The organism is Paenibacillus sp. FSL R7-0273 (assembly GCF_000758625.1).
Lineage (GTDB): Bacteria > Bacillota > Bacilli > Paenibacillales > Paenibacillaceae > Paenibacillus_AQ.
In genome coordinates this window covers 1,278,871-1,335,365 of sequence record NZ_CP009283.1, presented here as the reverse complement: position 1 = coordinate 1,335,365, position 56,495 = coordinate 1,278,871, and the positions used below count along the sequence as shown (strand labels likewise).

The 56,495-nt window shown below is 50.9% G+C and carries 59 protein-coding genes and 1 tRNA gene (1 of these 60 running past the window's edge); 10 read left to right on the top strand and 50 right to left on the bottom strand.

What is annotated here, in order from left to right:
* From R70723_RS05795 to cysT, 5 genes are all read right to left on the bottom strand, one after another.
* Positions 1-585: the 5' portion of an MBL fold metallo-hydrolase gene (locus tag R70723_RS05795; RefSeq protein WP_039870477.1), read on the bottom strand. The gene continues 192 nt to the left of window position 1, outside the view; the window shows 585 of its 777 coding nt (coding positions 1-585); it begins with the start codon at positions 583-585; its stop codon lies off the left edge, out of view.
* 187 nt (positions 586-772) lie between these two features.
* Complete coding sequence (locus R70723_RS05790) at positions 773-1,843, bottom strand: sulfate ABC transporter substrate-binding protein (protein WP_039870475.1); 1,071 nt, start codon at positions 1,841-1,843, stop codon at positions 773-775.
* A gap of 19 nt (positions 1,844-1,862) precedes the next feature.
* Positions 1,863-2,927, bottom strand: coding sequence for a sulfate/molybdate ABC transporter ATP-binding protein (locus tag R70723_RS05785; RefSeq protein ID WP_039870473.1), 1,065 nt, complete (start codon positions 2,925-2,927; stop codon positions 1,863-1,865).
* A gap of 2 nt (positions 2,928-2,929) precedes the next feature.
* Positions 2,930-3,727 (bottom strand): sulfate ABC transporter permease subunit, encoded by a 798-nt coding sequence (locus R70723_RS05780; protein WP_039870472.1) that lies wholly within the window; start codon positions 3,725-3,727, stop codon positions 2,930-2,932.
* Positions 3,724-4,539, bottom strand: a complete 816-nt coding sequence (gene cysT, locus R70723_RS05775; RefSeq protein WP_039870471.1) for a sulfate ABC transporter permease subunit CysT — start codon at positions 4,537-4,539, stop codon at positions 3,724-3,726. The genes R70723_RS05780 and cysT overlap by 4 nt, the downstream gene beginning before the upstream one ends.
* 192 nt (positions 4,540-4,731) lie before the next feature.
* Between cysT and R70723_RS05770 the strand changes: the two genes are divergently transcribed.
* Positions 4,732-5,133, top strand: a complete 402-nt coding sequence (locus tag R70723_RS05770) for a secondary thiamine-phosphate synthase enzyme YjbQ (RefSeq protein WP_039870469.1) — start codon at positions 4,732-4,734, stop codon at positions 5,131-5,133.
* 148 nt (positions 5,134-5,281) lie between these two features.
* Here R70723_RS05770 and R70723_RS05765 read toward each other — a convergent pair whose 3' ends face one another.
* The 3 genes from R70723_RS05765 to R70723_RS05755 form a co-directional block, all read right to left on the bottom strand.
* Positions 5,282-5,863 (bottom strand): TetR/AcrR family transcriptional regulator, encoded by a 582-nt coding sequence (locus tag R70723_RS05765; RefSeq protein WP_039870467.1) that lies wholly within the window; start codon positions 5,861-5,863, stop codon positions 5,282-5,284.
* A gap of 3 nt (positions 5,864-5,866) precedes the next feature.
* The gene (locus R70723_RS05760) at positions 5,867-6,499 is read right to left on the bottom strand and encodes a YigZ family protein (RefSeq protein WP_039870465.1); all 633 of its coding nucleotides are present in this window, start codon (positions 6,497-6,499) and stop codon (positions 5,867-5,869) included.
* Between the two features lie 125 nt (positions 6,500-6,624).
* The gene (locus R70723_RS05755; protein ID WP_039870463.1) at positions 6,625-7,980 is read right to left on the bottom strand and encodes a glucose-6-phosphate isomerase; all 1,356 of its coding nucleotides are present in this window, start codon (positions 7,978-7,980) and stop codon (positions 6,625-6,627) included.
* Positions 7,981-8,218: 238 nt separating this feature from the next.
* Between R70723_RS05755 and R70723_RS05750 the strand changes: the two genes are divergently transcribed.
* Complete coding sequence (locus R70723_RS05750; protein WP_039870461.1) at positions 8,219-9,124, top strand: NAD(P)-dependent oxidoreductase; 906 nt, start codon at positions 8,219-8,221, stop codon at positions 9,122-9,124.
* Between the two features lie 108 nt (positions 9,125-9,232).
* On the opposite strand, the gene R70723_RS05745 is transcribed toward R70723_RS05750, so the two are convergent.
* Complete coding sequence (locus R70723_RS05745; protein ID WP_052421193.1) at positions 9,233-10,753, bottom strand: M14 family metallopeptidase; 1,521 nt, start codon at positions 10,751-10,753, stop codon at positions 9,233-9,235.
* 193 nt (positions 10,754-10,946) lie between these two features.
* On the opposite strand from R70723_RS05745, the gene R70723_RS05740 reads away from it, so the two are divergent.
* Positions 10,947-11,417, top strand: coding sequence for a GNAT family N-acetyltransferase (locus R70723_RS05740; RefSeq protein WP_039870459.1), 471 nt, complete (start codon positions 10,947-10,949; stop codon positions 11,415-11,417).
* Here R70723_RS05740 and R70723_RS05735 read toward each other — a convergent pair.
* The 3 genes from R70723_RS05735 to tkt all read right to left on the bottom strand — a co-directional run bounded on the left by R70723_RS05735 (position 11,410) and on the right by tkt (position 14,831).
* Positions 11,410-12,237 carry an alpha/beta fold hydrolase gene (locus R70723_RS05735; protein WP_039870458.1) on the bottom strand — a complete coding sequence of 276 codons (828 nt, stop codon included), beginning with the start codon at positions 12,235-12,237 and terminating at the stop codon, positions 11,410-11,412. The two genes, R70723_RS05740 and R70723_RS05735, sit on opposite strands and share 8 nt — an antisense overlap.
* Positions 12,238-12,432: 195 nt before the next feature.
* Entirely contained in the window at positions 12,433-12,750 is a 318-nt protein-coding gene (gene ppnP / locus R70723_RS05730) for a pyrimidine/purine nucleoside phosphorylase (protein WP_039870456.1), read from the bottom strand.
* Positions 12,751-12,782: 32 nt separating this feature from the next.
* Positions 12,783-14,831: a transketolase gene (tkt, locus tag R70723_RS05725; RefSeq protein ID WP_039870454.1), complete on the bottom strand. Its 2,049-nt coding sequence runs from the start codon at positions 14,829-14,831 to the stop codon at positions 12,783-12,785.
* Between the two features lie 308 nt (positions 14,832-15,139).
* On the opposite strand from tkt, the gene R70723_RS05720 reads away from it, so the two are divergent.
* Complete coding sequence (locus tag R70723_RS05720) at positions 15,140-15,775, top strand: hypothetical protein (RefSeq protein WP_179088079.1); 636 nt, start codon at positions 15,140-15,142, stop codon at positions 15,773-15,775.
* 45 nt (positions 15,776-15,820) lie between these two features.
* On the opposite strand, the gene R70723_RS05715 is transcribed toward R70723_RS05720, so the two are convergent.
* The 14 genes from R70723_RS05715 to R70723_RS05655 all read right to left on the bottom strand — a co-directional run bounded on the left by R70723_RS05715 (position 15,821) and on the right by R70723_RS05655 (position 31,473).
* Complete coding sequence (locus R70723_RS05715) at positions 15,821-19,723, bottom strand: glycoside hydrolase family 78 protein (protein ID WP_144027131.1); 3,903 nt, start codon at positions 19,721-19,723, stop codon at positions 15,821-15,823.
* A gap of 16 nt (positions 19,724-19,739) precedes the next feature.
* Complete coding sequence (locus R70723_RS05710) at positions 19,740-21,977, bottom strand: hypothetical protein (protein WP_144027132.1); 2,238 nt, start codon at positions 21,975-21,977, stop codon at positions 19,740-19,742.
* Positions 21,977-22,615: a hypothetical protein gene (locus R70723_RS05705; RefSeq protein WP_039870448.1), complete on the bottom strand. Its 639-nt coding sequence runs from the start codon at positions 22,613-22,615 to the stop codon at positions 21,977-21,979. Before R70723_RS05705 ends, R70723_RS05710 begins: the two co-directional genes overlap by 1 nt.
* Before the next feature lie 31 nt (positions 22,616-22,646).
* A complete protein-coding gene (locus tag R70723_RS05700; RefSeq protein WP_039870446.1) occupies positions 22,647-23,144 on the bottom strand; it encodes a hypothetical protein in 498 nt (165 codons plus the stop codon).
* 20 nt (positions 23,145-23,164) lie between these two features.
* On the bottom strand, positions 23,165-23,545 hold the full coding sequence (locus R70723_RS05695; protein ID WP_039870444.1) for a hypothetical protein: 381 nt from the start codon (positions 23,543-23,545) through the stop codon (positions 23,165-23,167).
* 14 nt (positions 23,546-23,559) lie between these two features.
* Positions 23,560-23,703 (bottom strand): hypothetical protein, encoded by a 144-nt coding sequence (locus R70723_RS33280; RefSeq protein ID WP_156123785.1) that lies wholly within the window; start codon positions 23,701-23,703, stop codon positions 23,560-23,562.
* A gap of 6 nt (positions 23,704-23,709) precedes the next feature.
* Positions 23,710-23,925 carry a hypothetical protein gene (locus tag R70723_RS05690; protein ID WP_039870442.1) on the bottom strand — a complete coding sequence of 72 codons (216 nt, stop codon included), beginning with the start codon at positions 23,923-23,925 and terminating at the stop codon, positions 23,710-23,712.
* 100 nt (positions 23,926-24,025) lie between these two features.
* The gene (locus R70723_RS05685; RefSeq protein ID WP_039870439.1) at positions 24,026-24,895 is read right to left on the bottom strand and encodes a hypothetical protein; all 870 of its coding nucleotides are present in this window, start codon (positions 24,893-24,895) and stop codon (positions 24,026-24,028) included.
* A gap of 11 nt (positions 24,896-24,906) precedes the next feature.
* Entirely contained in the window at positions 24,907-25,956 is a 1,050-nt protein-coding gene (locus R70723_RS05680; protein ID WP_039870436.1) for a hypothetical protein, read from the bottom strand.
* Between the two features lie 13 nt (positions 25,957-25,969).
* Positions 25,970-27,430, bottom strand: coding sequence for a P-loop NTPase family protein (locus tag R70723_RS05675; RefSeq protein WP_039870434.1), 1,461 nt, complete (start codon positions 27,428-27,430; stop codon positions 25,970-25,972).
* Positions 27,427-28,491, bottom strand: coding sequence for a CpaE/TadZ family protein (locus tag R70723_RS05670; RefSeq protein ID WP_039870432.1), 1,065 nt, complete (start codon positions 28,489-28,491; stop codon positions 27,427-27,429). The genes R70723_RS05675 and R70723_RS05670 overlap by 4 nt, the downstream gene beginning before the upstream one ends.
* Before the next feature lie 28 nt (positions 28,492-28,519).
* A complete protein-coding gene (locus tag R70723_RS05665) occupies positions 28,520-29,287 on the bottom strand; it encodes a CpaB family protein (RefSeq protein WP_039870430.1) in 768 nt (255 codons plus the stop codon).
* A 114-nt stretch (positions 29,288-29,401) separates the two neighbouring features.
* The gene (purU, locus tag R70723_RS05660; protein WP_039870428.1) at positions 29,402-30,298 is read right to left on the bottom strand and encodes a formyltetrahydrofolate deformylase; all 897 of its coding nucleotides are present in this window, start codon (positions 30,296-30,298) and stop codon (positions 29,402-29,404) included.
* A gap of 47 nt (positions 30,299-30,345) precedes the next feature.
* A complete protein-coding gene (locus tag R70723_RS05655; protein WP_039870427.1) occupies positions 30,346-31,473 on the bottom strand; it encodes a deoxyribonuclease IV in 1,128 nt (375 codons plus the stop codon).
* 172 nt (positions 31,474-31,645) lie between these two features.
* Here R70723_RS05655 and R70723_RS05650 point away from each other — a divergent pair, with 172 nt between their 5' ends.
* Together R70723_RS05650 and R70723_RS05645 are read left to right on the top strand one after the other, a co-directional pair.
* Positions 31,646-32,110 carry a DUF2621 family protein gene (locus tag R70723_RS05650; protein WP_039878311.1) on the top strand — a complete coding sequence of 155 codons (465 nt, stop codon included), beginning with the start codon at positions 31,646-31,648 and terminating at the stop codon, positions 32,108-32,110.
* A 28-nt stretch (positions 32,111-32,138) separates the two neighbouring features.
* The gene (locus R70723_RS05645) at positions 32,139-33,044 is read left to right on the top strand and encodes a TIGR01777 family oxidoreductase (RefSeq protein ID WP_039870426.1); all 906 of its coding nucleotides are present in this window, start codon (positions 32,139-32,141) and stop codon (positions 33,042-33,044) included.
* 16 nt (positions 33,045-33,060) lie between these two features.
* On the opposite strand, the gene R70723_RS05640 is transcribed toward R70723_RS05645, so the two are convergent.
* The 10 genes from R70723_RS05640 to R70723_RS05595 are packed head-to-tail and all read right to left on the bottom strand — an operon-like array spanning position 33,061 to position 43,569.
* Complete coding sequence (locus tag R70723_RS05640) at positions 33,061-34,671, bottom strand: DUF6382 and FHA domain-containing protein (RefSeq protein WP_039870425.1); 1,611 nt, start codon at positions 34,669-34,671, stop codon at positions 33,061-33,063.
* 18 nt (positions 34,672-34,689) lie between these two features.
* Positions 34,690-35,205, bottom strand: coding sequence for an A24 family peptidase (locus R70723_RS05635; protein WP_047171037.1), 516 nt, complete (start codon positions 35,203-35,205; stop codon positions 34,690-34,692).
* Between the two features lie 20 nt (positions 35,206-35,225).
* Entirely contained in the window at positions 35,226-36,236 is a 1,011-nt protein-coding gene (locus tag R70723_RS05630; protein ID WP_039870424.1) for a TadE/TadG family type IV pilus assembly protein, read from the bottom strand.
* A gap of 18 nt (positions 36,237-36,254) precedes the next feature.
* Positions 36,255-38,513, bottom strand: a complete 2,259-nt coding sequence (locus R70723_RS05625; RefSeq protein WP_039870422.1) for a DNA repair protein RecN — start codon at positions 38,511-38,513, stop codon at positions 36,255-36,257.
* 29 nt (positions 38,514-38,542) lie between these two features.
* Positions 38,543-39,208, bottom strand: a complete 666-nt coding sequence (locus R70723_RS05620) for a TadE/TadG family type IV pilus assembly protein (RefSeq protein ID WP_039870421.1) — start codon at positions 39,206-39,208, stop codon at positions 38,543-38,545.
* Complete coding sequence (locus R70723_RS05615; protein ID WP_039870420.1) at positions 39,208-39,396, bottom strand: Flp1 family type IVb pilin; 189 nt, start codon at positions 39,394-39,396, stop codon at positions 39,208-39,210. Before R70723_RS05615 ends, R70723_RS05620 begins: the two co-directional genes overlap by 1 nt.
* A 13-nt stretch (positions 39,397-39,409) precedes the next feature.
* Positions 39,410-40,282, bottom strand: coding sequence for a type II secretion system F family protein (locus R70723_RS05610; protein WP_039870418.1), 873 nt, complete (start codon positions 40,280-40,282; stop codon positions 39,410-39,412).
* Between the two features lie 20 nt (positions 40,283-40,302).
* On the bottom strand, positions 40,303-41,145 hold the full coding sequence (locus R70723_RS05605; protein WP_039870416.1) for a type II secretion system F family protein: 843 nt from the start codon (positions 41,143-41,145) through the stop codon (positions 40,303-40,305).
* Positions 41,139-42,407, bottom strand: coding sequence for a TadA family conjugal transfer-associated ATPase (locus R70723_RS05600; RefSeq protein WP_039870415.1), 1,269 nt, complete (start codon positions 42,405-42,407; stop codon positions 41,139-41,141). The genes R70723_RS05605 and R70723_RS05600 overlap by 7 nt, the downstream gene beginning before the upstream one ends.
* Entirely contained in the window at positions 42,400-43,569 is a 1,170-nt protein-coding gene (locus R70723_RS05595; RefSeq protein WP_039870413.1) for a P-loop NTPase family protein, read from the bottom strand. The genes R70723_RS05600 and R70723_RS05595 overlap by 8 nt, the downstream gene beginning before the upstream one ends.
* 287 nt (positions 43,570-43,856) lie before the next feature.
* Here R70723_RS05595 and R70723_RS05590 point away from each other — a divergent pair, with 287 nt between their 5' ends.
* Positions 43,857-45,041 carry a copper amine oxidase N-terminal domain-containing protein gene (locus R70723_RS05590; protein ID WP_039870412.1) on the top strand — a complete coding sequence of 395 codons (1,185 nt, stop codon included), beginning with the start codon at positions 43,857-43,859 and terminating at the stop codon, positions 45,039-45,041.
* Between the two features lie 61 nt (positions 45,042-45,102).
* On the opposite strand, the gene R70723_RS05585 is transcribed toward R70723_RS05590, so the two are convergent.
* The 3 genes from R70723_RS05585 to R70723_RS05575 all read right to left on the bottom strand — a co-directional run bounded on the left by R70723_RS05585 (position 45,103) and on the right by R70723_RS05575 (position 46,519).
* The gene (locus R70723_RS05585) at positions 45,103-45,528 is read right to left on the bottom strand and encodes a thiol-disulfide oxidoreductase DCC family protein (protein ID WP_372238259.1); all 426 of its coding nucleotides are present in this window, start codon (positions 45,526-45,528) and stop codon (positions 45,103-45,105) included.
* A gap of 95 nt (positions 45,529-45,623) precedes the next feature.
* A complete protein-coding gene (locus R70723_RS05580; protein ID WP_039870410.1) occupies positions 45,624-45,902 on the bottom strand; it encodes a hypothetical protein in 279 nt (92 codons plus the stop codon).
* Positions 45,903-46,090: 188 nt separating this feature from the next.
* Positions 46,091-46,519, bottom strand: a complete 429-nt coding sequence (locus tag R70723_RS05575; RefSeq protein ID WP_039870409.1) for an organic hydroperoxide resistance protein — start codon at positions 46,517-46,519, stop codon at positions 46,091-46,093.
* Positions 46,520-46,691: 172 nt separating this feature from the next.
* Between R70723_RS05575 and R70723_RS05570 the strand changes: the two genes are divergently transcribed.
* Positions 46,692-47,171: a glutathione peroxidase gene (locus R70723_RS05570; protein ID WP_039870408.1), complete on the top strand. Its 480-nt coding sequence runs from the start codon at positions 46,692-46,694 to the stop codon at positions 47,169-47,171.
* Positions 47,172-47,252: 81 nt separating this feature from the next.
* Here the strand turns inward: R70723_RS05570 and R70723_RS05565 are convergent, their stop codons facing one another.
* The 6 genes from R70723_RS05565 to R70723_RS05540 all read right to left on the bottom strand — a co-directional run bounded on the left by R70723_RS05565 (position 47,253) and on the right by R70723_RS05540 (position 50,711).
* Entirely contained in the window at positions 47,253-47,615 is a 363-nt protein-coding gene (locus R70723_RS05565) for a DUF1304 domain-containing protein (protein ID WP_039870407.1), read from the bottom strand.
* Between the two features lie 101 nt (positions 47,616-47,716).
* The gene (locus R70723_RS05560; protein WP_231574833.1) at positions 47,717-48,037 is read right to left on the bottom strand and encodes an STAS/SEC14 domain-containing protein; all 321 of its coding nucleotides are present in this window, start codon (positions 48,035-48,037) and stop codon (positions 47,717-47,719) included.
* A 271-nt stretch (positions 48,038-48,308) separates the two neighbouring features.
* Entirely contained in the window at positions 48,309-49,055 is a 747-nt protein-coding gene (locus R70723_RS05555) for a MerR family transcriptional regulator (RefSeq protein ID WP_039870405.1), read from the bottom strand.
* 38 nt (positions 49,056-49,093) lie between these two features.
* Positions 49,094-49,996, bottom strand: a complete 903-nt coding sequence (locus R70723_RS05550; protein WP_047171036.1) for a CPBP family glutamic-type intramembrane protease — start codon at positions 49,994-49,996, stop codon at positions 49,094-49,096.
* A 181-nt stretch (positions 49,997-50,177) separates the two neighbouring features.
* Positions 50,178-50,260: transfer RNA gene (locus R70723_RS05545), tRNA-Leu, on the bottom strand.
* Positions 50,261-50,345: 85 nt separating this feature from the next.
* Entirely contained in the window at positions 50,346-50,711 is a 366-nt protein-coding gene (locus R70723_RS05540; RefSeq protein WP_039870403.1) for a helix-turn-helix domain-containing protein, read from the bottom strand.
* Between the two features lie 143 nt (positions 50,712-50,854).
* Between R70723_RS05540 and R70723_RS05535 the strand changes: the two genes are divergently transcribed.
* Together R70723_RS05535 and R70723_RS05530 are read left to right on the top strand one after the other, a co-directional pair.
* On the top strand, positions 50,855-51,052 hold the full coding sequence (locus tag R70723_RS05535; protein ID WP_039870402.1) for a Rha family transcriptional regulator: 198 nt from the start codon (positions 50,855-50,857) through the stop codon (positions 51,050-51,052).
* A 35-nt stretch (positions 51,053-51,087) separates the two neighbouring features.
* Positions 51,088-51,717 (top strand): PAS domain-containing protein, encoded by a 630-nt coding sequence (locus tag R70723_RS05530; protein WP_039870401.1) that lies wholly within the window; start codon positions 51,088-51,090, stop codon positions 51,715-51,717.
* 36 nt (positions 51,718-51,753) lie between these two features.
* On the opposite strand, the gene R70723_RS05525 is transcribed toward R70723_RS05530, so the two are convergent.
* From R70723_RS05525 to R70723_RS05505, 5 genes are read right to left on the bottom strand one after another with little or no spacing between them, the layout of a single operon-like run.
* Positions 51,754-52,092: a PucR family transcriptional regulator gene (locus R70723_RS05525; RefSeq protein ID WP_039870399.1), complete on the bottom strand. Its 339-nt coding sequence runs from the start codon at positions 52,090-52,092 to the stop codon at positions 51,754-51,756.
* A 47-nt stretch (positions 52,093-52,139) separates the two neighbouring features.
* A complete protein-coding gene (allB, locus tag R70723_RS05520; RefSeq protein ID WP_039870397.1) occupies positions 52,140-53,546 on the bottom strand; it encodes an allantoinase AllB in 1,407 nt (468 codons plus the stop codon).
* Positions 53,547-53,597: 51 nt separating this feature from the next.
* Positions 53,598-54,653: a DUF6282 family protein gene (locus tag R70723_RS05515; protein WP_039870396.1), complete on the bottom strand. Its 1,056-nt coding sequence runs from the start codon at positions 54,651-54,653 to the stop codon at positions 53,598-53,600.
* Positions 54,654-54,694: 41 nt separating this feature from the next.
* The gene (locus tag R70723_RS05510; protein WP_047171035.1) at positions 54,695-55,564 is read right to left on the bottom strand and encodes a carbohydrate ABC transporter permease; all 870 of its coding nucleotides are present in this window, start codon (positions 55,562-55,564) and stop codon (positions 54,695-54,697) included.
* Positions 55,564-56,463 carry a carbohydrate ABC transporter permease gene (locus R70723_RS05505; RefSeq protein ID WP_039870394.1) on the bottom strand — a complete coding sequence of 300 codons (900 nt, stop codon included), beginning with the start codon at positions 56,461-56,463 and terminating at the stop codon, positions 55,564-55,566. The genes R70723_RS05510 and R70723_RS05505 overlap by 1 nt, the downstream gene beginning before the upstream one ends.
* Positions 56,464-56,495: the final 32 nt, after the last annotated feature.

Sequence of the window (56,495 nt, the reverse complement as noted above, 5' to 3'; positions counted from 1 at the left end):
ATAATAGAAGCTGGTACCAAGCACCAGCAGATCGGCTCCAAGCATGGGTTCGGTCTCCTCCGGTCCGAGTGAGATGGAGTCGGAGCAATATATCCATGTATACTCAGCCTTTTCCAGCTTGTACGCGTAAGAATAGCCGTTCTTGCCATGGTTCACCCGCCAGGTGCTGATCTGCCAGCCATCCAGCTCAATCCCGTCATCGCAGGGAATCATGTCTATGTGTCCGCTCAGCCACGGGTATTGCCGCTGAATGATCGGGATTACTTCAGCCGGAGCATACAGCTCTCCACGGTGACCCATCCAGCGGCAGGCATCCGTCCATTCCGGCAGTCCGCCGATATGGTCAAAATGAGCATGGGTTATCAGCAGCCTGCGCATGCTGCGCAGCCCCTGCAGCTCCATCTGCCGCCGCCAGTCCGGCCCGCAGTCAATCGCAAAAAAATCACTGCCGTTATCTATAAGCACGGATGAGCGCAGCCGGGCATTCATCCCGCCCGTTCTCGCCTCCATACAATTCTCACAGTTGCAGTACACCCGGGGTACGCCCATCGCGTCGCCTGTCCCCAAAAACACCAACGTATCCATTCGCCCTCGCTCCTCCAGTTCAAACAGCTAAGATTAGTAATCCTCATTATAGTACATATCACTGTTCATCTCATCCAGTCTCTCCACTCCGCCCCGTTTTCTGCATCAAAAAAAGCCGCCCTCCAGCTCTGGAGGAACGGCCCCACTTACCTTCATTCTTGCTTCCTCACCACAGACAGCCCAGCCGCTAAATCCCCGCCAGCACCTGATACCAGATGCCCCGCTTGGAATACAGCGTCTCCCGGACCTCCGTCCAGCCGCCGAGATAATCGATGCCGAACAGTCCGGCAGGAACCGGATACCGGCTCTCGTTGGCTGCATACACCTGCTCGTTTACCGGACGGAAGCCGTGCTCGGCAAATACCTCCTGCGCGGCAGGTGTCGACAGATAATCGACCAGCGCTTCGGCAGCTTCACGAGTGCCCCGCTCATCTACATATTTGTCTACAACAGCAGCCGGATTTTCAATCAGAATCGTATCCTTAGGAATGATGACTTCATACTTCACACCCTTGGCAATCCGCGCCAGCAGCTCATTTTCATACGTAACGATGACATCCCCTACGCCGTATTCAAAGGCAGCCATGGAGGCCCGCCCGCTTTTATCCAAGGATTCGACATTGGCGTGTACCTGCTCCAAAAAAGCTTTTGCAGCCGCAGGATCCTTCACCCCGGTTTGCTCCTCGGACATCTTCAGGCCGGCTCCATAAATTGCGTTGATATCCCACTGCGCTCCGCCGGAGGTCTTGGGGTTGGGGTAGAGCACCTTCACATCCGGCTTTGCCAAGTCGGTGAAGTCTTTAATCCCCTTCGGATTCCCTTCACGCGTCCCCAGTGCTACCACTGAACGGGTAATCATGCCGTCCGCGCCGTGCTCCTTCCAGGTGTCCGCGACCAGCCCGGCTTTGACCAGCTTCTCGATATCTCCTTCAAGCGCCAGCAGAGTCACATCCGCTTCAAATCCCCCGGCAATCGCTCTCGCCTGCGTACCCGAGGCTTCATAAGACTCCTGGAAGACAATGGTCTGCCCGGTTTTGGCCTTCCAGTCCGCTGCGAACAAGGGCAGAATGTCGCCCATTGCATCCTTGACCACGCTGTAAGCTCCAACTACCAGGGTCAAATCGCCCTGCTGGGGAGCCGCTTCACCTTCTGCCGTTTCCTTACCGTCTCCGCAGCCGGCCAGAGCCAGTGCGAGCAATGCCAGCATCAGGGCTGCCAGCCATCCGTGCAGTTGTCTGCTCCTTTTGTGAACCCTCATACCGGCACACATCCTTTACTTAGATAAACACAGGCATCGGATCTTCCTTCAGCCCGTTCTCCTGAATCCAGCTGCGCTCGTCATTGAACAGGTAGGCGCGATGGACCAGAACAGAAATTTCCTGGCCTGGCGCAAGGGTTTCCTTTTCAAGCGAACGGTACGTTACCAGCTTATGCCCATTCACCTCTACCTCTACCAGCCACTCGCTGCCGCGGAAATGCAGATGCTTCACGATGCCCTGCTCAGTAGCCGAAGCCATTTTGAACTCATTCAGATGGCCTACCTCAATATACTCAGGACGGATCAGCGCCTTGGTCGGCTTACCGCCGCCCGCATTCTTGAAGCCCTTGAGCTCGCTCGCACTCTCAATCAGCGTCGATTCACCGATAAAGGTTGCCACAAACGGCGTCTTAGGCTCTTTGTAGATATCCCATGGGGTGCCCTTCTGCTCCAGACGCCCCTGATTAATAATCATAATCTCATCGGCCACCTCGATTGCCTCATCCTGGTCATGCGTGACGAAGATTGAGGTGATGCCGACACGTTCAATCAGCTCGCGCAGCCAGGAACGCAGCTCCTGGCGGATCTTCGCGTCAATCGCAGCAAACGGCTCATCCAGCAGCAGCAGCTGCGGCTCAGGCGCAAGCGCCCGGGCAAAAGCCACCCGCTGGCGCTGTCCGCCGGACAGCTGGTGCGGATAACGCTTCTCGAATCCCTTGAGTCCGGTAAGCTCAACCAGCTCAGTAACCCGGTCACGGATTGCATTCTTATTCGCTTTCTTAACCTTCAGTCCAAAAGCGATATTCTCATAGACAGTCATGTGCTTAAAGAGCGCATAGTTCTGGAACACAAAGCCGATTTCGCGCTCCTGCGGCGGGAGGTTGTTGACCGTTTTGCCATGAAAAATAATTTCACCGCTATCCGGTGTTTCCAGTCCTGCCAGCATGCGCAGAATCGAGGTTTTGCCGCCGCCGCTTGGGCCGAGCAGGCCGATCAGATGACCCTTGGTAATCCCGAAATTAACGTCCTTCACGGCGTGAAAATCTCCAAAGTGCTTATTTAGTCCCCGAACCTCTACATGCATCCCTAATGCACACCCTTTCGTCTCTTACTCCATTCCATCATCAGCAGCAGACCGGCGGAGAAAGCTGCCAGTACCAGGGCCACACCGCCCGCTGCCGTTACATTAAAGTTCTCTACATCCTGGTAGACCAGCGTAGTTGCGGTCTGTGTTTTATTCATAATGTTACCCGATACAACAAGCACGGCTCCGAATTCCCCCAGTGAGCGGGCCACCGTCAGGATTACGCCATAGATGACTGCCCAGCGGATCGAGGGCCAGGTCACCTTCCAAAAGGTTGTCCAGCCGTACGCTCCGAGCGTCGAAGCGGCCTCCTCCTGCTGTGAACCGATCTCCTGCAGCACCGGCATCACCTCACGCACCATCAGCGGGAAGGTCACAAATAGTGTGGCAATGACCATTCCGGGAAAAGCATAAACGATATTGACTCCAATCTGTTCAAAAAGCGCACCCAGCGCGCTGTCCGGACCAAGCAGCAAAACGATCATCAGCCCGCCGATTACCGGTGACACGGCATACGGCAGATCGACAATGCTGTTCAACAGCCCCTTTAGCCGTTTGCCCAGCCAGTTGGCCCGCACCAGATACAATGCCAGCATAATGCCGAACAAGGTATTCAGCAGCGTAACCACCACAACCACGAACCCGGTCATCATCAGCGCATGCAGTGCCTCCGGCCGCGACAGTGAAGCCCAAAAACCGCTGAACCCGTCGCTGAACGCCTCCGTCGCCATTTTACCCAGCGGAGCGGCAATCAGCAGAATGAAAACAAGATAAGTAAGAATAATCCATAGTTTTCTCATGCTCTTCTCCCCCGCATCTGCAGCAAATTAATCAGCCAGAGGATGAGGAAGGACAAGGTCAGCAGAATGACTGACACTGCGGCTGCACCGACCGGATTATCACTTTCTACTTCACCGAAAATAAAAACCGAGGACACCAGTGTCCGTCCCGGAATGTTACCGGCTACCAGCACGACTGCACCGAATTCCGCCAGCGCGCGAGAGAAGGCCAGCATTCCTCCGCTGATCATTCCCGGGGCCATAGAGGGCAGAATCACCTGACGGAATACCCGGCTGCTCTTGGCGCCCATTGTATAGGCGGCCTCCTCCTCGGAAGGATCAAGCTCCTCCAGCAGCGGCTGCACCGCCCGGATGACAAAGGGGAACGTTACAAAGATCATAGCAATCACAATAGCCGGCTGATGAAAAACAATCTCGAAGCCGAGCCTCTCCGCCAGTCCGCCAATCAGGCTGCCCGGACCGAGCAGCAGCAGAATCATCAATCCCCCGACCGCTGTCGGCAGGGCAAAAGGCAGGTCAACCAGACTGTTCAGCAGCGCCTTGCCGGGGAACCGGTAGCGGATCAGTACCCAGGCAATCATCGTGCCCAGCAGGACATTAATGACCGTAGCAATGACCGCCAGCTTAAGCGTTAGCAATACGGATTTCCAGGCAATCGGGTCGCTTACAGCTTCGATAAAGGTGCTGAAGCCCAGCGAAAAGGAATTGTAATATACGCCGAGTATCGGCAAAACAATCAGCACCACAAAATACAGCAGAATCGTTGTGCGGAATCCCCAGGTCCAGCCCTTGTGTCTAAGCAGCGAATTCAAGTTAGAAGTCCCCCCACCTCCGGATATCCGGTCGGTATAGTAGCCATTACGCCCATAATTATTCCTATTAATATACTTGGTATTATAATTATCACTACTTTACCAAAGCCGCCTGTGTCCGTCAATTACTTTCGTTCAATTTGGGGTAAACTATAGTATATTTTATTTATAGTACAGGGAGGGGATAGTATTATGTTACATACCATCGAAATTTCAACCAGCAAACGGGACGAGCTGCGTGATATTACCCGTGAAGTGATTTCCTGTGTAAAAAAAAGCGGGGTGCAAAATGGCATAGCTGTAGTCTACTGTCCGCATACGACAGCAGGAATTGCCATTAACGAAAATGCTGATCCGGATGTGAAGCACGATGTGCTGATGAGGCTGGATGAGGTGTATCCCTGGGAGCATCCGAAATACCGCCATGGAGAAGGTAATACCGCCTCCCATCTGAAATCGATAACTACAGGTCCCTCCCAAAGCATCATCATCCACGGGGGCTCGCTGCTGCTCGGACGCTGGCAGGGCATTTATTTCTGTGAGTTCGACGGGCCAAGGCACCGCCAATATTATGTAAAGATTATTGAGGGATAATATTTATTGTCAAAAAAAGCCCATAGACAGGCTCCGCCATTTCCTGGCGGAGCCTCTTCTATAGATTCTATAGCTCCTATAACACTTTCACTATGCAAAGTTATACCAATGCACAGCTCTAAAGCGCGGAGCCCTAAAAATACGTAAACTACAAGCTGCGGCTGAGCACCTTAATATGCGTAAGAGCAGCCTGCTTAACATCATCAAAAGATACTTTATCCTGAATATAATAAGAAATAAAGCCATGGGCTGATAAGAACAATGTCAGCGGTACACTCTGCCAATCCTCGGAAACATATCCTTCTTCCTTCATATGCCGGCGGACAATACCTGCGAATAATTCAAAACATCGCCCCTGTTCTGCCCGGCAATAAGCCAGAAGCTCTTCATCCCGGATCATGAACATGATCTCATACTGATGCGGATGATCGAGTCCAAACCGGATAAATTCCATGACCAGCTGCTCCACCCGGGTCATGCCAGGTTCAGGCGGATTATTCATTGCTTGATTGAGCAGACCCGCCACATGATTGAAATCTTCAACCATAATGGCATAGAACAGCTCTGCTTTTTCCTTGAAATGATAATAGAGCGAGCCATGGCTGTATCCCAGATGCTGTCCTATGCTGCGCATTGAGATTGCACGGTATCCTTTAGTGATAAACAGATGCCTGGCCGCCTCCAGAATCCTCTCCCTAGACAACTCCCGCTCCACTGCTCTTCTTGCCATAATCTATTCCCCTTCGCTGTAGTAAAGCCGCCGCCCTTCTGTAACCAGCGCTTGCCCCTGGGTAAGATCCGTTATCCATGCTACAAAAGCGTCACCTTCATCATTCCGCGGCAGGCACAGCAGCGTCACTGTATCTGTAAAAGAGGTTTCGCCGGTCTTGGTGCCCTTGGAACGCAGCTCGTTCTCAACCTTACCCAGCCACGTATAATCAAGCTGCACGAAGACTTCGCGTCTCAGCACCCGGGTAACCACTTCACCAGCCTCAAGCGCCAGTACAGCGCCGTCAGCATAAGCCCGGATGAGTCCGCCTGCCCCCAGCATGATGCCTCCGAAATAACGGGTTACGACAATTGCGACATTTTTAACTTGTTGGTTGCGGATTACTTCCAAAATCGGTTTCCCGGCCGTTCCACTCGGTTCCCCGTCATCTGACTGTCTTTGAATCTCATCTCTTTCGCCAATCATGTAAGCAGAGCAGTTATGCGTGGCATTGCGGTGCTGCTTCTTGATGTCTTCAATAAATTGCATAGCCTCTTCTTCATTGTCCACCGGCATGACATGGCCGATGAAACGCGACTTACGAATTACGACTTCCCGGGATCCGGGAGAACGCACCGTCCGATATTGTTCCAGCATCCTTATTCCATTCCTTACTTAGTCTTGGGATAACTATATAATTTAGGAGCAGCCCCGGTATGGATAACCTATGGACTGCTCCCAGTTACTTCTAATGTATGAATGATCTGTGATGTACGATGATACTATTCTGTAAGTCTGGATTCCAGTTCGGCTTTTTCTTTCTCGTAGCCCGGTTTACCCAGCAGCGCGAACATGTTCTTCTTGTATGCTTCCACGCCCGGCTGGTCAAACGGATTAACGCCAAGCAGGTATCCGCTGATACCGCAGGCTTTTTCAAAGAAGTAAACCAGATAACCGAAAGTATATGGAGTTTGATCAGGGATGGTCACGATCAGGTTCGGCACTTGTCCGTCTGTGTGCGCCAGCAGCGTTCCCTGGAAAGCCTTCTTGTTAACAAAGTCCACTGTTTCACCGGCAAGGAAGTTCAGGCCGTCAAGATCGTCAGCATCGCTTTCGAGTGTGATGTGGTGACGAACCTGCTCAACCTGGATAACTGTTTCGAAAATGTTGCGGTTACCCTCCTGAATGAACTGGCCCATGGAGTGAAGGTCGGTGGAGAAATCAACGGAAGAAGGATAGATTCCTTTGTAATCCTTGCCTTCGCTTTCGCCGTACAGCTGCTTCCACCATTCGGATACGAAGTGCAGGGACGGTTCGTAGTTAACGAGAATTTCTGTTGTCTTGCCTTTGCGGTACAGGGCGTTGCGCACTGCAGCATATTGATAGCTTTGGTTGGTTGCTACATCCGGATTGTTGAATTCATCCGCTGCGGCTGCGGCTCCCTGCATCATTTCTTCAATGTTAATGCCTGCTACAGCAATCGGCAGAAGGCCTACAGGTGTCAGTACGGAATAACGTCCGCCTACATCATCAGGAATGATGAACGACTCATAGCCTTCTTCAGTAGCCAGCTTCTTGAGGGCGCCCTTCTCCTTGTCTGTAGTAGCGTAGATGCGCTTGCGCGCTTCTTCCTTGCCGTATTTCTTCTCCAGTGCTGCACGGAAAATACGGAAGGCGATTGCCGGTTCAGTGGTTGTTCCGGATTTGGAAATTACGTTAACGGAGAAGTCCTTGCCTTCAACCAAATCGAGCAGGTGTGTGATGTATGTAGAGCTGATGTTATTACCTGCGAAGTATACCTCAGGAGTCTTGCGCTGTTCCTTAGGCAGGTTATTGTGGAAGGAATGCGTAAGTGCTTCAATAGCAGCACGTGCTCCCAGATAAGAACCGCCGATACCGATAACAATCAGAACATCGGAATCACTCTGGATCTTCTTGGCTGCCTCTTGAATGCGGGCGAACTCTTCCTTGTCATATGCGGTCGGGAGATCAATCCAGCCCAGGTAATCGGAGCCGGCCCCAGTTTTGTTATGCAGTTGCTCATGGGCTAGTTTAATCGGAGCAGCAAAGTAGTCAACTTCATGCTGGTTAAGGAAGGACAGGGCTTTGCTGTAGTCAAAATTAATCTTCTTGGACATCGGTTATGGTAACCTCCTGTTTATCTCTTTGGATTTGACACGGTTTGTTACAACTTTATAATCTAGGATACTTTAATTTGCCTTGACTGGCAAGGTCTTAGGGCACATCCCGGGCTTTTGGCACAAGTTTTCGAAAGTTACATGAAAGCGCTTGCCCGATATACATGACAGGCGATCCGGTGGAACAACCCCAAGCGCCGTGATAGAATGAAGAAAAAAGAGTGAAGGCGGAGATGGAATGAAACAGATCGGCTTTATCGGACTCGGAACGATGGGCGCGCCCATGGCGGCAAATCTGCTGAAAGGCGGATACCAGGTTACGGTATACAACCGTACGGCAGAGAAATGCAAGCCCCTGGAGGATGCAGGTGCAGCGGTTGCAGCTACCCCGCAGGCAGCAGCGCAGGACAAGGATGTTATTATTACCATGATCAGCAATGATGATTCGATCCGGGAGGTTTTTTATGGAGATAACGGCATTCTGGCCGCCCTCAAGCCCGGAGCCGTCATTATTGATTCCAGTACCATTTCCCCCGGACTGGTTAAAGAGATCGCTGCTGCTGTAGAGGAACGCGGCGGCAGCTTCCTCGATGCACCGGTAACAGGCAGTAAGCCTGCAGCCATCGAAGGAACGCTAGTGTTCATGGTCGGCGGTGATGCCAAGGTCATTGAAGCACATCGGGATCTCTTTGATACCATGGGCCGCCTGCTGCTTCATATGGGCGGGAACGGCAGCGGCGCTGTAGCCAAGCTGGCCCATAATTCTATGGTCGGCATTCATAATGTTGCCCTCGCAGAAGGCTTCTCCATTGCTGTAAAGAACGGCGTACCGGCAGACAAGTTCCTGGAGCTTGTCCAGAACGGCTCCGCAGGCAGCAAGCAGGCTGAGCTGAAAGGGCGCAAGATCATTGAAGATGACTTCAGCAACCAGTTCTCGCTGGCTCTTATGCTTAAGGACTTGAAGCTTGCTTCCGTACTCAGCGACTCCACCGGGGTCCCTGCACCTATGCTGGGACTGGCCAAGAGCATGTTCCAGGCGGGTTACACCCAAGGCTACGGTGACGAGGATCTGTCAGCTGTAGTGAAAACCTACGAAGCATGGATCGGCCGCAAAATCGGGGCAGATAATACTGCCCAGGAATAAGCTATAGTACAGATTTATTTTTAATAAAAAGGTGTTCCTCTCAGCCGTAATCTGGTTGTGGAACACCTTTTTTGCGCACGCGGCAAATCAGCATTAGCTATAAAAGGTCTATATTTCCGGGCTGCTCACCGGCTCAACCACGATTTCTCCTGTACCTTCGTTTTCAATTGCTGCTCCCTGCCCCTCTTCCACTACAGGCCACTGCAGCTCTGCCGTTCGACCATCGATCCACCAGCTTCCGCCCGGCGTCAGGGCCAGCAGCCAGTTCCCCCATCTGCCTGACACCTGAACGGTCTGCGGCTCCAGGAACGTTACTTTAGGAGCATAGGTATCCGGATATTTATATACCGGAACACTCACCTTGAGCTCCGCAGCTGCTGCAATCTCCTCCACCACCGCCAGCTTTCCGGGAGAAGCTTGTATCCAGCCGGTGCCTTCTTCAGCCTGTACCTGATACCAGTCACCCTTTTTGGCGGTCACATGCAGTCTTTGCGGCTGGATGCTGACACCTCCGGACAACGCTCCTATTTTGGAGTAGAGCTTGGTTTCAGCCAACACGTCCATAGACTGCTGGAGATACTGGACCTTCTGCTTATTCAGCCATAAGGAATGGGACTGCAGTGCCGAATAAAGCCCCACTCCCCGGTTATCATTCCATACGCTCCCGAACTGGCTTAAAGGAACATTGCTCTCACCGGCATATCTGGCAATTTCAATGGTAAGGCCGGGGCGGCCAAACTCCTGGATGAACCAGTCCTTATACCCTCCGCCGGAAGGATTTTTCTCAGGAGATACAAGAGAATATCCGGTCATACGGCTAAGTGTCCGGGCTATCACCTGATCCCTGGCTACATTGCTGCTGAGGGTATTAAAATGCCAGAATATGATTTCTCCGGAGCTATGATAGGAAATCGTCATCTCCGGATCAATCCGGTAGGTGAAATCCATCATCAGCTGCACCTCCGGCGCCTGTGCAGGTCTTTGGCCCTTATAATTCTGGTACCACGGGTATGAACCTGCATTTCTGATCGCACTCCAGTTCGCCGGATACTGGCGGTTGAGGTCGATGCCCTGCATGTTTGCCTTCCAGCGGGTAAAGTTGGTACTGTTGCCGTTGTAACGCCGCAGAGTCTGGGCCAGCTCCGGTGTAAGGCCTGCCGTCCCCTGCTGGGACAACGCCACCCCGTCAGGATTCACCATTGGAACTATCCAAATGCTCACTTCATCCAAAAGCCGGCGCACGCTGTACTCTGAGATGGTTGTATTGTTAACATAGGCCTGGGCGTATGTATCAATCATTTTCATTAATACGGTCGTTGTCATCCATTCTCTGGCATGATGGGAGCCGTTCAGGAACAGTACCGCGTCTCCTCTGCCCAGCTTCACAGCCCATAGCTGCCGTCCATAGGCGCTCTGCCCCAATGTTTCCATAGACACCAGGTCCGGATAGGCCTTTACTAACCGTTCAATATCTCTTTGCATAATCGTATAGGAATATACCTGATTGGCATTCACAATATTAGCTGAGGCCTCTGCTGGTGTTATTAGCATAACTAAGGCCAGCAGTACACAAGTCCAAAAGCCCAGCAGGACCTTATGTAACCGTCTGAACATCCATGATTGTTTCATTCTCCGCCTCCCACTATTCTATCGACTCTAGCAGCTAGTGGAAGTATATGAGAATGTTGCTACCCCGTCAATATTTATGGGCATTTCTGTCCTCGGCTCATAAAGATGCCCGCCGGGCAGGTATCCGGCACAGTATGCAAGAATTTATTAATCTATAGTATGACCCATAATATTCCAAGGAGGATAAAACAAGATGCTTACCATATCATTTGCCAATCCACAGGATGCTGCCAGGCTGGCCGATGTCCAGAAGCGTACGTTTGATGACGATGCCAGGCTCTATCAGAATAAAGAAGAAGACGGCCCTCCCGGCTACGACTCCGCAGACTGGCAGACTGAGCAGATGAATAACGCCCATTACTATAAGCTTACGGCAGAGGATAACATCATTGGAGGCATGATTATATTCCCGTCCCCTGCGGCTGGAGAATGTCACCTGGGCCGTATTTTTATTGATCCGCTGCATCAGAACCAAGGCTACGGGCAAGAATCATTCCGCTTCCTGTTTCAGACCTATCCCGCTGCCCGTAAATGGACGCTGGACACCCCTTCCTGGGCGCTCAGAAACCACTACTTCTATGAAAAGCTCGGCTTCGTACGTACGGGAAAAGTAACAGATGAGGTAGACGGTGAATTCATTATCGAGTATGAGCGGGTCAGGTAAGCATACCGTTCCCGGCTCTGCTTAACCATTCCTTTACCATAGCTCCTAAAAGCTCCTCCTGCTCCATATGCAGATTGTGCCCTGCACGGTCCAGGACAGCGAAAGAGGCGTGGGGGTATAAATCCAGCAGCCTCCAGGCATCCTTGTATCCGGTCATGGAATCCTGTCTTCCGGTCAGGATCAGGCTCGGTTTAAGAAAGGGCTCCATCCTGTCTGCATCAAAGCTGAACGGATACTTGCCTGCTGCCTTGATCCGCTCCATGAAGCCGTCATCTGCCAGTTGCAAGGCACTCACAATCTCGCGGTTAAAACGCTCCCAAGCAGTCCTGGTCTGCACTACAGCAATAGATGTGAATTCATCCCGTTCTGCTTCACTTAATTCCTCAAGCAGTTCCTTGTCATAGACTGCAGCCTGATGCTGCGGCAGCTCTCTGTCGCGCATCTCTGCAATAACACAAGGACATAAAAGAAACACACCGTCGATTAAATCTGCATAGTTTCTGAGCAGCCCTCTTGCAAGATAGCCTCCGTACGACTGGCCGACCAGCAGAAAACGTTCACCGGGAAGCAGCGCCTCAATCATCATCTCCACGGCACGCAGCATATCGTCTGAAGACCGTATCCAGTCCGCCGCCGGAGTTCGCCCCATCCCCGGTAAATCCACATAGATCCGCCGGTACTGCTGGCCTGATGTGAATAACGGCTCCAGGCACCCCATCATCATCCGGTGGTCCGGCCCGTTTCCATGTAGAATCAGAATGGGCTGCCCTTCCCCGGCTTCCTCATAGTTAAACGTTATGTAATCATTCGAGTACAGCAAAGCGATCAGCTCCCTGAAGTAAAAGTAATATGTAATTGAAATAATAGTTGTTCCGACAAAAAAACAAGAACATTAGTTCTTGTTCAATATACCAAATACCATTATTTTGTACAAGGCTTATTTTCTGCGCCTCTGCTCCCCATAAAAAAGAAGCCCTGCAATTAAGCAGAGCTTCCTTCCATAGACCAAATAAAATTACAGGTTCGGGTAAGAACAGCAATAATCAGTTAATGCGAATACTTCCAGCGCAAACTTGGAGTTGCCGGGAACGTGGAACGTTTCGGCTCCTTTAATTTCTTTCCAGACGTCGGTACCGGGAAGCAATACCTTCAGATCTCCGGATAGAATCTCCATGGTTTCCGGGCCTTCTGTACCGAATTCATATACACCCGGCAGCATGATGCCAAGCGTTACCTTGGTGCCGTTCTCCAAAATCACGGTGCGGCTGGTAACTTTTCCATCGTAATAAATGTTGGCTGCTTTTTGAACTGTTGCGTTGGTAAACTGACTCATGCTTATTCTCCCCTTTATATTTATTCCGTCTATTATAGCAGGGCTTTAACGCGGCTGACTACATTTTCTACTGTAAAGCCGTATTCTTTCATTACGATATCGCCAGGTGCGGAAGCACCGAAGGTAGTGATACCGAGAATGTCGCCCTGATCGCCTGTGTAACGTTCCCAGCCGAAGGTCTGTGCCATTTCGACTGCAAGACGGGCTTTAACTTCAGGAAGGATAACAGAATCACGGTAAGCCTTATCCTGCTTCTCGAACAGATCCCAGCTTGGCAGGCTGATTACACGCACGTCGATGCCTTCTTCAGCCAGTGCTGCCTGTGCTTTTACAGCGAGCTGTACTTCAGAACCGGTGGCAATAATCTGTGCCTGCGGAGTACCGTTCTTCGCATCGGAGACAACATAACCGCCGCGCTTGATGTTCTCACGCACGCCTTCAACCGTTCCTGCAAGGATCGGCAGATTCTGGCGGGTAAGCACCAGTGCTACCGGATTAGCAGTATTTTCAAGCGCATAAGCCCAAGCTGCAGAGGTTTCGTTAGCATCAGCCGGACGGATTACAGTCAGCCCCGGGATAATACGCAGGGAAGCCAATTGCTCAATTGGTTCATGGGTAGGACCGTCTTCGCCGACAGCGATACTGTCATGAGTGAGAACATAGGTTACCGGCAGCTTCATGATGGAAGCCAGACGGACAGCCGGACGCAGGTAGTCGGTGAATACGAAGAACGTTCCGCCGAATACTTTGAGGCCGCTGTGCAGGGCAATTCCGTTCATAGCTGCAGCCATACCGAATTCGCGTACGCCGAAGTAGATATTACGGCCGTCATAGGCTTCGGATGTGAACTGGGTCAAGCCTTTCAGGTGAGTCATTGTGGAGCTCTCAAGGTCAGCAGAACCGCCCACCAGCTGCGGAACTCCGGCTGCCAGTGCGTTCAGTGCATTACCGGAAGCTACGCGGGTGGACACGGCTTTGTCTTCTGCTGTGAAGAACGGAAGCTGTGCATCCCAGCCTTCTGGAAGTCCGCCGCTGATTGCTGTTTCGAACTGTGCTGCCAGCTCAGGATATGCTTCTTTGTAAGCTGCAAATTTCTCGTCCCATGCTTTATTCGCGGCAATTCCTTTTTCCTTCACTTCAGCAAAACGTGCACGAACTTCATCCGGTACAAAGAAATCCTCTTCATATACCCATTTGTAGAAGTCTTTAGTCAGCTTCGCTTCGTCAGCGCCCAGCGGGGAGCCGTGCGTACCGCCATGGCCGCCTTTACCCTGCTTGTTCGGGCTTCCGTAGCCGATAACCGTTTTAACTTCGATCAGAGTCGGTTTGCTTGTGTCTGCCTGTGCATCAGCAATAGCCTGTCCCAGTGCCGGAAGATCGTTACCGTCCTCAACGCGCAGAACCTGCCAGCCGTAAGCTTCAAAACGCTGTGCAACATTCTCAGAGAATGCCAGATTCAGCTTGCCGTCAAGCGAAATATCATTTGAATCGTACATTACAATCAGCTTGCCCAGCTTGAGGTGTCCGGCCAGGGAGGCGGATTCGGAGGAAATACCCTCCATCAGGTCGCCGTCGCCGCAGATTGCGTACGTATAGTGGTCGATTACATCGTGATTGTCTTTATTATAAGTAGCAGCCAGCTGAGCTTCAGCCATTGCCATACCTACTGCCATACCGATACCTTGTCCCAGCGGACCGGTAGTCGCATCAACACCTGCAGTGTGACCAACTTCAGGATGGCCTGGAGTCAGGCTGCCCCATTGGCGGAACTGCTTCAATTCTTCCATCGGCAGGTCATAGCCGCTAAGGTGCAGCAGGCTGTACAGCAGCATGGAGCCGTGTCCGGCAGACAATACAAAACGGTCACGGTTAACCCATGTAGGGTGATCCGGATTGTGGTTCATTGTTTTGGCAAACAGTTGGTAACCCATCGGTGCGGAACCCATCGGCATACCCGGGTGACCGGAATTGGCTTTTTCAATAGCGTCGATAGCCAATGTACGGATCGTAGTAATCGCCAGGTTGTCCACCGTCGAATTTTCTTCCTTATGGATCGCTTGCTCTTTTGCCTGCTCAGTCATTAAAATAATCCTCCTCTAAATCAAGAATGTCATTTTGACTATTATTGTATCACTAATGCGGAAGCATTACCAATTGTTTTTGTAAACACAGGATTTGAACAGCTTATTTTTTACCAGATAAAATCAGCTTTATGCATCAGCTCCCCGCGCGGTATACTGGTCCAAAGACCAGGTACTTAGCCTTTAGTCCAGTTTCAGGTTAAGACTAAAGTTTGTTTCCCGCAGCCGGATTATGCAGTAAGATGAAGTTACCTAACGAGGAATTTTACCGGATTATCCATAACTTCCAGCAGAAAGGAATATTGAGCATGAATGCACGCAAAAATATCTATATCGTACTGTCCGGAACCGGCACTGCCTTCAGCGGCCTGATCAAATGGTTCACCAAAGCCGAACTGAATCATGCCTCGATTGCCTTTGACAGCGGGCTGCAGGAGGTTTACAGCTTTGGGCGGAAAAAAGTGCATAACCCGTTCGTGGCTGGTCTTATCCGCGAGAATTTTGAGCATCCTTTTTACAGCACGGCAGATTGCGCAATTTATGAGATGAATGTAAGCCAGGAGGAATATGACACCATGTATAACCATGTCCTGGGTATGATGGTGAATCAGGGACGCTATAAATACCATCTGCTGGGTCTGATCGGAGTACTGCTGAACGTGAGGTTTGACCGGGAGGATGCTTATTTCTGCTCCCATTTTGTCGCTTCCGTCTGTGAAGAGGCTGCATGCCGTCCCGTAGCCAAGCCGTCGTGCTTTGTTACACCGGAGGATTTCGCAGAATCGCTGTGTGCCAACAAAATATACAGCGGCAAGCTGGCCTATTATATGCATCTCACACATGGCAACACCTACATAAGTCCACCCAAGATTCCGGCGGCTGCTGCTTCCTTAAATACACGCAGACTGCTGCTGGCAGAAGAACGGGCCGAGGGGATCGTCTAACGATCAGCCCTCCGCCCGTTTTTTTACTTTTAAGCCTAGTCCGGTTTATTTAATCCGGTGGCTCTGGAAATATTCCTGCCAATCGCCCTGAATGGTCACCGTCACTGTGTCTGTTTTCTTGTTAAACGCATTTTTGGCTGTAAAGGTAAAAGTGACCGGCCCGTCCGGCAGTCTTTCAAATGAGGAATCGTAGAGCTCTCCGTCCCAGCTCGTTTTGCTGCTGTCGGCGGGAATAAGCAAGGTATGGTAACCTCCAGTCATCGTAACCTCAATTGAATCAGGCAGCCCGGTTGCATTGGCCTGAAGCACAAAGCTCTCCCCTGCCCAAAACACGCTGTAGCCCCTCGGACTCTCTGCTGTTCCGCTCTTTTTGACATTGTAAGCCTGACGGTTAGCATTCCATTCCGGAGTATGGCGTACTGCACCTTGCACTGTCAGCAGGTTGACCATAAAATACTTCCGCTGAGATACAGCGCTCCAGTCAAAACCATCGTAAACATCAACCTCTACTGCATACTTCTCGTTTTCTATGAGCGCTCCAGCCGGGACCTGCCACTGTTTGGCACTTGATGCCTGATCTCCGGATTGTACTTTGATCGCTCCGGTGGCTAAGTTAATGATACGTACTCTGTAGCGCTGCTGCAGGTCCCCATCATCGTCCCCGAAATCCCACTTGATGATTGGGGTAAGCGTGCTGACCACCGTCGGGCTGCTTGAGCTGGTACTGGTCGGGTAGGATATGTTCACTTTCGGAATCCGGTTAATAACGGTTATCGTCTGTGATAGCTCCCGGTAAAGGCCTAGGGAATCCGTTACAACCTGTCGCAGGGTGAACGCACCATTTGTCGCGAACTGCTTGGAGAAGTCACTTTGTGCGCTGGCCAATCCTTCTGTGCCTCCTGCAGGCTTCAGGTAATACTTGTAACTGAGAGAGTCTCCATTCACGATATCCGCGTCTGTAGCCGTTCCCTTGATGTTGAGTATATCTGTCCGGTAAATCGGTTCAAGAGCAGCGTTTACTCCCCTATCCGTCACTAAGGTAAATCCAGGTTGCGGCGGATTGTCGATGATGAACGTCTTTTCGTTTGAAATCTGTGACCAGGATAATTTAGCGTAAGCCCGTCCATACACCGTGAAATATTTGAATCGCTCAAAGGTAAGGTTAGGCACTTGATACTGCCGGAGAAATCCGCTAGGGTCTGCATTTTCTACAGTTTTCACCAGATCTCCATCCGATCCGTAAAATTCCAACCTGTATTTTTCCTGAGGATCATTCTCCGGATCGCTGTATGTCCACTGTACCAGCGGATCTCCTGCCAACTGCGCATCAATGATTGTAGGACTGGCCACTGTTCCTATTGGTGCGGTGAGTGTCATTGATGGAGCTTGATTTTGGGTTACAGATACTTTTAGTGTGGCAATGTTACTCTTGTCGTCAATCTGGTCCACTGCCCAATGTTCCAGCGTATAGACTCCAAAGTCATCAAAAATGATATTGATGTCTTTGGTCTGGTACAGCGAAATCCTGCTGCTGCTATCCGTAACTCTCCAATAATACCGCAGGCTGGCTTGATCCGATGTGTCTTCATCGAAATCTGCGGATCTGTAGGTTTTGGTATCATACTGATAGGCTGAAGAGTCACCGGAAATAGAGGCTGCCGGAACATGATTCTTGACAGTGAACATTTGCGTGGCATATGAAGTCAGGCTGCCATCCGATACGTTCAGCCGCATTTCCCAGCCGTCTGAAATCGCTTCTTTGTCTGATATGCCACTTTGCGAAAGCATGTTTTTAATTGTAACGGATTGGTCCCGGTTACTTCCCGTCCAGTAATAGTTTCCGGCATTTAACTTGGTATACCAGCCGTAGGTCAGACCATCACCATCCTGATCCGGATCTGGGGTCAAGTTATTGGGCTTAATAACCGTATCCCGATACACTTCATTAGGCATCGTGAAGCTCGCAATAGGCGGATGGTTAATCACTTGTACAAATTGCGTATAGACGTTAGACCATAAACCGCGGTTATCATGCACCTGTAGGTTGATTTGATAATTCCCCACTCCAAAGGCTGCAATATTAGGCGGTACGGTTGGGCCTCCATAGCTGGACCAAACGGTATTCCAGCCGTCTTTAACGACAGACCAGCTGTAGATATCCAGTGGATCATTATCGGGATCAAATGATTTGTCTGTAATGGTGGCCGATTTCCGGTAAGACACACTGTTATGATCTACCATAAACATGGCAACTGGCGGAAGATTACTTGGACTTCCCACAGTTTGGTTCGTCCAGTCTGACCATACCCCTAATCCGGATGGACCATCAATATCTCTTACCCGCAGCCGTATTTCATACGCGTCATTTGTAGGCAGCTGAGCTGGGGGCTGCCCTTCGATCCATGTTTCTTGTCCACTCGCCCGATATTGCCACTGCCAGGTTGCAAGCCCTTTTGTTGGACTGGATACATGATCTAAATCATAGGAACTGTCTGTCAGCTGCAGGCTACCATTAACCAGCTTGGCCGTAAACAAGGCAAAGGGTTTACGGTGGATCATAAACGTCATGCTGGATAGGTTGTCTCGGCTCCATAGACGATAAGGATCAAACCGGTCATCGTAATTGGGGTTATCTCTTGCTTGATGCGTAGCTGTATACGCTCCGGAGTAGGGAAAGGAGGTATACATACTGTTGCGCCATAGTCCCGAATCCCAAATCATCCCCATTGTATTATCAAAGATACTTGGGTCATGATCATAGCGGAAGCGGTCTGCTGACTTCGGGTCATTTTCATAATCGGCATAGGATGTACCAATATCAATTTGCGTATTAATTAGGTAAAAGGCTTTGTTCCTTAGACGGTTCGTAACGGAAAAGGATGTGGATGCCTCTGCCTTCATGTTAAAGGGATCGACAACCTTAACGTTAACCGTATAATGTCCAGGTGGTATTCCTTCTGACATGACATCTATGGGTATAGAGAAATTTTTAGGTGAACCTGTATTAGCCAATGTGATTTTTTTGTAAAACACATTCGGAATTTCCGCAATTACATCCACTGTATCGTTATCTGGATCTTGTACGTACCCTTCCAGATGATACGTGCTCAGTCCGGCATCATTAATTATATTCTGTCCGGCCTGTGAGGTTAGGGTGAGATTCGGCTTCTTATTTGTCGTCAGCGGGATCGTTATCACATCTGATATTGTATATGTATGGTGAGCTGTTCCTCTAGCAAAGCCAGTATTTATTCCATACAGTTCACTTAAATTGACAGTAAGTTTTAAATAAGCCGGAACCGATTTGTTATAGTTTGGCAAAAGATACGCTGAATGTGGAACAATGGGTTTTCTACTATACGGATTCGTATAGGGCGGGGCACCGGGCCAATACACAATTTCTGGAGCGCCCATATCTTGGTTAACAATACTATTGAAGGTATTAGTCAAATTGTTCTCATATCCGGAGAGATTACCATTTGAAAACATGGATCCTCCCCAACCCGTTGACAATCCAGACAAAATATCTATAGAACCATCTTTATAGACTACTTCTAGACTCTGGCTCCACTCTGTGTAATATCCATGATAATATCTCTGATGGCTGAAGTCTTTTGGCTGTTGTCCCAGTTCCTCACGATACATCTCCCATCGTGTAGGTAAGTAGCTGTTACTGATATCCAAGGTAAGGAGATCCTGTACTTGATCCCATGTTACCTTAAACGAATTGCCTAAGAAATCTGCATACATGGTACTGGGATACCAATTGGGATCTCCCGCATAGCTTGCTGGTCTAGATTGCACATAGTTTCTCACAGGAATATTGTACTCGTTGTATTCAATAACCTCACCCGCAGCAGATACTCTTTCCATGTGCCAGCCAAAGGGCCAGGGCAAAAGAGTAAATATTAACACGAATACGATAATTCGCTTGATCCATATCTTCATACTGCATTCCTCTCTTCTACCATGACCAATCCACTTCCGGAGCACGGTTGTACACTTCAATCACACGTTCACTTAATGGCTGCTGCGGCACACTGGTATATGAGTCCGCTGATTTCCGGTCTGCTTGCGTCACCAGTTCTTCGATGGTCGGCTGATCAAACTCTTCAATTACAGTGAGCTTTATTTCATACCGCCCGACTTTCCCCAGCTGCAGATTAAATGCACTTTTGTTCTCATTAGAAAAGATCACCCAGGATTCATCTGTGAAATTCCCGTCATTGTTGGAGTCATACCGGTACTCCCAAATACGACGGCCTATGAAGTCAAAGTCCGGGGAAAATGACATATCTGTCAGTGCAGCACTTGCCATATTGCCTTGACCGGGGTCACGGTAAATCTTATTAGGCACAGAGATGTATACGACTGGCACTTCATCCGGTACAATCTCAAAAGTTGTACTTGTAGAATGGCTAAATCCGGCTGTATTGGTTACGGTAATAGTGGCTCGGTATGTCCCAGGTTTCTTAAAAAGAACATCTTTGGAGTTCATTCCTGATAGCGAGCCAAGGTACTTAATATCAGCTGCAGTACCTCCGGATACTGCGGAAATGGTCCACTGCGTTTTCGACTCGTCAATAGGGTAATGCTCCGGACTTCGGCTTCTACTGACCAACGTTACTTTCCGGTTCTCTTTCTTTGTGCCATCCACGAAAATCTCTGCTACAGGGGTTGGCTGAATGACATTGATTTGGGCACTGGTTGATCCGGTTAATCCGCCATTATCGGTTACCGTTAGCAGCACCGAATGCTCACCCAGCGCAGTTAGCGGATACCAGGTAAATCCGAACGCTCCATCAACCGGTTCCATGGTATTGGGAGCACTATAGTAATACTTTACAATCTTCCCATCAGGATCATAGGAATCCTTACCGTACATCAAAAATTCAGATCCGGCCTTTACTTCACCCGGGACGTCCAGTACTGCAACAGGTGGCTTATTGTTATTGACTGGCGGAGGTGAAAACACAGGAGCATCGGAGACTTCTACGGTTGCTTTCATCGTTTTTGAGAGTGATGAAATTGTTCCGCTCCCGGTCACTACTGGTTTAGAGAACCGAACCGTAACCGTAAGGGTATACTCTTGCTTGACATTACTGCCCCTACTCTTAGAAATAACAAAGTTATCAAAGGCTTGCGTACTGGTGAGGACCTTGTTGTAATCCTTCTTTGTCTTCACATCAGTAGATCCGGTTTCTTTGGCATAAAACACCCATTCTTCGATGTTAGATGAATTAATATAAGCCAATAGATCGCCTTTTACCTTCAAGGACACAGCAGTGTCCTTTCCCTCAAACTTTGCTGGATTCGGGGAGGGCTTAAGGACACTTACGCTGCCGTCGAGTGTAGGCTCAGTTGGCGGTGAGTAGTCGAAGGAAACCTTCCCACCATAGCTATAAGACGTCAGTTTTGCCGTTGCCTTATAATAATACGCTACCCAAGCAGAATAGAATCGGCCCTCAACATGCTGTGTAATTGGCATTGTTGCTGTCTCAGTAACATCTAACCAATCTTCATCCAAATCATCGATAGGAATTTTATAAGTAGTAACGATATTGCTATTGGGGAATTTAACTTCTTTTACATATGCAGATTTGTCCATAAGCTCAGTTTTAATTGTATTTGTAACTATGTATTGAGAATCAATTTTTTCACCTGCACTGGTATACCAGTAACGTCCAGCTGTAATTTGGTTTGATTTCGCGTTAACCATTGTAATTGGAACTCTCTTAGATGGCATCGCTGAATCCTCTGCGTTTTTATCTCTACTCTCCATACGGTCTGTGGTAGGATTATAATCGTTAATTTGCCACCTTCTACCATCTGAATAGCGCCATATTGAGTTTCCTATATTACTGTTGAAAGCAAGCCCATTTCCAGAATTATAACCATAAACGTCTATAGTCTTTGAATTGCTCACACCTTTTAAAGTAACTTTAATTTTCCCGTTTTCTAAAGCAATACTTCCAACCACTTCATTTGATCCAACATACTTTAAACTGGATGTTGATATGCTTGAGGATACTACGTTACTTGGAAGATCAAGTATAAAAGATTTTGCACTACCATCATTCCCTATTACACCTGTTGTAACTGGAATTGATACAGAGGTCGAATTTGCTGCTTCTACCGGAGCCATCGGTATGCTAATCGCCACTAAAAAAGCGACTAGCATATAGATGATAAATTTCTTCATTACTTTGCCTCCGTATCATTTACTATAGATTGGAGTTTTGACTCATTATTGAATTGCATTAAAATTCGGAAAAATTTAAAGTCTCCTTGATACAAATAAGCTTGGTAACTAGAAAGTGATTTTCCTGGTGCAATAGAATATGTGAATAGTGCTTTTTCATTGTTTTCCGTTTTTAATGCATACGGCATTGGGGTAAATGCTTCTCCCTTTGCCAGGGATGTATCAAAAAACAAACGCCATTTAGGGTTTAAGTCCTTATAATTCTTTTGGGCAACTTTTTGAGAGTTATTTTTAATTGTGACTTTAGTCCAAATGAAATATTTAGGATTTGAAATCGAACCTGCATTTTTCCCGTAATTATAAAGTTTCCTCAACGCCAAAGCATCTTTAGAGTTGTAATCATAAATCATAATCTTTTCAAGCGTATAGCTAAGCCCGCCTGCAGTAACCGTTACAGGCAGTTCCACATCTTTTTTAAGACCATATTTAAACAAATTATCTGTCATAACAGGAACCGGCTTAGCAGTGCTTACGGGTGCGGCAGCTGATGCTGTATTCTCCTGGAATCCGGCACCCAGAGTCAAGAATTGACTCACCAATAGCGCAGCTGCAGTTACTTTAAGAATTGTCTTCTTCATTTGAAATCTCTCCTTTAATGTTCATCTGATTTTAATCTTCCGTCCTATACTCCTGCACCGCCGGAACAACGATGGCCTCCTGGACCTTCGATCGTGAAATAAGGACGGGATGCTGTGTTTCAATGACCGCTATAACCGAAGGGCCTTGTATGTATTTTGTAATGCCATAAGCACTGTCTTCATAGAGAAATGGAAAAGCAACTCCTGTTGAATCATCAACAATATCGAATTTTACAACCTTCACTTGTGTCTGCAGTCTGCTGCCTGCCAAGGGCGACAAGCCGGAATCCAGTCCCAGGTTGTACTGCAATGACTCCCGGAAGGTGGTGTAAGCCTCAGCGGGATCAATGACCAGACGGCCCTGTGACCGCTCAGCTTCATCAAGCTCCTGTGATGCATCATGTACAGCCATGTTGTTGGCATCCTTCAGCATGCTGCGCAGAATGTCCCACTCCTGATTTTGAATCTGAAAAAACCAGGAGTAGACAAAGATCAGCAGGACAAAGGCCAGTTTGATTATGTAGTCCATAGCTCAGAACCATTCCTCAATTAGTCTAAATATTCACTCATTATTGAACCGTGTCCGTAATAACGTGACGGCTGAGACTTTCCCGAGAAATCATAAGGAAACAAATTTAACCGGGGCGCACTAATGTACACATCAAGCCGCTGCTTGCGCTCCTGCACTGTCTCCGTATTGCTCGAAATATCAATGGATGCCTCGGGAAAGCCCACAGCCTTAAGATTGGCTATAACTTCACTTTTCATAGAGCTGGTGACCAGACCTTCTGTAGCAGCCTTTTGTGTAATATACGAGGTGTTGGCTTTGACCTGCAGATCCAGAAGATAATCAATATAAGTGAAAATAGGCTGAAGGAGGATAAATAAGACCAGCCACATGAACAATGCCCGCAGGACGGTTTCCTTCATCCCGGCTCCTCCCTCTAGTACTGCTCAACTTGCTTGGTGTGCTCGATGATATCATCCTGGCTGCCGCCGATTATATTCGTAGCCGCTGCGATGAATATCCCGGCGACCACAAAACCGATGGCCAAAAACATGGCGACTGAAATGGAATCCTTTTTCATAGCTGATCAGACCGCAGAATAAAGCAAAGCAGCATCAGCATTCAACTGCTCATGTTCATGGGGTTGAATCATAGTTACGCTCACACCAGGAATATCCGGTCTGTTATCATCCGCATCATTGACTACATCCCGGACTACAGGAACCAGAATCGCAATAACAATAGCCACACACAGAAAACCGATAGCGATAAACAAACCGGTAGAAATAGCATCTTTTTTCATTGTTAAAATCTCCCTTTTCATTTTATATTTTTAATCAGTGCTTGAATATAGCAAAATCCTCATATAAGTAAATTCCCGGCCACCAAGCGCCATGGTAAAATCACTGAAACATTCCTACCCCGTTGAAATTCCCTTTTATCAGCATGATATACTGCATCGCCAGCGAGACGATCATCAGAAACGTGGCAATCGACGGAATTACATTAATAAGCGTGGAGACATCACCGATGAAGGACCATTTTTTCAAATACTGATCGCTTGATATTTTGGTAATGATTTTGCCCTGCTCCCGCAAATAATTGGCGGCTTCGGTATCGTCATCCATCCCTTCTGTCGCCAGCAGAATCGAACGGATATCATTAATAAAAGCATGGCCCTCCGGAAACTTGCTGCAAAACCACTCGATAGCCTTTTCTGTTCCTTCATCCACCGCCCGTTCGGACAGCTCAAACAAATCCTGACGGATATGATAAAACTGATTGGCCGTTCCTGCACAGAAGGCACCGAACTGCACATACCCGCGCTTACGCAGCCTGTTGTTCTCATATAGCCGGATGAAGGAGATCAGCTCACCGTCCTTTTGGATCAGCGTTTTCTGATGCAGCCAGGCGAGCAGCCAGCCAAACGGCAGATAACGCATTGGACTGCTGATCATCAGAATAAGCAGAGCAACCAGCAGGTCTGTACCGGAAAACGGTGCTACCCGCACAAATCTGCCGACCGCCTGAACAGCCAGATAAATCAATGCTGCCGAGTACCGGAAAATCGTTATTTTACCTGCAGATACTGACAGACCGCTTGAATATAGCAGCTGCTGCAGCCGCTCATTCTCAAGCTTTTCACCAAATGAGGCCCACTTGATGCCAAGCCTTAACGCATATCGCTCCTGCCTGGTGCTGCTGCTCACAAACACCAGCAATGACAGATACACAACCCCGCACACCGCAATCAAAAGCAATAACCGCTCCATCTCAATTCACCTCAGTGGTAGTCCAGTTTAGGCCTGGCAAGTATGGTACTGATTATGAAGGAAACAAACAGACCGGAAATAATGACCATTAGAAAGGCAAGACCGACCTTCGTCTGAAACTGCAGCTTGAAATAGACGTCAGGCTTCAGCATGTACATAAAAGTTCCTACGGAGGACACCAGTACAACCAGATTGCCGTACAATCCCAGGCTGATTGCATCCCGGCTGCCCGCTTTTACGGTCATAATGGTCTCGCGCTGCTGCTCCATCGAGCGGTTGAGCATCATAAGCGAGCTTTTGAGATAACGGGTGCCTTCCTTCTCGCAGTACAGCAGATCCGACACAAATTCTATGGCAAACGTAGTGCCAATCGCACCGGAGAACCGCAGCGCCTCCTCTTTGAGCTCATATTCATTGCTGTAGTTGGAAAAAGCCGCACCCAGCAGCCTCAACGGGGTCTTCAGCACATTATCCTCAGTTAAAAAATCCGCCGTTCTTGATAAAATGCTGTCCACCGACAGATGCGTGAATTTGGAGGCAATTTTGATCACATCCAGCAAATCGTAGCTGCCGCGCACCTTTCGCTGGGCATAGGTATATCTCATCCGCAAATACGGAACACTCGCTGCGATGACGGAGATAAACAGCGGAAGTCGCCAGGCCTCCTGAACCGGCATCCGTTCACCGAAGCTGACCCCCTCCAGAAAAGGATTACTGAAGCTCATATGCCCGGGCAGCTCCTTGAGCGTAAGCAGCGTGGACAGAAATACCGCAGCAAATAAACATACGGTCTGCAGCGAAAAGCGCATTACACTGATTCCAGGCTCATATCTCCGGTGTGCAAAATACAGCAGATCATCCAGATGCCGGTACAGCCAGATCCGCTTGTCCGCCCTGCTGGCCTTTTTGCGGAGCAGACTTCTCCTGAGGTTCATCTGCAGATCAATTTTTTGCCCAAGCTGCCTCAAATGCCGCTCAATCAGCGGTTTTACCATCAGCCATAGACCGAACACAACCAGTAAGTGGAGGGCCAGGCGGATCATATAAAAGACAAGCTCCACGCTTAACTCCCCCTCATTCGTTCAAGACGATTCTGGACTTCAGGCTTTCCTTCAGCGGCTCCTCCATCGGCTTCATTGCTGCCAGGTGCCCCAGCTCCCGGATGAATATACGCATCGCTGCGGCATTCTTTTTGGTCATCTTGGTCATCAGCTTCCCGGTCAGCTTGTCATTATAGCTCCAGGCCGACCGCTCATCCTCCCAGCGCATCAGATCATTGGCAAATACCGAATTGCATTCTTCGTCATAAAACACCTCGGAGATCCGCGCCAGCCGCTTCTTCCCGTCCGGGACACTTTCCAGAATAAACACCAGCTCACAGGATTTCAGCGCCGAGATCAGATGACCCTTCAGGCTGCCGCCGATCCGGGTAGAGACCGCAAAAGCACCCTGGTACGGAATATCCTCGGAATCAACTGTATGAAAGGTTCCTGTAATGCCGTCATATCCCTTCTCGCCGCTCCACAGATAGAACTCCCACTCGTTGTATCTCATTTCAGTCATATAGAGAATATTCGGATCATGGCGCAGCGACTCCACACCAACCTCCATCAGTTCCTCGTTAGCAGCCTGGATCGGAATAATCCGGTGACCCTTGATCTGATACGGCAAAATCGACTCCGGATGCTTCTCTATCATCACCACACCCATGCAGGAGCTTGAGCCCAGCAGCTGTTCGCCTACAATGGTATTCGCAAAGGTGGTTTTCCCTGAACCGACGGCACCCGCGATAATGGTGTTACGGAAGGTGGCCGTGAGTGCACGGATCAGCTCAATGGCCTCCGCAGGGATACATTCCGTGCCCGCCTGATCCTCCAGATCAAGGAACTCAACCACCTGCCGCCGCATGGAGATGGTTGTGAAGCCCTCCCATACTCTGGGTGACACCCATATCGCAAGCCGGATGAACCGGCCGGGCCACAGCGGATCATCCATCTTGAACTCGACCGAAGGATTGTCCTTGTTCAGCTTTTTGTCGGGATCACTCTTGAGAAGTGCGCGTTTGAGCTGCTCCACCCGGTCCAGCGAGGGCATATCATACGGATAAGCGACAAATGTACCGCGGTGATTATAAAAGATCTGCCGTCCGATCATTTGCAGCCCGGTTGATTCGCTATAGGCACGTTCAGTGAACCAGCGGTAAGCCGGACCAAACCCCTTCCATTCATGGAAAAGCGCCTCCGCAGCCGTACGGTAAGCCTCCGGTACCCTGCCGGTAAACGGTGTTTTACGCAGATATTTTTCAATCTCATTCATAAAAAAGCTGACTGCCTGCGGATCACCCGTCAGTGCCTTGGCATTAAGCTCAAAATAGCTGTCATCCTCCCGTTCCAGCCCGGCGTTCATGTCCTGCTTCATCCTGTGCAGGAAGGTATAAAAATCTTCTTTTCCCGGCTTGCTTGTGCGGAGCACGCTCTGTTTCAGGGAGAACAGCTGCCGCGCTTCCTGTGGCGGGTCCATTTTGAATTCAATCATTGAAAGATCCCCTTCTTCCGCACCTCAACCGCAAGTCCCAGTGACACTAACAGAGCGTGAACCTTATCATCCACATGCTGCAGTTCCTTTTTGCCTAAGGGCAGATTGTCCAGCAGCGGCTGATAATGCGGCAGCTCCAGCAGAATCTCACAGCCAAAGCGCAGCGCCAGGCTTTTGGGTGAGGTCATCTCCTCTACATTGCTGCGGTTCACGATCCACTGAAAATCCTGCGGATGCAGATCCATATGTCCGGCTAGCTCCATCAGAGCCTGCAGCCGGTATTCGTGCCGGGGATGGGTAACCATCATGCGCAGTGCTGATCTCTGCATTCCGGTGTACCATGCGGCGCTTTCCGGAACTGAGCCGAAATCAGCCACGACCACATCCGCATGCAGATGCGCCTCTGCCAGCAGATAGGCAATCTCCTCCTCCTGATAGTCATGGACACTCAGATAGTCAAAGTTACCGGGCAGGTACAGATATCCGTCCTGCTTAACAAACCCTTCAAAATCCTCGCCGTTAAGCATTTTGCCCGTAATACGCGGCCGTAGCCTGTCCAGGCTGACTGCCGTCTTACGGTCATATCCGGGATCGTACAAATCCAGCCCCAGCAGAATCACCCGGAATCCAGCCGCTGCAATCCTTCTGGCGAACAGCTTGGCTACACTGGTACAGCCAATTCCCGGGCCGGAGCCGAAAAAGCCGACCAGACTGCTCCGCTCCTCGCGTTCCTCCTCCATGATGTAACGAAGCTTTTCAATAATGGCCGAGGCTGTGGAGCGCGGGGGAATAAAGAAGATGCCCAGACTTTCGCATAGCATATGGACAGCCTGATAACCGCGGACTCCTCTTTGCAGATACAGGTACAGAATGATGGACTTCACAAACCTGCGGCTTAGCTCGGTCAGTGCGGATACAGGCACCTGTTCACTGGTAACCAGAAGCAGCTGGCCTTCGGCATGCGCCGGCTCAGGCAGCACATTTTGCGTAATAACCGTAAATCCCGCCAGCTTCATCTCGTTAATCGTCAGCTGCTCGATACCTAAACTGAAGATTTTCATAGAGCTCCCTCCTTTCCTTTCTTATGCTTTATTCTACGCGCACGATCCACAGCTTCAGGCCCTGCTCCAGATACTGCCCCAGCAGCTCACCGTCGCTCTTTTTGAGCTTTAATTCGGGGGCTGCCACCTTGCCGGTAGAAGTAACGCGGTTGTTGGTGTTGCCATTCTCTGAATCCAGCACATCATTGTTATCCTCTGACCGCACATAGTTTACAGTTACGCCGCTCAAAAATGCCTTTGGTACAGGCGGTGTAAGTCCTGCTCCCTCTGCCCCGTCTTCAGAAGCAGTAATGCCTGCGGGCTGCTGAGAACTCCCTATGCTGGTGCTTCTGCTTCCCGGGTTGTTGGCTTTATCACCCTCTACTAAGTAAATATCCACCTTGTCTCTGCTGCGCAGCGAGCCGTTGATGGCATAAATCGCTTCCTTCGGGATGGGGAATATCCCCTCATCCGCCTGCGGCTCCAGATCACTCACATCGACCAGCGAAGCCGTCAGAATACTGCCGTCCATCAGATTCACATTAGTAATTTTGTTCTCCACCTGACTCAGCTCCGTAATGACGCCTGAAGGAATGTCTTTGGTCTGGACGGAATCGAGATAGAGGTCATCTTGCTGCAGCAGATAGTTTTTCGGTATGAATCCGCCATCGGCTGCTTTAATTTTGACCACCGTCTGAGATAATACATATGGCTTAAAGTAGAGGTCGTAGCCGAGCAGCCCGCCGAAGCCGGTGAACAGAATAAGAAAAGCAAACAGATAATTGCGTTTTAACAGTTGTCCGCGCTGTGAAGCCAAGCCCTTACCTCCCTTGGGAACTCTTTTTGGGAACAAAAAAAGGCACCTTGGCAGACTTCGCCAAAATGCCGGTAAAATGCTTTTTTACCTGTAATGCTGTTCAGAGCTATTAGATTAGTTAAACACTACAGTTTTGTTGTGATGCACCAGAATACGGTCTTCAATATGCCACTTCACAGCCCGCGCCAGCACGACCCGCTCAATCGTACGGCCGATCCGCTTCAGCTCATTCACATCATCGCTGTGGCTGACCCGCTGCACGTCCTGCTCGATAATCGGTCCGCCATCCAGCTCTTCCGTTACATAGTGGGCGGTTGCCCCGATAATTTTCACCCCCCGCTGGTAGGCCTGCGCATAAGGCTTACCGCCGACAAAAGCCGGCAGGAACGAGTGATGGATATTGATAATCCGGTGTCGGTAATGCTCAATGAACGATGGTGAGATGATCTGCATGTAGCGGGCCAGAATGATCACATCGATATCGCTGCCGATAACCTCAAGCTGGCGTTTTTCGGCTTCAGCCTTAGTGTCAGCTGTAACCGGAATATGATGGAACGGAATACCGAAGGATTCGACGTATGCCTGCATATCGGTGTGGTTACTGACGACCATCGCAATATCCGCATCCAGATCACCGGCCTGCCATTGCCAGAGCAGCTCAACCAGACAGTGGTCTTCTTTGGACACAAAGATCGCCAGTCTTTTCTTATGGGACACCCTAAAGATCTGCCAGTCCATCTTAAAGCGCTCGGCAACTCCGCCAAAAATATTGCGCACTTCATCCAGCCGCTCATCCAGCTTGGGCAGGTCAAACTCTACTCTCATGAAGAACATACCGCCGTCCGGGTCCATTGTATACTGGTCCGACTGGACGATATTCGCTCCATGCTGATACAAAAAATGCGAGACAGCCGCTACAATACCCGGTCCGTCCGGGCAAGATATGAGCATCCGCGCCCGGTCCGGATATTGTCCGCCTGAAGAATGATCTCTTTTCACATGCAATTCCATAGTCCCCTGTCCATCCTCTCATCTGCTAGCGCAATCTATAGTTCTGCCTAAGCGTTAACCAGCACCTGCTTGCCTGCAAGATAAGCGATCAGACGCTGATTAAGCGCCTCCTCGCTAAGCTGCGGGAAAAGTCCTGCTGCCAGGACATTGTCATACAGCCGCTCCAGCGGTTCACGCGGATCTGCCTTTTTGGCCTTGGCATCATTCTTGAGCAGCTCCCACACATCAAGCACATAGCGGCGCGAATCGATCTCCTGCTTGGCGAAGAATGAATGCAGCTCCTCCACCTCCTGCAGGAACTCCGGTCCGAAGCGTTCTGCCACATTCCCGCGCAGCAGGGCGATTTCGATCTCATACATCGGACGGAGCTTCTTGGCATCCTTCCCGATCCATGGGGTTTCCAGAATAAACGGCAGTCCTGCAAGCGCCTCGTGGTGAACGACCTTGTTAATGGTCTCGAAGCCAATCCAGCCTGAACCAATCGGAGTATGACGGTCCTTACCTGCTCCGCGCGGATTTTTGCTGTCATTGATGTGGATTACACCAAGCCGCTTGAGGCCGATAATTTCATCGAACTGACGAAGCACCCCGTCCAGATCGCCTACGATATCATAGCCCGCATCATGAATGTGACAGGTGTCCAGACAGATGGACAAACGCTCGTTATGTTCGACCTTATCGATGATGGAGGCAATCTCCTCGAAGCTGCGGCCGATTTCCGTTCCTTTGCCGGCCATCGTCTCCAGGGCAATATGCACTTCCGTCTCGTTCGTACCGCCAAGCACTTCATTCAGGCCATCGGCAATCCGCTGGATACCGTATTCCGCATCCTTGTCCGTATATGCCCCCGGATGAAGTACGATATGCTTGACCTCCAGCTGATGGGTACGGCGGATCTCCTCCTGCAGAAAATCAACAGCGAGCTGATAGGTATTATCCTTATAGGAGCCCAGGTTAATGATATAGGGAGCATGAACGACAATCTCTTCAACGCCGTTCGTTTTCATTGCCAGCTTGCCTTCAGCAGGGTACATCGCTTCAATCGGCTTGCGGCGCGTATTCTGCGGCGCTCCCGTATATATCATGAACGAACTGGAACCATACTCATTTGCTTCATTGGCTGCGCTCAAGAGACCCTTGTCCGCGCAGGACACATGTGAACCTATTTTCAGCATGCCTTTTTTCCCTCTTTCCTTCACGAATTAACCCTTATTCTACCGTGATCGGGAAAATAAATCTAGGCAAGCCCCGGCAGGCTGCTTCCGCTTCGCAAAACTTTGGAAATACGCTATACTTTAGAGGTGAAATCAGTTTGTGACAATCCTCATTGTCAAAGGCGGTGTATACATGTCTTCTACTTTAGATTTCAGGTTATTATCGTCAGGGCCAAGCAACTGGTTTATGAACTCCATCGCATTTTGGACCTTTTTACTGCTGGGCTGCATGTGTATCGGCGGTTTTTTCATGTTCCGCAAGTTTCTGAAGGTGCTGCCCAAAGCAGACGGCAGATCCAAGCTGGACTGGCAGAATTATTGGGTGGAACGCAGCCGGCCGCTGTGGAGCGACGAGATGAAGGCTTTTCTGGATCAGCTGGTGCAGCCGGTACCCGGACCCTTCCGCGATATCGCCAAGCATTCCATTGCAGCCGAGATCGGCAAAATTACAGTCGAGAGCAAAGCTCCGGCAGTAACCCGCGAGCACTGCATCCAGGGCTACATACTGGCTACTCCGCGCCGTGACAACAAATTTCTTATCTCCTTTCTGGAAAAGAACGGAATTGACTATTCTCCTTACCGCCATCTGATCAAGTAAACCGCATCCTGAAACGGAGGCTTCTTCTATGAAATATATCATCTGCGGCGGCAGCGGCTTTATTGGCCGTGAGCTTACTGAATTGTGGCTCGCAGCCGGACATCAGCTCATTGTCGCCGGGCGAACCCTGCCTAAATCCGCAGCTTCTCATCCTGCTCTCAGCTATACAACCTGGGACGACCTTGCCGCCAATCCGGAGCTGGCAGAGAACGCCGATGCGCTGGTCAATCTGGCCGGAGCTTCGCTCAGCCAGCGCTGGAGTGCTGACGGTAAGCGCGCTATTATGCAGTCCCGGCTTAATACGGTGGAGGCTGCCGGAAGACTGGTATCAGCTCTGCAGCATAAGCCGCCAGTCATTGTGCAAGCCTCTGCTGTCGCCATTTACGGCACATCACTCACCGATACCTATAATGAAGACTCTCCTGTCCGGGTGATGGACTTTCCGTCTGAGGTAGTTCATACCTGGGAAGCTGCAGCTGATGCAGCTTATACAGGAGCACGGCTGATCAAGCTCCGGACCGGTGTGGTGCTCGGCAATGAGAGCGGAGCCTTCCCCAAAATGAAGCTGCCTTATATGCTCGGCTTCGGCGGCAGAATCGGCAGCGGAAAGCAGTGGCTTTCCTGGATTCACCTGGAGGATATCGCCAGACTGATCGACTTCTGCATCATCACTCCGGAAATTGCCGGCCCCGTAAATGCCACCGCCCCCAATCCGGTGACTAACGGGCAGTTCGGCCGGATGATCGGCAAAGTCTACCATCGTCCGCACTGGTTCCCGGTTCCTGCCTTTCTATTAAAGACGGCCGCCGGTGAGCTGTCGGAAATTCTGCTGAAGGGCCAACGGGTGCTGCCATCCAAAGCCGTCAAGCACGGCTTTACCTTCAACTATCCTACACTCCAGCCGGCCCTCGAGCAGCTGAAGTCAGAGAAGTAAGAGAAGTAAGAAGCCTTCAGGCAGAACGGAAGGTATAGCTGCCCTTAATAATTGTAAACACGCTGCCTTCGGTCAGCGGATACTCCTTGTAGGGAACCATAGGAGCTCCCTGATACAGGGTCCCATTGCGCGAGTCCAGATCCTTGATGATATACCCCCCAGCTCCTCTGGATATTTCCGCATGCACTCTGGAGGCCCCCTCCGATTTCTCGACGTATTGGGCCACATCAGGTGAACGGCCGATGATGAAGCTGGGCCTGTCGAGCTCAATCTTCTCTGCTGCCCCATCCTCATCTGAACCTGTGCGCTCAAGGAACGGGCCTGTCCGCTCGGGCTGTGTCTTTGCCCTGCCCGTGACATCCTTATCCCGAACCGTCAACAGCGCAGTTGCCGCCTCTGGAGCAGCCGGGGTCCTTGCGGGTGCCGGATTGCCAAACATTAAGCTGCCGGAATCCGGGGACACCTGAAGAGGCAGCTTCTGTTCAACAACTGGGGGAGCATGCGTTTTGACAGGCATTACCGGATTTCTGGAGAAATCCCATCCGGATTCCTTTGGCCTGCGGTTCATGCTCATAGGACGCTCCTCCGTCTCTGCGGCTTCCGCTTCAAAGCCCCCCCTGATCTCGTCCTCATCCTGAATGGTTCCGGATAGTATCCTTCCGCTCCAAACCATCCAGCATAGGCATGCTAGTATGGCAGTGGCTCCAAGACAAACGGCCAGCCAGAGCGTTGCCGGACTGTCCAGATACAGGAACTTCCACAGCAGCGCATCAATCAGAACAGCACCTAATGCCACGTAAGTCCGGTAGGACGATGGTCTGGCATCATCCTCTCCCTCATCAGCAGCCTGAGACTCAGGCAGATCCGTTTCATCAGTAAGCTTCAGCTTAGGAAAAGAGCTTGCCCATATCTGTTCTTTATTTGGATTGCCGGCAGCTGCTGCTTCCTGGGGGCGGGCCCATGATTGTCTTGGGACCGTATAAGGAATGGGAGGAGCAACTACTTCTGTACTGTCTAATAGCCTGCCTTCCGGGCTGCCTTCCGGGCTGTCTTCCGCCAGCAGCTCAGCCAGCAGGCTTTTGAGCCCGGCCGGAGTAAACTCCATACTTCCACAATATTGAAGCAGCCTCTGCAGCCCGTTTCCGGACAGCTCCGTAACCGATGCCATGAGCACCATAACCAGAGATTTTACCGCATCCCCCGTTGAGAGTGACGGCTGCTCTGCTGACTGTAATGGTATGTAAGTTAAAAAGACCCTGCCGCTGCTCAGCGGACCTTCGATAAATATATAATCCTCATGCAATGCATATTGCTCAGCACGCAGCATGTAGAGCCTTCCTTCCTCCATTCCACGCACTACCTGCAGCAGCAGGCTGAACAGCTCGCCCATGCTCAGCCGTTCGCTTTTCAGCAGATGACTGAGCATCTTGCGGCGGGAAACTGCATACTCCAGCGTTATTTGAAGATCAATCTCTCTAAGCACCAGGCGCAGATGATGCGGGATGACGGTATTAGCCAGCATTCTCGCCTGCACCATATTAAGCTGGGCTGCTGATAATCCTTCAGCGGTACCAAGCTGCATGGATATGCCGTCCTGCTGGATAAAATCCCGGGTTAATCCGAACAATAGTATTCGCCTCCCTGTCTAAAAGCAGAAATAGGTATAAACAAATCCGGGAATTACAGCCAGCATGAACGGAAATCTCAGCCCCTGACCGTGTATGCCGTTTATAAGCAGACCCGGCTTCCGCATCAGCAGAAAGCCGGCAGTTCTGCTGACTATACTGCGGATCCTCACAGCTGTTTCCCGCCTGAACAGTACGATAATCCAGCCTATCACCGCCCCGAACAGCACAGAGTACATAATGACCTGGAGTGTAAACCAGATTCCTGTCCAGGCTCCGATACCTGCAAAAAGCTTTACATCCCCGGCTCCGACCGCCCCCATCATATACATAAGCAGCAGGGCGGCAAAGCCTGCAGCCGCGCCGGAGAGTGCAAACAGCAGACCGCTGCCGCCATCTGCAATGCCCCGTAACAGCAATCCGGTAACCAGAGCCGTTACCGAAATCCAATTCGGTATCCTCATCCACCGCAAATCCGTAGCAAAGGCTCCTGCCAGAATGCTCAGGCAGCCCCAAAAGGCCCATCCTGCCAACATTAATTCCTCCCCACCTACAATTATTTCACAACCTTAAAGGCTGCCTCCAGGCTGGTTCCGTCTTCAAGCGTAATTACAAAAGTCCAGGTGCCCGGCGTCGTATTGACCCCGATTTTCCATTCCCAATCGATAAATCCGGCTTCATCTGCCTGCTTCCAGCCCAGATATTTTGCTGTACTCTGGCCGGTTTTATAGAAAATAGAAAGATTCGCCGATGCTCCGGGTGGAACCTTAACCCTAATCCTGCCCTGCTTGTTCGCCACGCCCGGATCAGGCTTTTCTATGATGATGATATATCCTTGCGGCTCATTACCGCTTTCCCCGCTTTGTCCGGCTGCATCGGTATTTCCGATCCAGACGCGTTCAACACTGCTGGCCTCCAGCACAATCGCTTTATTCAGGAAGGGTACCTTCATCGGCAGCTCATAGCTGACCACTAATCCGAAGTAAGGGCGTGTGCCCTCCTTCAGCTCAGGAATCGTGACATTAGAAACATGGATCCGCTCATAATCCAGCCAATCCGCTGCCAGATAAGGCTTCATTAACGGCTTCAGCGCAAGATCTAGCACAGCTTGTGATGCCTCAGCCTGAAGCTCCTGCAGCGGCCCTTCCGCCCTCTGTACCGCAGCTCTGACCCAATCATCAATAGGAGGAGGCATGGCTTCTGCATAGCTTCCGCTCCATTCCTCAAGCGACAGGCGGGGAATGCTCCACTTCCCGGAGGCGTGTCCTCCAGCCGCTGCTCCTACGCTGCCGTTCGAATCAGAGCCGCCGTTTCCTGCCGGATTAGCACCAGCATCTGCTGCATCAGCCCATTTCTGTGCAGCCAATGTCGCCGGATAAACATGCGTCGAGATCATCTTAACCGTGTCGGAGGCAGTGCTCTGCAGGGCTGTCGAATAGAGGGTCATCTGAATGATGTAAATTAAAAACAGGACAAACAGCAGAAACACCGGGAGCACCATTGCCGCCTCAACAACCATACTTCCTTCATCCCGGCGCTTCCTTGTCCGCTGATTCCGGTACTTCATTCGGTCCTCCTTCTGCTGCTAATAAGAAAAATCCGCATGCACAGAACGGTAATATACGTTGCCCTCTACCCCGCCCGGCAGACCGGTGCTGTAATTCAGCAGCTTCACTGCCCCCGGTAAAAACCACAGCCTGAGTCCCATACGGATCCCGGCAGAGGCATAAGTGAATTTGTCCTGCGGGTTAATCCCTGTGTTCAGCCTGATCAGGGCGAGCATACGGGACAGCTGGGCTTCCCCGGCCCCATGCAGCAGCATGAACAGCCGTAAGTAACCGCGGTAGTCCAGCATAGCCGGCAGGTATTTGGATAATGCGACCTCACCCGTGTTACTAAGCTGGAGCATATCCTGCACCGCCTGCTCAACCCCGTGCAGCAGCGCCGCCGCCAAAATAGCCAGGGGATTGCTGAGGCGGGCATGCTCAATAAATCCCTCCATTGTCCGGATGGCCAGCCTCAGGGCAAATATTTCACCATAGGCCGCCGCTACATTCCCCGCAGGATTATGGAAGCCGTACAGAATGTATTCCAGCTCCTGGCCATGAGGATCAAGCTGTCCGGTCAGGGCCGAGAGCGTGCTGCCTCCGGAATCCGAAGCCGCAGCCAGCAGGGAGAAGTCAAAGTGAGGAAAATAATGTGCCGCATATTCGGCCTGGAACAGCCTGTCTCTCGCCCCCGTCATAATGCTGCCTATTGCAGTATAAAGTCCGTCTACATTACCCATTGCGGAACTGCCCGCAGTATATATATCCGCGCTCCCGGCCTCTGCCCGCCCAGCTTGATCCTGGGACTGATTAAACCGGATGCTATCCTCGTAATATTGATGGAGGGTATTGTACTGCTGCTGCGCTGCTGCCGCGCTGTCACCAAGGCTGCGCAGCTGATCCACCAGCTGCATGGCTTCCCCCAGCTTGACCTTAGCCTGCTGCTCCATCTGCTTGCGTTCACCGTCAGAAGTACGGCGGGCCTCGATTTGGGCAGTTTCGGCAGAAAGGACAGCACCTGAATTACCATAGTTCTGCAGGTAACTGCTGACCGTCTTTGAAGCATCCAGGACAGCAGACTCCATACGGGACAGATTAGCGTACAGCCCGGAAGCTTCAGCCAATACAGCGGGCAGGGAAGAAGCCGTCGGCTCCACTCTACGTGCAGCCTGTTCCTGGACAGCCATATTCCGCTCCATTGCACTGAGTTCATTCGGAGTAAGGAGCAAGGCATCCTCCTGATCACGCAGCCCGGATAACGCCCCGGCATCAGGTCCGTTATTATCGCTGCCGGGAATATCCCAGCTGCCTGCCGATGCCTGCCCGCTTTCAACCCCGCCGGCTCTGGACTGCTCAAGCACTGTTTTCATTCTGGTGTTAAGCTCAGCCGCCTCCTGCAGAGCCGCTCTGGCTTCAGCCATAAGAGAATCATGCTGCTGACTAAAGACAGACAGCACTTCCGGCATTCCGGAGAGCAGCTTCTCCGACTGCTGTAAATATTGGCTGATATCATACTGGTATCTTGCATGCTCCTTCTCCCGGTCACGGTAAAGGTCAGTATAGTATTTGCCTACATAATCGTTATACATAGCCACAATATCAGCAGCCGTACCCACACCGCTTAGTGAACGGGTGCCGATATAATCCTGCGGCGGATTCATGATGATCTGCTGCAGGCTTCTTGCTCCTTCGGCTGCCTTCCGCCGCTGTTCAAGCATCCGGTCAAGCGCCGCTTCACGGGCATCGTAAAGGGGCTGAAGCTTGCCGAGCACCTTCGTTGAACGCGAAGCCTCTCCCATTGCAGACGCCAGCGGCTTGAATTTACCTGCCAGCTCAAGGGCAAAATCAATAGGCGCTTTGTATTTCATCTCCTCGGCAATCTGCCGTCGGAAAATATCGTAGCTGCCGATAGACCGGCTCCAGGACAAGGAAGAGCTGTCCAGCCTGACCGGCAGCAGATTAAAGGCATCCCCACGGCCGCTTTCATACAGATTGTCGTTCAGTACTGCGGACAGCAGCTGATCCCCGTCATCTCCCCCAAAAGCAAACAAGCCGTAGTTTTGCTGCAGACTCAGGTCATAGGAAGACATTACCGAGCGTACCGCCGCCCGGGCCAGGCGCTCCTGCTGCACATTGGCGGCCGCAATACGCGCATAGTCAATTAATACAGCGGTGAACAGAAAGACAAAAGCGAGCACCATAATGAGGAAGACAGAAACCGAGCCGTCTGTTTCACAGCTGTCTCCCCTTCTCCGCCGGCTGCCTCGTGCCGAATCTGCCTGCTGCTGAGATCTCATCCCTTCCCTCCTTCCTGCTATCGGCAGCTTCACTTCTTCAGCGTTTTCATCATCTCGCCTGCCTCCTGCTTATCCATGCCTGTCCCCGAGCCGTTATCCTGCTTACCCTTCTTAAATTTGGCAGCGTAATAACGCATCAGTTCAACTGTACGGATAAATTCCACCGGTTCTGTTACAGCAGCCTGTGTCATTACCACAGGCTGTGCAGCATCCTCCATAAGCCCATCCAGCATCGGCAGCAGAAGTACACGCTGCAGTTCAGTCCTTATCATCCGGCCGGAAAGATTGTAGCTGTAGGTCATCTCCCCGGTCATATTGGCAGGAATCCTCTGCGCCGGCTGCTGAAGCTTAATCTCCGGCAGCAAAGGCCCTTGAGTCCCGGATACCGGCACAGCCACCTTCACTCCCCCGTTTACCTCCCCCGTATCAAACAGGGATTCCAGCAGCCCGTCGTCGCCGATCCGCCAGTATAATGAATCGTAGCTACCGGCCGCAAACGCTCCGTCTGCCCCCTTATGGCTATTGTCCCAGTTATAGGCAGCCCGCTCTGCTGTAAGGGAAGAAACCTGCAGCAGCATCGTCCGCTGATAGGTATACAGGCTAAAGAACAGGAGCAGCATAATAATCATCATAATTATGGGAAGCAGTAAAGACGCTTCAAGAGTGAAACTGCCTTCATCACTCCGCAAATCCATTATTCAAAAACTTCCTGGCTCTTGCTTCCCGCCGTACTGATCAGATCCCTGACCACCTTAACAATTTCTGTGCGGAATACGAGAACTACCGCGATTAATACGGCGATGATCATAATCATTTCCAGCGTGCCCAGTCCCTCCTCATCCTTCCACAGCCGCTTGGCGGCTTCTGCCATCGTTATCATCATTCTCCTCATCCTCCTACATTTTGAGCATCATGAGCGCCGGTGTCCCCACCAGCACAATTACAATCAAAAAGATAAGCACCATTGGAAATACCAGCTTCGAGGAAGCCTGTTCCCCGCGCGTCCGGCTGAGCGCCTTGCGCTTCTCCCATAACATCCGTGAAAGATCACGCAGCGAAAGCACAAAATCCGCACCGCCCCTGCGGTAATTCAGCAGCACCGTAGTCGTAAACAGCGATACCTCCTGCACAGCGCAGCGTTTGCTGAACTGTTCAAAAGCCTGCTGGAAGGAATAACCGCTTTCCCATTCAGTAATCATGGTAAGCAGCTCCTTGTAGAGCGGATGGCTGTCGTCGCCCTTGCGGCTCTCCACACAGCGGATAATGGCCCGCTGCACAGTCTCGCCGGCGCCAACCAGCAGGACAATGCTGTTCAGCAGCTCCGGCAGCTCCAGCACAATACTCTGCTCTCGCTGCTTCACCTTCTTGTGCAGGTCACTGACCAGAGCGACCGGCAGAATCAGCGCCAGCAGGACCCCGAGTATGATTCCTGCCTCCTCGCCGCTTACTAAAGTCAGCAGGCTTCCGCTTAGCAGAAACAGCCAGCTGTAGCAGAGCATTTCCCCCATGAACAGCAGCGTCCGCTCCGGACTGTGCCGCTGTCCGTAGCTGCGCTGAAGGGAGCGCTGAATCCTCAGCATCACCGAGGGCAGATGGCTGCCGATCCGCCATTTCTCGGCCAGCAGCAGAAGGGGCTCTCCGGCTGCACGCAGCTTCAGTCCTTCCATAGGCAGGCTGCGCAGCACGTCATACCGGCGGCCGCATTTCAGTCGCAGCAGCAGCCAGCCGAGAGCAAGCACAATTACTGCGGCACCGCTTAACCACCGCATCTTCTCTCCTCCTTACAGCCCTAGAGCGGAATATCCATGATCTTAGACGTCCAGCGGTAGCACAGGAATAATCCGGCAAGTGACAGTGTAGAAATTGCCATCCCTGCACCTGTATACATGGGCTCCATATAATCGCCCGCTGTCAGGCTCATGAACAATACCATCAGCAGCGGAGCAACCAGCAATGCCTTGGCTTCGAACTTCTTCTGGGCAATGCTTACCGCAATATCCTGCTGAATATCCAGCTTCTCGCCGATTATGGAGGAGGTCCGGCGCACCACCTCAACCAGATCACCGCCGGTGCGCTTGCAGACAGTGAACACATCAGCGAACCGCTCCACGTCCTCCATTCCCGCGCGGCGGCTGAAATCATGCAGCGCCTCCTCAATAGGCTGGTTATATTCCATCCGGGTGCAGATAATGGTCAGCTCTGCGAGCATATCGCTGTTCCCTTCCGGATCAAACATCTGCAGATCAGCCACAGCTTCGCGGAACGCATTCTCTACAGAACGCCCGGCAGACAGCGAGGAGGAGAGAGAAAACAGCGTTTGCTTAAACTGCAGATGAAGTGCGGCACGGCGGCGGTCCCGCAGATAGTTACGCAATACTCCCGGTGCATAAGCCGCCGCCGGCACCAGCAGCATGGAAATCAGCAGCTGATGATAGAACAGGTAGCCAATGCCGAGCATCAGCAGCCCGCCGGCCAACAGAGCTGATATTCTCAGCCGGGGGGACAATATATACACTGTATAATCCGGAAGCTGCGGCCTGCTGTCCGGTTTCCTCCTGTCCACTGCAGCTTGCTCTCCAGACCTTTGACGCCTCCGGATCTGCCGCTTCCGCTTGTCTGTCTGCTTCAGCATGCCGCCCCCTCCGCTTCTGCTCCTGCTGCAAATTCCGCCAGCGGATAATGAGATATGCCTGCCAGCTTCAGCTTTCCGGTATGCAGCAGCGGATTGCCGCATGCGGCAAGTCCGCCTTCAATCACTCCCTCACATTCTCCCGCTTCCCGGAAGCCGTATAACGGATTAAGCACCACCTCCCCTTCCCGTAGTCCGGCAACCTCACAGATTTCTACTACCCGGCGTGAGCGGTCCCTCAGCCTGGAGAGATGTACGAAGATATCAATAGCCGAGCTGATCTGCTGCCTGACCACAGCAACCGGCAGATCGGCTGCGCTGAGCACCATCGTCTCCAGCCTGCTGACCATATCCCGCGCACTGTTGGAATGCCCCGAGGACAAGCTTCCGGCATGACCGGTATTCATCGCCTGCAGCATATCGAGACACTCCGCTCCTCGGACCTCACCCACTACAATACGGTTGGGTCTCATCCGCAGGGAGGAGCGGATCAGATCACGGATGGTAATCTCCCCGCGTCCCTCCGTGTTCGCATTTCTCGTCTCCAGAGAGACCAGATTGGGCACGGTAACGATCTGCAGCTCGGCGGAATCCTCGATTGTAATGACCCGCTCCTGGGGCGGGATGAACTGGGACAAGGCGTTCAGAAACGTTGTTTTGCCGGAGCCTGTTCCGCCGCTTATAAAAATGTTGTAGCCCGCAGCTACGAAAATCTGCAGCAGCTCTGCCGCTTCTGCGCTTATTGCCCCCCGCTGCACGAGATCATTCATGGTCAGCGGCGTTTCGGGAAATTTGCGGATGGTCATGGCCGGCCCCTTCAATGCAACCGGAGGAAGCACCACATTGACACGGGAGCCGTCACGCAGCCGCGCATCTACAATCGGGGTAGAATCATTCACCACCCGATTCACTCCGGAAACCACAGTCTGAATAATATCCTCTAGCCTGCTGCGGGACTCAAAAGCCAGCGGCAGCCGCCGGATCTGGCCCTCCTCCTCCACAAAAATCTCCTCATGACTGTTGATCATAATCTCGGTAATAGCCGGGTTATCAACGAGCGGCTGCAGAATATCCAGGCCGCGGAAGGAATCGAACAGCTTTTTTACCAGCTCATGCTTCTCCTGGGCCGTCAAATAACGCAAACTGTGCATCTCAAGGATAGTCTGTTCAATATAGCTGCTAAGCTCACGGTTCCCCACAGCCGAAGTAACATCCAGTCCCGCACGGAGATCGCGTTTCAGCTTTCTGAACATTTCCTCATTCATGCGGGCTACCTGTGAACACTCCCGGCAGCAGCGGCTCTACGATTTCCCTGCAGATCTGCTCAACGCCTGTTATAAAGGGCGGGGATTCCAGACACAGATCCACATGGTGCTGCAGCGCCCAGGACGGGATATAGGGAAGCTGGTTATCCGGTGTAATTCCCCGGTGAGCCGGATTATTCTTGCCGGATGCTGAAGCGAAATTCAGTATAAACCGGCTTTTATCCTGAATGTCCTGCGGCCAGCCTGAATGGGCATAGCTGCCGTGCTGCAGCCATTTCTCTGTCTTATAGAAGCTCGGCTCATCATTCCGGAGCAACCAGAGCAGTGTCCCGCTGCGCTTCAATACCGCTTGAGTACGCTCCTCCTCAAGGCTGCCAGTATCAATCACCACTACGTCATAGTTACCGGCTGTACTAAGCAGATTTAGCAGGTCCAGCGTATCCGGCTGTGTCATTTGCAGCATCTCCTTAAAATTGTCCACCGGCCTGAACCCGTCACTGCGGAGTGCTTCATGTCTGCATACATACCTGCCCAGCTCAAGCTTTACCGCCGCATCCTCACTGCCGTCCGCCTGCCTTGCCTTCAGCTCATACAGCAGCCGTTCCAGACCTTGAGCCTTGGGTGAGGGCATCTGTACCAGCAGCCCGCTGCTGTCTATGCTCTCCAGGTTCAAATAGAATACCGACAGCCCCTTTGCCGCCAGCTGCTTGGACATATTAAGCGCGAGCGTTGTTTTGCCGCTGCTGCCGCTGGCTGAAACTACTCCAAGCAGCATGGTGTCCTCTCTGAGCGCAGAATCCGCGCGGGGCCGCCTCACTTCGCATAACTGAAGCACAGCCTCCAGCAGGGACGGTAAAGACTGATATTTCTGGATAACCGCCCCGCCGGCGAGATTGTCACTGCCTCCTGCTATTCTGCTATCCTCACTGAGAACAGCCCAGGGCACCCTGCTCCTCCCCTCTACCAGCCAGGCCTCGATAAAGGAAGGATCACCCACGACCGCATCAGCCGGTTCGCCGCTGCCCATATACTCCATAAAGGTATCCAGCCTGCTGAATGCGGAAATCCGCACCAAATCCCCGTAATCACTGTGGTGCACATAATGCAGTAACGGCTCTATATATTGACTCTCGCGCACGGCCAGCACAATCCTCGCCGCCATATTGCCACTCTCCCTTCAGACAAAGCAAAAAAAGCACCGTCAATAACCGTAGAAACGGTCATTGAACGGTGCTTCCGCTCGTAATCCTATAATTTACAGCTATAGTAGCATATATGTAGTAGAGCAGCAATCCTTTTTTTGAAAAATCTTGCTTTAGAGGCTTTCGCAGCTCTGGATTACCATGTCCATTATAGGATATATCCCCAAATAACATTAAGTGTTATACTTTTAAATGGTAAACATTTACCATACTATTACTATATATATGAAAAGGAGATTCCCCGCAGATGAAACTATTACCCGGATTTATCGCCGTTCTTACTCTATCCAGCGCGATCAGCCTCTCTGCATCAGCAGCTGAGAAACCGATTACAGTACAGATCGACCAGGAGCAGCTGCAGCTGACCACAAACGCCCCTTTGAATGACGGCCATGCGATTCTCGTGCCTATGCGGCCGATCTTTGAAAAGCTGGGTCTGAACGTCGTTTTTGATGCCAAGACCAGCACCATTACCGCAACCAAGGAAGGCGTAGTTATCAAGCTGCAGCTCGGCAGCAAAAATGCCAGCATCAACGGCATCATTAAGCCGCTCCAGACCGCTCCCAAGATGATCAAGAATGTTACCTATGTGCCAGTCCGGTTTGTCAGCGAAGCTACCGGCAACAACGTGGTCTGGAATGCGACTACGAGAACAGTTGAAATTACCAGCCTGCAAAGCTCAGATGATACAGTCACGGTAGCCGATTTCTTCAGTAATTATGTAAAGTACTCAAATGAAGAGAACTATGACGGCTTCATGAGCCTGATTGACTCCAAATCGCCGATTGCCCAGATCGGTCCGCAGATCAAGCAGCAGTTCGAAATGTATAATCTCAAAAATTCGGTAGACCAGCTCAACATCATCGAGCTTAAGGCCAATGAAGCAACCGTACATACCATTGAATCCACCAAAAAAATCAGCGGGCCGTTCATGCCGGACAGCCAGACTGAATATGTCTACTCCCTGACCCGCAGCTCCAAGGATGCCGGCTGGAAGATCAGCAATCTCCAGCTTCAGGCTGTAAAGTATATCCTTCCGGAGGGGGCCCTGACCGCAGAGGTGACGGTTCCAAAAGCAGATGAGGATGCAATCAAGGCTGTATTTACCGCCAATCTGGATTACACCAACAAAGAAGACCTCGATGGTGTAATGTCCACCATTGACGAGTCTGCCCCTGGTTATGAGCAGAACCGGCTTGTAGCAACTCAGCTTTTCCAGGCCTATGACCTTGAGAGCTCCATCGAATCTTCAAAAATCATCGACTATACTGGCGATACAGCCGTCTTGTATTCCGTACAGACAATCAAAAAGCTTAAGGGTCCGCAGTTCCAGGATAACCGCAACACCACAATCACTACGCTCAAAAAATCAGCAGACGGCAAATGGAAGCTTGTGCAAAGCTATCTGCTTTCCTCCGAAGCGCTTAAATAACACACTGGAACAACACAAAAAAGCAGCGGGAGCCCTTCCCGTTGCCTTTTTGTATTTTCCCTCACAGAAATCTGCTCTTAATATCCGGTGATGGCAGCAGGCACGCCTCATCTCTGCCAAACCAGCGGTAACGGTTCCGTGCTACCAGCCTGTACAACGAGTTGCGGAGCGGTCGGGGCACGATTATAAAAGCATAGGCAGCAGGCCACGGAAGCCGCAGCTTTCGAGCAATGCGCAGCACAGCAGAAGATTCAGTATACACTCTGCCGTTCTCCAGAACGACCACCGTATCCAGGCGTCCAGGCTCAAGTCCTGCAGCCAGCAGCAGCGTAATCCCCTTGTCACTTTGCAGAGAAGTAAACTTTATCCGGCCTGCGGGATCACGCGGAATAATAAACCGGACCAGCCCCTGGCACAGATGGCAGACCCCGTCGATCAGCACAACGGTCTGGCCGCTTTCCCGTTTCTTACCCTTTTCCATAAGCATATGCCCACTCCTTCTGACGCAGCCTGCTACATCCGTTCCATATATAAAACAAAAACGCGGGATAGCTCCCGCGCATTCATTATCCGTCCGTTCGGTTATTCGGCAATTGCCTTTTCAATCCACTGGTCACCGATCATCTGATCTTCGAATTCAGCAGTGTAGGCTTCCATGCATTTACAGATGAAGTCCTTGCGGCACACCGGGCATGGGGTTTTGAGCAGGCGGCTGATGTTCGTCATTTTCCATTCCGGATTCCGGCTGTAGAAAGCGCGGCATTGTGTTCCGTCAGCAGTCTTAATAATAAATTCGTACAAGCCCACTTTATCATTGCTGCTGGCTTTGGTCACGTTCGTAATTTTCGGTCTGTAAGACATCTTCATCACCCATTATCTAAATTTTTGGTTCTAATAGCACACGTAGCTTTAACAAGTACTTAGACATAATAAAGATTTTTGGGAGTGATGTCAACCGAAGTACGCGCTGCCGCCTGCCAATTATCCCCTTAAACCGGTTTCCGTCTATATTTAGCCATTATTCCCCAAAACAGAGCTTTATACTGCGGTTACAGCACATTGAGCTCAACTTCAATATTTCCGCGGGTCGCCTTGGAGTAAGGGCAGAATTCATGCGCTTTTTTGGCCAATTCCTCGGCCTGGGAACGTTCAATGCCCGGCAGGCTGACATCCAGCTTCACACCCAGCTTAAAGCCGCCGTCACTCTCATCCTTGCCGATCATCACGTTGGAGGTAACACTAACATCCTGAAGCTTTACGCCTTCCTTGCGGGCAATATTGGCAAGCGCACTTTCATAACATGCCCCGTATCCTGCTGCGAACAGCTGCTCCGGATTCGTGCCGTTCCCGCCGGGTCCGCCAAGCTCCTTAGGCATCTTCAGATCGTGCTTCAGCACACCGTCTGAGGATTCTAGAGAGCCTTCACGTCCTCCACGGACTGTTGCTGTTGCTGTGTACAAAGCTTTTAATGTGGTCATCGTTAATTTGCTCCTTTTTGGACTCAATTTTAGACTTACACACACTTAAAATTAAACAACAGGTGTGATTTGAAACGAAGCTGCCCATGTTGTCACAATCCGTACGCTTGCATCCTGATATAAATAGTGTAAAATTAAATTGTGATAAATTTATGTTCGGGAGGCTAAATTCATGAGCATTTATGATTATGAAGCTAATACCCTGCGCGGCCAGGAAGAGTCGCTGTCCAAGTACAAAGGTAAAGTTCTGCTCGTTGTGAACACAGCCAGTAAATGCGGCTTCACCCCCCAGTATAAGGGTCTCCAGGAGGTCTACGATAAATTCAAGGACCGCGGTTTTGAGGTGCTCGGTTTCCCGAGTAACCAGTTTGCCAGCCAGGAGCCGGGCCAAAGCGAGGATATCGCCGAATTCTGCGAGATTAATTACGGAGTAACCTTTCCAATGTACGAAAAAGTCGACGTCAAAGGGGACAGCGCACATCCGCTCTTTAAATACCTGTCCAAGGAAGCTCCGGGTGTACTGGGCTCCAAAAGCGTGAAGTGGAACTTCACCAAATTCCTGGTAGACCAGGAGGGCCGTGTGCTGAAGCGGTTTGCCCCTTCCACCACCCCTGACCAGATTGAAGCCGATATAGCCAAGCTGCTGGACTAATTCATGTACCGTTGACAATGCAAAAAACTCCCTGTAACAGCCCTATAAGCTGTGAACGGGGAGTTTTTTTATCACACAGAATTACCACTTCATGAGAACGGCAATAATGGCGATCAATGCAGGTACGGATTGAATATACAAAATGGATCTCTTGGCTGTCAGGCTGCCGACAATTCCGGCAATCAGCACGCAGCTGAGAAAAAACAACTGGATATGCTGGCCCACAGCTGCATCCGGATAGAAAATCCCCCAGATCAGCCCCGCTGCCAGAAACCCGTTATACAGTCCCTGGTTAAAAGCGAGCCCCTTCGAATCCTGTGCCGCCTGAGCCGTAGTGCCAAAGGCCTTCTGCCCCTTCGGTGTCGCCCACAGGAACATTTCAAGATAGAGTATGTAGATATGCAGCAAAGCAATAACCGCAACCAGCACCACACTTATTGTCATGTAATTCCCCTCCAAAAGTCAATTGTACGCATATTATATCACCAACAATAATATTTTACACAATTTATTTTATACTTAATACACTTACCATCTAAAACTAACTACATCACCAGCCACGTCTTTGCTTCCTCAGGATCATCGTAGTACTGGATCGGAGCCGTAAATGGGTCAGCATGTTTGCGTAAATACCTGTGAAGCCGATGTCTGCTGAAATAATTTCCGACGACCGCCAGCTTTCTGATGCGAGGCTCCAGCCGGGTCATATTCCCTGCAAATTCAAGCATGACTTCCTTCGTAAGCTGTGTTTCATATAAATCCACCCATACAGCAAGACGCTTAGGCTGCCCTAAAATAAACGCCTCCTCCGCTTTCATTAACTCAAACAAGGAATTGCTATCGGTATGAAAGCTTCCGTACTTCAAACAGTGTATCTCTCCGCCCTTGTAATGATACGGAAAAATGGAGCCCCCAGGAGATTTAAAAATCATCTGAACCTTCCTCCATAAAATCAGTTTTAGGTTAAAGAAAAAAACAACAGGGCAGCAACTCTCATCTATAATAGAGATTACTGCCCTGTTGTTCTGTTAAAATATGATGCGGCAGCTTTCTCTGCAGTTCACTCACGATATTTGTCCCTATTGCATCCGTCAGTTATATCCCAAATACGCCGGTGCTCTGAACAGGCAATTCATATCATTTCACTTCTCCCAAGTAAATATCTACAATGCGATCTATATACTGCATAACTTCCGTTGTCATACCGTATACCCTTTCCGACTGATTATCCGGGGGTGCTATGTACTGCCAAAACTTTAAAGTGAGCTGCTCGTCTCCATTGAACGTCTCGCCGGCATAATCAATAATACGGGCGGCAAGCTGCTGCGCCGCCGCCGAATCGGGGGGCTCTCCCTTAAGCGCCAGGACCTCTCTAAGAATGTCGGCCCATTCCATAGCCAGGGGATCGTCGAATTTATTTAGCGGCAGCAGCTTCAATTCTTCCGGAGTGAAAACCTGCTGCCGCATGTTCAATCCCTGAGAAGGCTGCTCCAGTTCGCGGATAAACTGAAGTATTTTTTCAATATCCACTTGTCCACTTGCCCGCATAGCGTACTGCGTAGAATACAGCAAATGCTCGACCTTTTGCAAGTTGTCCTGCTGCTGCCTTACGACTGCGAGCTGTTCTTCCAGCGCTTGGCTCCATACAGTAACGTCATTAGGAGTGACATCTCCCTTATGGAGAATAGCCGCAATCTCACTCAGCTTAAAATGCATATTTTTCAGTACAGCGATTTGCTGCAGCCGCAGGATCTCTTTTTCGCTGTAGAGCCGGTAGCCATTGTCGTTATTCCTGGTTGGCAGCAGCAGGCCCAGTTTCTCATAATAATGGAGTGTGCGTGCAGAAACACCGGTTAACTTAGACAATTGTCCTACAGTATACATCGGCTCATCTCCATTAGGTTCATAATGTGGGTACTGCATCAGATCTTTAAACTGCCTGTACCATTGGTACCATTAACGGGTCTGGACCCGCGCCATAAGAGTAGCAGCGCCAATATTGCAGAGCTACCCACTACAATTATACCAAATTGGATTACTACTGTACCTGTACCCGCATCAAGCTCACTGTAAGTCAGCAATCGATTGTCCCGCTGGAGTATAACAAACCGTGCAATTTCCAGGTAGCTCAAATGAAAGCCGATTGAGGCCCACAATGATCCGGTTAGACTCCGCAACTGTTGCAGGACAGTGCCAAAGCAGACGAGCAAAATTACATATTCCCAATTAATAAAGTTTCCTTTCTCTATTCCAACAAGACTCTGCAGCACATTCACTGTGAGAGGCACCAGTACGAACAACAGCAGCTGACCCATATAGGCCGCATAGTTTGGCAATCGCAGCCGCAGCCCGCTGTATACGATACCGCGCAGCGACAATTCCTCCGGCAGTGCCTCGTATAGAAAGGCGATGCATAAATTGAATGACATACTCAGAATTAAATCAATAGAGAGATGCCATTCTTCAATGGTGATCCAACCCAGCAATCCGGTAATCAGGAAACCAAGGACAGCCATTATAACGCCCAGCGCAGCACCGCCCAGTAAATGCAGGATTGCTCCTGATGTCAGCGGCATCAGACCCATTGTCAGTTGAAAACGACGCCTGATTATATAAACAGCCGGTACAATGATCAAAGCTGAGGTCAATGCTTGAATCGCTGCAGTTCCATTCTGGGGGAATCCCGCAGTCCTTAAGGAATGGGCTACAACAGTAGCCACGAACAAACCTAGAGTCATGGCTACCCAGCCAAGCAGTGTAACAGCCAGCCACTTATATGGACGCTGCCCTGTGACCCCATGCCTGGAACGCAAAAATGAACTCATTATCATCGCCTCCTCTCTGCATTGTAAACCCTCTAGTATACGTAAGGGTCAACATCCTTTTTTTGCTCAGGTATGCCAGCGCAAAGGCAAAGAAAAGAACCGGCTGTCTCAGCCGGTTCTCATTGAAAATAAAAAAAGCAAAAGCCCTTGGTGATCAAGGACTTTTGCTCCATAAATAGTATGCGGTAGAGAGGACTCGAACCTCCACGGGTATACACCCACTACCCCCTCAAGATAGCGTGTCTGCCATTCCACCACTACCGCGCGGTGTGTTACAAAAGTCAAAGCTTTGTCTGAGGTCAACATTCAATATTATAAACCCGTTTAAGGCAATTGTAAAGCTACCCGCTCAGGAATTTTCATCTGCGGGCTTCTGCCGGCGGTACCGGGTAAACGCTATGTATTCCTTGATGAACTCCTGCTCTTTTGGCAAAAGCTCTTCACTATGGCAATTGTATTGCCGTATTTGGGCAGACAAATAGGCCTCTCCTTCTTCACGGACCTCATCCGCAGCCTGTTTGCCTAAAATGAGCCAATCCAGACTGACATGAAAAAATTCTGCGATGTTAATCAGATGCTGAGTTCCCGGCGTAGACTTTCCGCGCTTCCAGTCCCCGAAATTACCTGAGCTGATATGGAGATGCTCATAAAAATACTTTTTCGTAATTCCCCTCTGCTTGATCAAATATTCAATCCGCTCATATATGGACTGCATCGCTCAGTTACCTCCACCACATATTTATTGACGTAAAAACGTTAATTTTATTGTAAAATGACGTAAAAAAGTGTATAATTGGTTATTATTAGTTCCAGATGATTATATCATACGGCTGGATGGTCGATAAGAGGTGAAGCCTGTTGAACAGCAAACGTCCGGTGACCCCCTATGGCTGGGCAATCAAGCAGAGGCTGACAGAGATGCAGCTGGATCAGAAAAAGTTCTGTGAAATCTACGGTATACCGCCTTACCGCCTGTCCAATCTCATCCATGGTACACGGAAGGCCGAGCGCTACCGCCGCCAGGTATCCGAGCTTCTGAACCTGCCTCCGTCTTGACTACCTATCCTGCAAGCACTCAAGGAGCGATAATCTTGCCATTAAGCTTATCTACATCCCTTACTTCTTCCCTTAACACGCTGACACAGAAGGTTCTGGTCATAGACAGAAGCGGAATCATCCTGTTTATCAATGATCATTATAACGCATATTTGGAGCATTGCGGGCTGCCTCCGGCCATTATGATGACGGGCAGCCACTATCTGGAGCTGTTTGAAGAGTGGATTGCCATTCCTGTTCAGCTCACAGCACTGGATAATGCGTTGCAGCATGTCCTTCAGGGCGGAGTCCTGATCTCCAGCTCAGAGTTCATTCTGCATATCCCTGATAAATCCGACCATGTGTTCAGTCTGGACGCTTTTCCGTTATTTACAGAGCGTTCCTGCGGCATTCAGCTTCTCCTTCTCACCCTGCATGACAAGGGACCCGCTGAGCCCCGTCAGCATGATCATGTCCGAAGCTGTCATCCTCTGCGTCCCCGCCGTATTGCCGGCAGTCTCGTGCCCATCTGTGCCTCCTGCAAATCAGTCCGCGGCAATAAGGAAGAATGGATTACCGTTGAACGCTTCCTTCAATTACAGCTGTCCCTGCAATTCACCCATGATATCTGTCCGGATTGCATCCGTCAGCTCTATCCGCAATATGCCGGAGTTCTGAACCAGTAGTTCTGCTATATATATGCTCTCAATAAGTCTCAGTCATCAAGCATCAAGCATGCGCCGGAACAAAAATAGCATATTTAGCAGCAGCAGGTTTTCAGATTCTCGAAGCGAAATACCAAGCTGCCGCTCCAGCTTATCAAGCCGGTATGCTGCCGTATTGCGGTGGATGTACAGCCGGGAGGACATTTCATTCATGTGGCCGTTGCAGGACGCATATGTTTCCAGCGTCAGCAGCAGTTCAGGATCGTACCCGTCTCCTGCCAGCAGGCTGCCGAGATAACGGTCGACGTATAGCCGCATCTGCTCTCTGGGAATTCCCCGGACAAGCAGCATGAGCTCTTCTTGAACGGCGGATAATCCGCCGGCTGTTGATATCATCGCCTTCCCTCCTTCGGATAATCCCGTGCCGTTAACCTTCAGCCTGATTATAGGCTTATGTTCATAGCACCAGAATGTACTGGCCTTAGCTCTAGTTCCCTGCCGCTCCCTGGATTCAGAAGCCCTTCACTGCCGTTATACATGCTCCGTCCGCGCAGCAGTGTCTTTTTTACCCTGCACCCGAATGAGCGGCCGATATACGGCGAAGTCCGGTGCTGCTGATAGAGGTCTGTTTCCTGCAGCGTATAGGAGGTATTCAGATCGGCTAGCGCCAGATCGGCGTCACAGCCTATGGCAATGCGACCCTTCGCAGGAGCCAGCCCGAACCGCTCAGCGGGAGCCGCTGACAGCAGACGTGCCAGCTGCGGCAGAGGAATTCCCCGTTTCAGATGCCCTTCATCCAGCATTAGCTCAAGGGTGCTCTGTACACCCGCGATGCCGCCCCAGGCCTCGAACATATCCGTACCGGTCTTTAACTCTGCCGGGCAAGGCGAGTGGTCGGAAGCCAGGAAATCGAACCAGCCTTCCTGTAATTTTCTCCACAACACGGCCTGCTCTTCCGCATCACGCAGGGGAGGCGCACATTTTGCCGCCGCACCTATGGCCGCAAAATCACTGTCGGTCAGACAAAGATAATGGGGGCAGGTCTCCAGTGTCACATCGAGCCCCGACTTCCGGGCATCCCGGATGAGTCCCGCAGCAGCCACGCTGCTAATGTGGACAAAATGCAGCCGGCAGCCGCTTTCGGCTGCATAACGCAGCGCCGTCTCCACCGCCTCCACCTCCGCTGCTATGGGACGGGAGGCGGTATAGCTCGCCGCACCGAGACGCCCCTGGCTGCGGGCTTCCCGGGTTAGACGTGCCACGGTAGGCTCGTGCTCCGCATGAAGTGCCAGCACCTTTCCCGTTTCAGCGATAATCCGCATTCCTTCCTTAAGGGTCCGGTCGTCCGAACGGCGGAATGCTTCCTTATCCTTATCACCCGGAGAGGACATGAATGCCTTGAACCCGATTACTCCCGCCTGTGCCAGCAGAGGCAGGTCCTTAAGATGACCGGGCATTAACCCGCCCCAGAAGCCGTAATCGGCATACGTCCTGCCCGAAGCACACGCTCTCTTCTGCTGAAGTGCACTGAGGGAAACGGTTGGAGGAATACCATTGAGCGGCATATCCAAAAAGCAGGTGCCCCCGCCGGCTGCAAGCGCAGCCGACCCCGTCCGGAACCCTTCCCAGGACCCTAATCCCGGCTCATTGAAATGCACGTGCGAGTCAATTACACCAGGCATCACCGTCAGCCCCCGGGCATCTACCACTGCGGCCCCTTCGGGATCGATATTCTCTGAAATTTCTGCAATCACACCATTTACAATGCCAATATCCTTACGCTCTACAGCTGATTCTGTAACGATATGTCCCCCGGTGATAACGAGATCATATGAAGTCGCGGATTCCATGCCCTCTCTCCTCCTGTCCTTGCTGATTGTAACCGCGCATACCGCGGCAATCTACGACTCGATGCCGATTAGCCTTGCAGGATTGGTGGCTACCATCCGGTATATATCGTCCGGGGAGAACTGGTAATCCAGCATGCTGGCGATCATTGTCCTCATCCCCTGTACCGGTGTTGACGCTGCGCGGATGCCATAATCGGTGCCGAGCACGAACTGGCCGATCCCGACTTCGCGGATCGTCTTCATCCATTTTGTCGCATTTGAGAAGCGCCCTAGCTCAGCACCCATGTCCATGTATTCCCGCTCGACATAATAATGTGTCCGGGGAACATCAGGATACAGCCAGTCCACAAGACAGGCTTCCAGAAAAGCGCCCCTGGCCGCGGCCGCTTTCTGCTCCTCTATCGTCATCTGGCCGCGCACCGGATGGGCGATCAGCACCTTAGCTATACCGTATTGCTCCGCAAGATCCAGCAGACGGAGCGCCTCAGGGACAGATACATGCCCCGTGTTCAGATACACCTCCGGATGCTCCGCCACCATGCTCAGAATTTCGTCCAACTCTTCCGATACAGGCCCTTCCAGCGGGATTGATGTTGCCACAGGCAGCTCCTTCTCTGCGAATTTCGGAAAAGCGTCCTTGAATGGAACCAGCTTCCCGTCAATAAGTGTAGACTCCCGTTCTGCGGAATGGCGGGTACAATGCGATCCAAAGCTGATGAAGCGGCAGCCCTCCTCCATGTGCAGCGCAGTTTTCACCGAACGCGGATTCATGCCGCCATGGCAGGAATTCATCAAATAGCCTCCATACGTATGAATCCCCGGAACATGCCGGTTTACAACCCACGCCATTCCTGAAGCCCAGCCAAAAACATCATAATACACAATGCTTTTCATGCCTGCAGCAGCCGCTTCCTGTGCCACCTGGATCGGATCAAGATGTCCGGGGTTCGAATTCAATACAGGACCGGCATGCACATGACTGTCAATAGCACCAATCAGCAGCTCATCCGGCAGCTCCATTGATCTGCGGTAAAAGGATTCATTCCAGCGTGACCGGTCTGGTGTCCGCAGCTGAGTCTGTTCCTGATTGTAATTGTTATTTAGCATAATATCCCTCCATTAGTGTGAAGTTATAGCGGCCAAGCGGTTTATCCCTTGACTGCGCCTGACATGACGCCGGCGATAATGCGCGAGCTGAATGTAAAATAGACTAAGGTAACAGGAAGCATCGACAGGACCATCCCCGCCATCAGCTGCGGATAGTTGGTACTGTGCTGAGACTTAAAATACGACATTCCAAGCGGAACTGTCCGCAGCGACTCATCCTTGAGCAGCACCAGTGCAAAGGAAAATTCGTTCCAGCAGGAGAAAAACTGCAGAATAGCGACCGTAGTCAGCACCGGCACTGCGATCGGGAAAATGATACGGAACATCGTTCCGCTGAAGCTGAGACCGTCAATAGCTGCCGCTTCTTCGATTTCTTTAGGAATGCCGACCACGTAGCTGCTGACCAGCATGATTGGAAGAGACAGGTTAAAGGCAATATACGGAATAATCAGCGTGTACCATTCGTCTGCCAAGCCGAAATTTTTGAATAAGAGATAGATCGGAACAAGCAGGGCGTGAATCGGCACAAGCATACCGAACAGGTAGTAAAATATCATTGCCTTCTTTCCCTTGAAGTCGAGCCGGGCCGTGATGTAGCCTGTTACGAACGAAATTGCCGTAATACCGATAACCGACAGGAGCGTCACTCTCGCGCTGTTCCAGGACAGCTGGAGCATATTGGTGATTTTGATGGCCTCCAGATAATTTCCGAACTGCGGGGCACTGGGCAGGCTGAGAATATTGTTGGCGAACTCCGCCTGCGTTTTCAGGGATGAATAACCAATCCAGAGCAGCGGTATAATGCAGCTGGCGGTAAAAAGCAGCATTAATGCGTTCACCATCAGCTTGGCCGGACCCGGAAGCAGCCGGCGGGAGCTGGCCTGCGATTTTAATTCCAGCTGGAGCTCCATTAATACGCACCTCCCTTTTGATTCTCCCCGCGTTTCAGCGCAAGTGTCGAGAGCAGGATCATGAGCATGGTCAGTGCAATAATGGCAATAGCCAGTGCCGAACCATATCCGTAGCGGAAGCGGAGGAACGAGGTCTGGTACGCATACAGCGCCATTACTGAGGATGCATTGCCCGGCCCCCCTCCGGTCATTGCGTAGATATGCTCGAAGCCGCGCATATTATTGGCGATGCAGAGCAGAGAGGCAACGACCAGCGTAGGCTTGGCCAATGGAATAATGACATACCAGGCCTTACGGACACCTGTAGCCCCGTCCAGCTCAGCAACCTCCAAAACCTCCTTGTTAATCGATGACAGCCCCGCCAGCATCAGCAGTGTAAAGAACCCGATATTTTGCCAGGATAGAGGAATGGACACCAGGAGGACAATCGGACCTGTCAGATCGAGCCAGGATTGCACCAGGTTACCAAGACCGAGCTTGGTCAATCCGGCGTTCAACAGCCCGTAATTATAGTTGTAGATCAGCATCCAGAGGAATGCGATGATCACAGGAGCCAGTGTGGATGGAAAATAGCTCATCGTCCGGTGCAGGCCCTTCAGCTTGACGATTTTGGACATCAGCAGCAGAGCAAAAATAAAGGCGAGCCCTACTTGTCCAATCAGGCCGTATACCGTCATAAGCACATTGTTCAGGAATGAATGCCAGAACACCTCATCCCGGAGCAGCTCCAGGTAGTTGCCTATACCGATATACGTTTTTTTGGGGCCTCCCGTCCATGAGTAGAAGCTGTAACGGAAAGCGGAAAATATGGGAACCAGCACAACAAAGGAATATATTATAAGTCCCGGAAGCAGATATGCCAGAAGCACCCAGCCCTTCGGGCGCAGCGCCTTGCCCATGTCCTCACCCCTCTAGAAATAATCTCCGGAAA

What these genes read in the sequence shown, in the direction of transcription:
- R70723_RS05605 (WP_039870416.1), bottom strand. Translation starts at nt 41,145, where the DNA reads ATGCTGAAGCAGACAGACAAGCGGAAGCGGCAGATCCGGAGGCGTCAA.
- R70723_RS05505 (WP_039870394.1), bottom strand. Translation starts at nt 56,463, where the DNA reads ATGGGCAAGGCGCTGCGCCCGAAGGGCTGGGTGCTTCTGGCATATCTG.
- R70723_RS05710 (WP_144027132.1), bottom strand. Translation starts at nt 21,977, where the DNA reads ATGAAGAAATTTATCATCTATATGCTAGTCGCTTTTTTAGTGGCGATT.
- R70723_RS05600 (WP_039870415.1), bottom strand. Translation starts at nt 42,407, where the DNA reads ATGAATGAGGAAATGTTCAGAAAGCTGAAACGCGATCTCCGTGCGGGA.
- R70723_RS05615 (WP_039870420.1), bottom strand. Translation starts at nt 39,396, where the DNA reads ATGATGATAACGATGGCAGAAGCCGCCAAGCGGCTGTGGAAGGATGAG.
- R70723_RS05515 (WP_039870396.1), bottom strand. Translation starts at nt 54,653, where the DNA reads ATGCTAAATAACAATTACAATCAGGAACAGACTCAGCTGCGGACACCA.
- R70723_RS05650 (WP_039878311.1), top strand. Translation starts at nt 31,646, where the DNA reads ATGTCTTCTACTTTAGATTTCAGGTTATTATCGTCAGGGCCAAGCAAC.
- R70723_RS05655 (WP_039870427.1), bottom strand. Translation starts at nt 31,473, where the DNA reads ATGCTGAAAATAGGTTCACATGTGTCCTGCGCGGACAAGGGTCTCTTG.
- R70723_RS05675 (WP_039870434.1), bottom strand. Translation starts at nt 27,430, where the DNA reads ATGATTGAATTCAAAATGGACCCGCCACAGGAAGCGCGGCAGCTGTTC.
- purU (WP_039870428.1), bottom strand. Translation starts at nt 30,298, where the DNA reads ATGGAATTGCATGTGAAAAGAGATCATTCTTCAGGCGGACAATATCCG.
- R70723_RS05635 (WP_047171037.1), bottom strand. Translation starts at nt 35,205, where the DNA reads ATGTTGGCAGGATGGGCCTTTTGGGGCTGCCTGAGCATTCTGGCAGGA.
- R70723_RS05690 (WP_039870442.1), bottom strand. Translation starts at nt 23,925, where the DNA reads ATGAAAAAAGATGCTATTTCTACCGGTTTGTTTATCGCTATCGGTTTT.
- R70723_RS05580 (WP_039870410.1), bottom strand. Translation starts at nt 45,902, where the DNA reads ATGTCTTACAGACCGAAAATTACGAACGTGACCAAAGCCAGCAGCAAT.
- R70723_RS05540 (WP_039870403.1), bottom strand. Translation starts at nt 50,711, where the DNA reads ATGCAGTCCATATATGAGCGGATTGAATATTTGATCAAGCAGAGGGGA.
- R70723_RS33280 (WP_156123785.1), bottom strand. Translation starts at nt 23,703, where the DNA reads ATGAAAAAGGATTCCATTTCAGTCGCCATGTTTTTGGCCATCGGTTTT.
- R70723_RS05760 (WP_039870465.1), bottom strand. Translation starts at nt 6,499, where the DNA reads ATGCTGGAACAATATCGGACGGTGCGTTCTCCCGGATCCCGGGAAGTC.
- R70723_RS05565 (WP_039870407.1), bottom strand. Translation starts at nt 47,615, where the DNA reads ATGACAATAAGTGTGGTGCTGGTTGCGGTTATTGCTTTGCTGCATATC.
- R70723_RS05595 (WP_039870413.1), bottom strand. Translation starts at nt 43,569, where the DNA reads ATGGCGGCGAGGATTGTGCTGGCCGTGCGCGAGAGTCAATATATAGAG.
- ppnP (WP_039870456.1), bottom strand. Translation starts at nt 12,750, where the DNA reads ATGAGTCAGTTTACCAACGCAACAGTTCAAAAAGCAGCCAACATTTAT.
- R70723_RS05555 (WP_039870405.1), bottom strand. Translation starts at nt 49,055, where the DNA reads ATGTATACTGTAGGACAATTGTCTAAGTTAACCGGTGTTTCTGCACGC.
- R70723_RS05670 (WP_039870432.1), bottom strand. Translation starts at nt 28,491, where the DNA reads ATGAAAATCTTCAGTTTAGGTATCGAGCAGCTGACGATTAACGAGATG.
- R70723_RS05745 (WP_052421193.1), bottom strand. Translation starts at nt 10,753, where the DNA reads ATGAAACAATCATGGATGTTCAGACGGTTACATAAGGTCCTGCTGGGC.
- R70723_RS05525 (WP_039870399.1), bottom strand. Translation starts at nt 52,092, where the DNA reads ATGATATCAACAGCCGGCGGATTATCCGCCGTTCAAGAAGAGCTCATG.
- R70723_RS05550 (WP_047171036.1), bottom strand. Translation starts at nt 49,996, where the DNA reads ATGAGTTCATTTTTGCGTTCCAGGCATGGGGTCACAGGGCAGCGTCCA.
- R70723_RS05765 (WP_039870467.1), bottom strand. Translation starts at nt 5,863, where the DNA reads ATGGCAAGAAGAGCAGTGGAGCGGGAGTTGTCTAGGGAGAGGATTCTG.
- R70723_RS05630 (WP_039870424.1), bottom strand. Translation starts at nt 36,236, where the DNA reads ATGAAGTACCGGAATCAGCGGACAAGGAAGCGCCGGGATGAAGGAAGT.
- R70723_RS05715 (WP_144027131.1), bottom strand. Translation starts at nt 19,723, where the DNA reads ATGAAGATATGGATCAAGCGAATTATCGTATTCGTGTTAATATTTACT.
- R70723_RS05695 (WP_039870444.1), bottom strand. Translation starts at nt 23,545, where the DNA reads ATGAAGGAAACCGTCCTGCGGGCATTGTTCATGTGGCTGGTCTTATTT.
- R70723_RS05570 (WP_039870408.1), top strand. Translation starts at nt 46,692, where the DNA reads ATGAGCATTTATGATTATGAAGCTAATACCCTGCGCGGCCAGGAAGAG.
- R70723_RS05720 (WP_179088079.1), top strand. Translation starts at nt 15,140, where the DNA reads ATGAATGCACGCAAAAATATCTATATCGTACTGTCCGGAACCGGCACT.
- R70723_RS05755 (WP_039870463.1), bottom strand. Translation starts at nt 7,980, where the DNA reads ATGTCCAAGAAGATTAATTTTGACTACAGCAAAGCCCTGTCCTTCCTT.
- R70723_RS05770 (WP_039870469.1), top strand. Translation starts at nt 4,732, where the DNA reads ATGTTACATACCATCGAAATTTCAACCAGCAAACGGGACGAGCTGCGT.
- R70723_RS05750 (WP_039870461.1), top strand. Translation starts at nt 8,219, where the DNA reads ATGAAACAGATCGGCTTTATCGGACTCGGAACGATGGGCGCGCCCATG.
- R70723_RS05585 (WP_372238259.1), bottom strand. Translation starts at nt 45,528, where the DNA reads ATGCTTATGGAAAAGGGTAAGAAACGGGAAAGCGGCCAGACCGTTGTG.
- R70723_RS05575 (WP_039870409.1), bottom strand. Translation starts at nt 46,519, where the DNA reads ATGACCACATTAAAAGCTTTGTACACAGCAACAGCAACAGTCCGTGGA.
- R70723_RS05705 (WP_039870448.1), bottom strand. Translation starts at nt 22,615, where the DNA reads ATGAAGAAGACAATTCTTAAAGTAACTGCAGCTGCGCTATTGGTGAGT.
- R70723_RS05590 (WP_039870412.1), top strand. Translation starts at nt 43,857, where the DNA reads ATGAAACTATTACCCGGATTTATCGCCGTTCTTACTCTATCCAGCGCG.
- R70723_RS05610 (WP_039870418.1), bottom strand. Translation starts at nt 40,282, where the DNA reads ATGCGGTGGTTAAGCGGTGCCGCAGTAATTGTGCTTGCTCTCGGCTGG.
- R70723_RS05685 (WP_039870439.1), bottom strand. Translation starts at nt 24,895, where the DNA reads ATGGAGCGGTTATTGCTTTTGATTGCGGTGTGCGGGGTTGTGTATCTG.
- R70723_RS05700 (WP_039870446.1), bottom strand. Translation starts at nt 23,144, where the DNA reads ATGGACTACATAATCAAACTGGCCTTTGTCCTGCTGATCTTTGTCTAC.
- allB (WP_039870397.1), bottom strand. Translation starts at nt 53,546, where the DNA reads ATGGAATCCGCGACTTCATATGATCTCGTTATCACCGGGGGACATATC.
- R70723_RS05645 (WP_039870426.1), top strand. Translation starts at nt 32,139, where the DNA reads ATGAAATATATCATCTGCGGCGGCAGCGGCTTTATTGGCCGTGAGCTT.
- R70723_RS05625 (WP_039870422.1), bottom strand. Translation starts at nt 38,513, where the DNA reads ATGAGATCTCAGCAGCAGGCAGATTCGGCACGAGGCAGCCGGCGGAGA.
- R70723_RS05780 (WP_039870472.1), bottom strand. Translation starts at nt 3,727, where the DNA reads ATGAGAAAACTATGGATTATTCTTACTTATCTTGTTTTCATTCTGCTG.
- R70723_RS05785 (WP_039870473.1), bottom strand. Translation starts at nt 2,927, where the DNA reads ATGCATGTAGAGGTTCGGGGACTAAATAAGCACTTTGGAGATTTTCAC.
- tkt (WP_039870454.1), bottom strand. Translation starts at nt 14,831, where the DNA reads ATGACTGAGCAGGCAAAAGAGCAAGCGATCCATAAGGAAGAAAATTCG.
- R70723_RS05790 (WP_039870475.1), bottom strand. Translation starts at nt 1,843, where the DNA reads ATGAGGGTTCACAAAAGGAGCAGACAACTGCACGGATGGCTGGCAGCC.
- R70723_RS05740 (WP_039870459.1), top strand. Translation starts at nt 10,947, where the DNA reads ATGCTTACCATATCATTTGCCAATCCACAGGATGCTGCCAGGCTGGCC.
- R70723_RS05620 (WP_039870421.1), bottom strand. Translation starts at nt 39,208, where the DNA reads ATGGATTTGCGGAGTGATGAAGGCAGTTTCACTCTTGAAGCGTCTTTA.
- R70723_RS05510 (WP_047171035.1), bottom strand. Translation starts at nt 55,564, where the DNA reads ATGGAGCTCCAGCTGGAATTAAAATCGCAGGCCAGCTCCCGCCGGCTG.